Genomic DNA, 56,479 nt, shown 5'->3' on the forward strand with positions numbered 1-56,479 from the left:
GGCGATCCTGGGGTCCGGCGTGGCCGGCCTGTCGTGCGCCTGGAAGCTGGCGCGCGAAGGCTTCACCGATTTCGTCGTGGTCCAAGGCCCCGAGTACGGCGGCAACGCCGCCGCCGGCAACCGCGACGGGCTGGACTACCCGCTCGGCGCGCACTACCTGCCGCTGCCGTCGATGCAGTCCACCCATGTGCGCGAGATGCTGGCCGACTTCGGCATCGCCGAGCGCGACGCCTTTGGCGCGCGGCCCTACTACGACGAGTCCATCCTGGCGCACTCGCCGCAGGAACGCCTGCTGCGCGACGGCCGTTGGGAAGACGGCCTCTTGCCGATGCACGGGCTGCCCGAGGCCGATATCGAGCAGCACCGCAAGTTCCTGGCGCTGGTGGACCGCCTGCACGGCGAGATCGGCAACGACGGCCGCAAGGTCTTCTGCATCCCGATCGTGCTGTCCTCGCGCGACCCGGCGTGGCGCGCCCTGGATGCGCTGACCTTCCGGCAGTGGCTGGAGCGCGAAGGCTACACCTCGCCGGCGCTGCACTGGTATTTGAACTACTGCTGCCGCGACGACTACGGCGCGCCCTATGACCGGGTCTCGGCCTGGGCCGGGCTGCACTACTTCGCCAGCCGCGACGGCCACGCCACCAACGCCGCCGAGGGCGCGGTGCTGACCTGGCCCGGGGGCCTGGCGCCGCTGGTGCAACGGCTGCGCGACGCCATCAGCGCCCGCCTCGGCCACGGCGACTGGCTGCTGCCCGGCACCGCGGCGCGGCTGCATGAAAGCCCCGCCGGCCCCCGCATCGACTGCCTCGCGCCGGGCGCCGCCGCCAGCGTCTACACGCTGGCGGCGCAACGCGCGGTCTGCGCCATGCCGTTGTTCGTGGCCCAGCGCATCCTGCCCGACATCCGCGCCTATGGCTACGATCCGGCCACGCACGCCTCGCCGCACGCGCCCTGGCTGGTATCGAACTTCGTCATGGACGGCTATCCGCGCGAAGCGCCGGGCGAACCGCTGTCGTGGGACAACGTGGTCTACCAGGGCCAGGCCCTGGGCTACGTGGTCTCGACCCACCAGCTGCTGCGCGTGGCGCGCTCGCCGCGCACGGTGTTCACCGCCTACCACGCGCTCAGCGACCAAACGCCGCAGGCCGCGCGCCAGTGGCTCGCCGACGCCCGCCCCGAGGCGCTGCGCGACGAGGCCGCCGCCGACCTGGTGGCCGCCTATGGCGACGAGTTCTGGCGCCGCGCCCGCCAGCTGGAGATCACGGTGCGCGGCCATGCCATGGCCTCGCCCTATTGCGGCTACCTGTCCAACGCCGGCCTGGCGGCTTTGCGCGAAGTCGACGGCCCGGTGCTGTTCGCCCATGCCGACCTGTCGGGCTATTCCGTGTTCGAGGAAGCCGCCTGGTGGGGCGTGGCGGCCGCCGGGCGCATCCTGGGGCAGCGGCCCGCCGCCTGAGATCGACGGCTGATCGACGGCTGATCGACGATCACCTCGGAGCCATCGCGTCGGCCGCATGCCCCACCGGCGGCATCCGTCATGGATAGCCCCCGTCGCCGGCAATCCACCGCTGTCCTACAATCGCCCGCTATCCCTGGACTCGCACCGACAATCCCGATGGGCAAGCAAGTCATTGTGTTGGGCGCCGGCATCGTCGGCGTCTGCTGCGCGCTGGAGCTGCAGCGGCGCGGCCTGGACGTCACCCTGGTCGACCGCCAGGCCCCCGGGCTGGAAACCTCGGCCGGCAACGCCGGTGTCCTGGCCCGCAGCTCGCTCATGCCGTTCAACCACCCCGGCCTGTGGCGCCAGTTGCCACGGCTGCTGCGCAACGACACCGTCCAGTTCCGCTATCGCGCCTCGTACCTGGCCCGCAACCTCGGTTGGGCGACGGGCTTCCTGGCGCGCGCCCGGCCGTCGGTGTTCCACGAGACGACGGCGGCGCTCGACAGCCTGATCCGCCTGTCCGCGACCGAGCACCTGCGGCTGCTGGACGAGGCCGGCGTCCGCCGGCGTCTGCGCGACAGCGGCTGGATCTTCCTGTTCCGTAGTGAGCAGGCCTGGCAGGCCGGCGTCCTGGCGCGAGATGCCTACGCCCGCCACGACGTGCCGACCCAGGCGCTGGCCCCCGCCGAGCTGGCTCAACTGGAACCGGCGCTGGCGCCGATATTTCCGCGCGCGCTGTGGATCCAGGGTTCGTATTCGGTGGACGACCCGGCGGCCGTGACCGCGGCCTACGCCGAGCTGTTCCAATGTTCGGGCGGCACATTGCGGCGCCTGCGCGCGACCGCCATCCGCCGCGACGGCGGCCGGGGCTGGATCGTGCAGGGCGATACCGGCTCGGACACGCTGACGGCGCCCGACCTGGTGGTGGCGCTGGGCCCCTGGTCCAAGGAACTGCTCAAGACCACCGGCATCGACCTGCCGCTGGCCTTCGAGCGCGGCTACCACATGCACTACGGCGCCGTCGATGGCCCCGCGCTGAACCGTCCCATCTACGACACCGGCGGCGGCTACGTGCTGTCGCCCATGGCGCGCGGCCTGCGGCTGACCACGGGGGTCGAGCTGGACGAGCGCGACGCGCCGCCCCGGCCGCTGCAACTGGACCTGGCCGAAGCCCGGGCTCGCGAAGCCGTCGGCCTGGGACCGCGGCTCGATCTCCAGCCCTGGCTGGGCCGCCGCCCCACGCTGCCGGACAGCCGTCCCATGATCGGCCAGGCGCCGCGCCATCCGGGCCTGTGGCTGGCGCTGGGGCACCAGCACATCGGTTTCAGCACCGCGCCCGGGACCGCGCGGATACTGGGCGAGCTGATGTGCGGCGCCGGCGATCCCGCCCGTCACGCCGCGTTCCGGCCGGGCCGCTTCATCTAGCGGCGCCGCTCGCCCGCCCCGCGCCACGGCAGAAAGCAAAACGCCCGGCGCCGCCTCCGGAGAGGCCGCGCCGGGCGTTTTGCTTGCGCCGCTCAAGGCGCAAGCGCGGAATCAGCCCAGCAGCAACGCGTCGTCCGACAGCTTCTCGCCGCGCACGCGCTCGAACATGGCCAGCAGGTCGGGCACGTCCATACCGCGGCGTTCATCGCCGGACACGTCCAGCACCACCTGGCCCTGATGCAGCATCACCGTGCGGTCGCCCACGTCCAGCGCCTGGCGCATGCTGTGCGTGACCATCATGGTCGTCAGCTTGCTTTCGGCCACGATGCGCGCCGTCAGTTGCAGCACGAAATCGGCGGTGCGCGGGTCGAGCGCGGCGGTGTGCTCGTCCAGCAGCAGGATGCGCGACGGCTGCAGCGCCGCCATCAGCAGGCTCACGGCCTGGCGCTGGCCGCCCGAGAGCAGGCCGATGCGGTCGGTCAGGCGGTTTTCCAGGCCCAGCCCGAGCGTGGCCAGGCGTTCGCGGAAACCTTCCTTCATCGAAGCCTTGACCGCGCGGCCATAGCCGCGGCGCGCGCCGCGCAACTGCGCCAGCGCCATGTTCTCTTCGATGGTCAGGTCTTCGCAGGTGCCTGCCATGGGATCCTGGAACACGCGCGCCACGCGCGAGGCGCGTGCCCAGACCGGCTGGCGCGTGACGTCGGCGCCGTCGATCTCGATGCGGCCGGAATCGACCGGCAGGTCGCCCGAGACGGCGTTCAGGAAGGTCGACTTGCCGGCGCCGTTGGAGCCGATGACCGTGACGAACTGGCCCGAGGGAATGTCCAGCGACAGCCCGCGCAACGCGCGCATTTCGATCGGCGTGCCGGCGTTGAAAGTGATCTTGAGGTCTTTTGCGGACAACATATCAGCGCCCCTTCTTGCCGAACAGCCGGCGCTTGAGCATGGGAATGACCAGGGCGATCGTGACCAGCACCGCGGTGACGAGGTTCAGGTCCTGCGCCTTCAGGCCGATGAAGTCGCTGTTCAGCGCCAGCGCGATGAAGAAGCGATAGACGATGGCGCCGATGATGACGGCCAGCGTGGCCAGCACCAATTTGCGCGACGGCAGGATGCTTTCGCCGACGATCACCGCGGCCAGGCCGATGACGATGGTGCCGATGCCCATGGAGATGTCGGAACCGCCCTGGGTCTGCGCGAACAGCGCGCCGGCCATGGCGACCAGCGCGTTCGACAGCGCCATGCCGCCCAGGATCATGCGGCCGGTGTTGACGCCCTGCGCGCGGGCCATGCGGCCGTTCGAGCCGGTGGCGCGCACCGCCAGGCCGGTCTGGGTGGCGAAGAACCAGTCCAGCGCCAGCTTGGCCAGGATCACGATGACCACCAGGATCAGCGGCCGCGCCACGTAGTCCGATAGCCATTCGGGCTGCAGGATGGTGAAGACGGTGGGTTCTGTGATCAGCGGCACGTTGGGCTTGCCCATGATGCGCAGGTTGACCGAATACAGCGCGATCATCATCAGGATGCTGGCCAGCAGGTCCATGATCTTGAGCTTGACGTTGAGCCAGCCGGTGACCAGGCCCGCGGCCGCGCCGGCAAAGGTGGCGGCGATGGTGGCCACGAACGGGTCGGTGCCCGAGGCGATCAGCGTGGCACAGACGGCCCCGCCCAGCGGGAAACTGCCGTCAACGGTCAGGTCCGGAAAGCGCAGCAGGCGAAAGGAGATATACACGCCCAAGGCCACCAGGCTGAAGATCAGGCCGATCTCCAGTGCGCCTAACAACGAGAACAATGACATGGGTCAAATCCAATCAGGTAAGGAACGAGCATATTAGAGATTAGGAACGTCCAACTTCTTGCGTTTCGGGGTCAGTTTTACCCGAGCTTTCGCAATAAACGTTTCCTGCCGTGCGATTTTCTCTCGATTCCTGCCAAGGCGTCGCCAGGCTTGGCGGCCAGGGCCGCAAGCGGGCTGCTTGAGGGGCGCTCCAGGGGAGCAAAACGCGGCATGCGGTCCATGACCGCCGTGCCGTTCAAGGCCAACGCCATCGCGCCGGGCCGCGCGCACCTTGTGGATGCTGCCGCCCTGTGGACCCCGCGTACCGGCGCGGGGCAAACACAAGAAAACAAGATAAAACAAAACCCCGCTCATGCCGGGCAGGCACGGGCGGGGCCGAACGACTTGCGCTTTACTTTACCACCACCGCGGCCGACTTGATGATCGCGTCGGACAGCGTCACGCCTTGCTTGGCGGCGGCGCCCGGGTTCACGTAGAGCTCCAGCTTGGAGACGGTTTCGGACGGGATCGCGCCGGGCTTCTCGCCCTTGAGGATGCGCACCACCACCTTGCCGGTCTGCACGCCCAGGTCGCGGTAGTTGATGCCCAGGGCGGCGATGCCGCCGCGCTTGACGCTGTCGGTGTCCGAGGCGATCAGCGGGATCTTGGCGTCGTTGCCGACCTTCACCAGCGACTCGTAGGCCGAGACCACGTTGTTGTCGGTGTTGGTGTAGATGACGTCGACCTTGCCGATCAGGCTGCGGGCGGCGGATGCCACGTCGACCGAACGCGGGGCGGCGGCCTCGACCAGGCTCATGCCCGACTTGGGCAGCAGTTCCTGCAGCTTCTTGACCACTACGACCGAGTTGGCCTCGCCCGGGTTGTAGACCATGCCGACGCGCTTGGCGTTGGGGACGATCTTCTTGATCAGCTCGACCTGCTTGTCCAGCGCCAGCAGGTCCGACACGCCGGTGACGTTGGTGCCGGAGGCATCCATGCTCGATACCAACTGCGCGGCGACCGGGTCGGTCACGGCGGAATACACCACCGGCACGTCCTTGGTGGCGGCCACGACGGCCTGGGCCGACGGGGTGGCGATGGCGACGATGGCGTCGGGCTTGTCGCCGACGAACTTGCGCGCGATCTGGGCGGCGGTGCCGGTATTGCCCTGCGCGCTCTGGTACTGCCACTTCAGGTTCTTGCCGGACTCGTAGCCGGCCTGCTTGAGGGCGTCCTGCACCCCGTCACGCACGGCGTCCAGCGCCGGGTGCTCGACGATGGCCGTGATTGCCACCGACTTCTGCTGCGCCGCCACCGGCGCGGCGATCGCCATCGCCAGCGCCATTGCGCCAACCGTCAGAAAATGTTTTTTTCCGATCAGCATAGGTAAGCTCCTTGAACCCTTGGTATTTGTTCATTATTACGGCTGCTCCGCGGGCTTCCCCACGGTCCGGACAGCCGTAAAGCCGTATAGTCTAACGTGTCGCAACACAAATTCACTTGGGGGGAATCCCTGAAATGGTGCATGCGCGGCACGCGCGCCCCATGCCGGGGCGGGCGGCCCAATATACTGAAAACGCCGCGCCCGCGCGACACGACATCCGCGACATTCAAAGGGCCACATCATGATCAAACGCGCATTGGGCCGTTCCGGCCTGCAGATTCCTCCCCTCACCTTCGGCGGCAACGTCTTCGGCTGGACCGTCGACGAAGCCGGCACGTTCTCCCTGCTGGACGCGCTGGTCGACGCCGGCCTGAACTTCATCGACACCGCCGACGTCTACTCCCGCTGGGTGCCCGGCAACCAGGGCGGCGAATCCGAAGCCCTGATCGGCAAGTGGCTCAAGCGCTCGGGCAAGCGCGACCGCGTGCTGATCGCCACCAAGGTCGGCATGGAGATGGGCCCGGACGCCAAGGGCCTGGCGCCGGCCTACATCCGGCGCTCGCTGGACGCCTCGCTGGCGCGGCTGCAGACCGACCACGTCGACCTGTACCAGTCGCACAAGGACGATCCCGACACGCCGCTGACCGACACGCTGGGCGAATACGCCAAACTGATGGAAGCGGGCAAGGTGCGCGCCATCGGCGCCTCCAACTACACGGCGGTGCGCCTGTCCGAAGCGCTGATCGCCAGCGAACGCCACAACCTGCCGCGCTACGAGAGCATCCAGCCCGAATACAACCTCTACAGCCGCGAGCCGTTCGAGGGACACCTGCAGGCGCTGGTCAAGGCACAGGACCTGGGCACCATCAACTATTACGCGCTGGCCAGCGGCTTTCTCAGCGGCAAGTACCGCAGCCCGGCCGACGTCGGCAAGAGCGCGCGCGGCAAGAAGATCGTCGACACCTACCTGAACGAGCGCGGCTATCGCATCCTGAAGGCGCTGGACGAAGTGGCCGAGGATGCCGGCTGTACGCCGGCGCAGGCCGCGCTGGCCTGGCAGATCGCGCAGCCGGGCATCACCTCGCCGATCGTCAGCGCCACCTCGCTGGCGCAGCTGGACGAACTGGTCAAGGCCGCCAGCCTGGCGCTGACGCGCGACCAGCTGGCCAGGCTCAGCCTGGCCAGTGACTGGCGCTGAAGGGGCCGCGCGGCAGCCCCGCGGGCGTCAATCCAGCTTGACGCCCGAATCCGACACCACCTTGGCCCAGCGCGACACTTCGCTGTCGACGAACTTGCCGAAGGCCGGGCCGGTCAGGGTCGGCACGGCCGAGCCGTTGCCTTCCCAGGTTTCCTTGATCTTGGGCGTGTTCAAGGCCTTGGTGATTTCCGCCGTCATGCGGTCGACGGCCTCCTGCGGCGTGCCCGCCGGCGCCCAGATCGCGTACCAGGTCGACACCACGTAGTTCGGCACGCCGGCCTCGGCCGCGGTCGGCACGTCGGGCAGCGACGGCGAACGCTTGTCGGCGGCCACCGCCAGTGGCTTGATGGTGCCCGACCGGATGTGGCCGGCGGACGATCCCAGGCCGTCGAATGCCAGGTCCACCTGCCCGCCGATCAGCGCCGACAGCATCGGCCCCGCCCCCTGGTAGGGCACATCGACCAGCTTGATGCCGGTCTGCATCGCGAACAGCTCGCCGGCCAGGTGATGGGTGCTGCCCTTGCCGGCCGTGCCGAAGTTGATTTCGCCGGGATGCTTCTTGGCGTAGTCGACGAATTCCTGCACCGTCTTGACCGGCAGCTTGGCGGGATTGATGACGATCACCTGCGGCGGTTGCGCCACCAGCGCCACCGGCACGAAGTCCTTCTGGATGTTGTAGTTCAGGCTCTTGTACAGCGACGGCGCCAGCGCATGGTGCGCCCCGCCCATGAAGAAGGTGTAGCCGTCGGGCCGGGCCTTGGCGGCCACGCCGGCGCCCACGGTGCCGCCCGCGCCCCCCTTGTTGTCGATCACCACCGACTGCCCCAGCTGGGTGGTCAATTGCTGGGCCAGCGGACGGGCGAAGGTGTCGGTGCCGCCCCCGGCCGGGAAAGGCACGATGAGCGTGATGGGCCGTTCCGGCCAGGACGCGGCGCCGGCGCTGCCGGCGAAACCGGCGGCCAGCGTGGCCAGCAGGGTCGCGGCGAAAGTGCGGTATTTCATATTGTCTCCTCTTGCTGCAGCGTGGGACGGCGCGTTTCCCGCGTCTCGTCTCTTGTGTTCTTGGGTTGGGATGCTGCCTGGTTCGGGAATCGTTCTGGAAGGGATCGGGCTCCTTGGGAAAAAAATGGCCGGCCCCGCTGGGCCGGCCCGGCATGGCGGCGCTACAGCGCCTGATAGGTTTCGCGCAGCACGTTCTTCTGCACCTTGCCCATGGTGTTGCGAGGCAATTGGTCGACGATGTGCACGCGCTTGGGCACCTTGAAGTTGGCGATGCGCGCCTTCAGCTCGGCCTGCATCGCGGCGGCATCCAGCGACACGCCGTCCTTGGGCACCACCACCGCCACCACGGCTTCGCCGAAGTCGGCGTGCGGCACGCCGATCACGGCCGATTCGGCCACGCCCGGCATGTCGTCGATCAGCGTCTCGATCTCTTTCGGATAGACGTTGAAGCCGCCTGAGATGATCAGGTCCTTGCTGCGGCCGACAATCGACAGGTAGTCGGCCGGCACGTCGCGGCCGGCGGATTCACCGCCCCAGCGGCCCACGTCGCCGGTCTTGAACCAGCCATCCTGGGTGAATTCCTCGCGGGTCTTTTCCGGCATGCGCCAGTAGCCCGAGAACACGTTGGGCCCGCGCACCTGCACGTTGCCGATCTCGCCCAGCGCCAGCGCGATGCCGGCGTCGTCCACCACGCGCACCTGCACGCCCGGCAGGGCGCGGCCCACGGTGCCGGCCAGGCGCTCGCCGTCGGCCGCGTCATACGGATTGGAGGTCAGCATGACGGTCTCGCTCATGCCATAGCGTTCCAGGATGGCGTGGCCGCTGCGCTCGCGGAAATCGTTGAAGGTCTCGGACAGCAGCGGCGCCGACCCCGAGATGAACAGGCGCATGTTGGCGCACACCTCGCGGTTAAAGCGCTTGTCGGCGAGCAGCCGCACGTAGTAGGTCGGCACGCCCATCATCACGGTGCTTTGCGGCAGGTAGCGCAGCGCCTGGTCGGCGTCCAGCTTGGGCAGCCAGATCATCTTCGCGCCGGCCAGCAGCGCGCCGTGCGAGGCCACGAACAGGCCGTGCACGTGGAAGATCGGCAGCATGTGCAGCAGCACGTCGTCCGAGCGCCAGCCCCAGTACTTGTGCAGCACCTGCGCGTTGGACGCCAGGTTGCCGTGCGACAGCATCGCGCCCTTGCTGCGGCCGGTGGTGCCGGACGTGTAGAGAATCGCGGCCAGGTCGTCCGGCTTGCGCTTGACAGTCTTGAAGCGCTGCGACAAGCCGCCGGCGGCATCCAGCAAGGTGCCGGTGCGGTCTTCGTCGAGCGTGTAGACATGGGCGCAGCCGGCCTTGTCGGCGGCGCGCTGGACCCAGTCGCGGTTCTTGCTGGCGCAGACCACCACGGCCGGCTCGGCGTTGCCCAGGAAGTATTCGATCTCGGCTTCGCGATAGGCGGTGTTAAGCGGCAGGTACACCAGGCCGGCGCGCAGCGTGGCCAGGTACAGCAGCAGCGCCTCGGGCGATTTCTCGACCTGCACCGCGACCCGCGCGCCCTGGGGCAGCTCGAGCGAATCCAGCAGGTTGGCCAGGCAGGCCGTGGCGCGGTCGATGTCGTCCCAGGTGTAGGCCAGCTCGGGGGTCTCGAGCGCGACCTGTTTGCGATCGGCGGGAAAGCCGCCCTCCAGCACAGCGTATAGATTGGCGTTGCTCACCGTTTTCAGTCTCCGGAAAAGTGGGGGTCTACGCCGGCCAGGAAAGCGCGCACGCCCTCCTTGTGGTCCCGGCTGTCGGCGTAGGAGAAATAATCCTGGTATTCGGCTTCGGTCAAGGCGCCGCCCTGCGCCAGTCGGGCGGACAGGCGCTTGTTGATGCGCGCGGCCAGCGGCGCGCCCTGGCCGATGCGCTCGGCGCTGCGCAGGGCCTGCGTGGCCACGTCGGCGTCGGCCACGATGCGCGTCAACAGGCCCAGGTCGCGCGCCTCGGCGGCGCCGAACACGCGGCCTTCGAGCAGGATGGCCAGCGTGGCCGCGCGGCCCGCCAGCGCGAGCAAGCCGCGCATCTCATCGGGCGCCATGGGAAAACCGAGGCGGTTGATCGGCACGCCGAAACGCGCCGATTCGCCGGCGATGCGCAGATCGCACTGGCAGGCGATCTCCAGCCCCCCGCCGACGCATACGCCTTCGATCTGCGCCACCACTGGATGCGGGCACTGCGCCACGGCCTGCAAGGCCGGCGCCAGCACCTCGCGGTGGTAGCGCTGCACCCCGGCGGCGTCGGCGCGTTCGGCCGGGAATTCGCGGATGTCCGCGCCGGCCGCGAAATTGCCGCCCTCGCCGCGCACGATCACGCAGCGCAGGTCGTCGTCCGCGGCGATGCGCGTGAACACGTCGCGCAATTCGCGCCACATGCCCACGGTGATCGCATTCAGGCGCCCCGGATGCGATAGCGTTACGCGGGCCAGTCGCCCGTCGCGCTGCAACAGCACGCGGCCTGCCGTGTTGTCCGTCATGTCCCCTCGCTGATGATGTATTTTTTTATGGATCGCGGCGCGCCGCCGGTCAGGCCGCGCGTCCCACACTGCGACTGACCTGCGGCTTGCCTTCGTGCAGTCGCGCCAGGTTGCCGTCCAGTTCATCCAGGTCGTACAGGTAATTGACCATCAGGCCGCAGGACTGCTTGAGCCCCTTGGCCGAGGTGTCCGCCGCCCAGTTCAGGCGCTCGATGCGCGCGCCGTTGCCCAGGTGGAAGCGCGCCACGGGGTCCAGCGGCAGGCCGTTCTTCATGGCCTGCAGATAGTGCGCGGCCAGGCGCAAGCCGGCGCGCTTGACGACGTCGGGCGTCTTCCTGGCCAGCGCCGCGCGCGCCAGCCGCGCCACCCAACGCTGGCCGTCCGGCACGCCGGCGCGCTGGCGCGCCTTGGCGCGCGACTTATCCTCGCGCACGATGGCCTCGACCGCGTCGGCGTCCAGCTTGCCGAGCCAATCGGCGAACCCCGGGATCGGCGACAGCGTGGCGAACGACTTGAGCTTGGGCAGTTCTTCCAGCAATTGCTCGACCACGCGCTTGAGCAGAAAGTTGCCGAAGCTGATGCCCTTCAGGCCCGGCTGGGTATTGGAAATGGAATAGAAGATCGCCCAGCGCGCCTTGTCCAGGTCCTGCCGCGGCGCGGCGCTGTCCAGCAGCGCCTGCACGTTGTCGGCCATGCTGCCGGCAAAGGCCACCTCGACGAAGATCAGCGGCACGTCCGGCAATTGCGGATGGAAGTAGGCATAGCAGCGACGGTCCGGCGCCACGCGGTGGCGCAGGTCGTCCCACGACTGGATCTCGTGCACGGCCTCGTAGATGATCAGTTTTTCCAGCAGCGAGGCCGGCGAATCCCAGGTCAGCGGCCGCAATTCCAGCAGGCCGACGTCGAACCAGGCCGACAGCAGGCCTTCGAGGTCCTTGTCCAGCGCCTGGATGCCGGCCACCTGCTTGCGCCAGCGCAGCATGTCGGCGCGCAGCTCGACCAGGAAGCGCAGGCCCAGCGGCAGCGCGTTGAAACGCTTGAACAGGCGCGCGCCCTCGCCGGCATCGGCGGCGAAAGTGCCGCGCACCTGCGCCAACGCGGCCAACATCAGGCGCCGGTCCTTGCCGTCGGCGGCGCCGTAGAGTTCGCACCAGCGCCGCGCCAGCTTGTTGGCGGCCACGTCGGTCAGGCGCGCCTCGAACAGCCGCCGCACCTCGGATTCGCTGGGCAGGCGGCCGCGTTCCCACAGGCGCCCCAGGCGCGTGATCAGGCTGTCGCCGGCCTCCGTGGCGGCCGTGTCGGCCGGTTCGGCGTCAGGCGTGCGTGCGCCGCGCGCGGGCGCGAGATTGGCGGGTGCGTTCATGGGCGGGTTCCTCGGCTACGGGAAGATCGGAAAGCGGCGGCGCGTCGTCCTCGGCGGCCAACGCGCGCAGCACCTCGAGCTGGCGCATCAGGTGATGGCGCGCCAATGCCTCGGCGCGTTCGGGGTCGCGGGCCTTGAGGGCCTCGAAGATGGCCAGGTGCTCGGCGCAGGATTCCTGGATGCGGCCGGGCCAGGCCAGGCTGCGGTGGCGCGACAGGCTCAGCACCTTGCGCAGGTTGCCGACCATGTCGATCAGCCATTGGTTGCCGGCCAGCGCCTGCACCGCTTCGTGGATCAGGTAATTGGTCTGATAGTAGGCGTCGATGCGGCCGGCGGTGGCATGGCCCGCCAGCGCTTCGTGCAGCGGCGCCAGCGCGGCCAGTTGCGCGTCCGACGCCTTGCACGCGGCCTCGTGGGCGCAACGGCCTTCCAGCATCGCCATCAGGGGGAAGATGTCTTCCAGGTCCTGCGCCGACAGCTCATTGACGAAGCAACCGCGGCGCGGCTCCAGCCGCACCAGGCCCTCGGTGGCCAGCACCTTGAGCGCCTCGCGCAGCGGCGTGCGCGAGATACCCAGTTCGCCGGCCAGCCGCAGTTCATCGATCCATTCGCCGTTGCGCAGCGCGCGCGCATGGATCATGCCGCGCAGGCGATCCGCGACTTCCAGGTACAGGGCTTGCCGGACGATGGGTGAGGTCATGGGCAGACGGCCTGACAGCGCCGTAATTCATAATTATGAATAAGGCCATCATATCTCCGGTCTGTGGAAACGGACCAGTCCGATGTTGTAAGGACTTGCCCTAACCCGCCCCTAAAAATGCAGAATGCCGTCGACCGCGTGGCGGGTCAGTGAACGCGCCCAGCGGCGCGCCGGCAAGCCATACCGGGACTCGACCGCCTCGGCCCGCGCCAGCAGTTCGGCTGGCGTGACCGCCAGGCGCGGGCCGGAAAACGCCAGCACGATCTGGTTGCCCGCGTCGATCTCGGGCAGCAGCACCACGCGGTCATCGAAAGCCTTGGACAGGTTGTCGATGTTCTTGCCGAAACTCTCGTGGCGGCCGAACAGGTTCACCGCCAGCACCCCGACTTCACCCAGCACGCGGCGGCAATCACGGTAGAACTTGACGCTGTCGCGCACCGGCCCCTGGGCCGACGCATCGTACAGGTCGACCATCAGCACCGGGCAGCGGCCGGCGTTGAGCGGGTCGGCGGCCCATTCAGCGGCGTCGGCGTGCTCGACCTGCAGGCGGTTCTCGCCGGGCAGGCGAAAGAACATGTGGCAGGCGGCGGTGACGCGCGGATTCCATTCCACCGCCAGCAGCGGCGCGCGCGTGTGCCTGGCGCAAAAGCGCGCCAGCGAGCCCGCGCCCAGGCCGAACATGCCGATGGCTTCGTCCTTGGGCGGCTCCAGGAACAGCAGCCAGGCCATCATCTGGCTGGTGTATTCCAGCACCAGGTCCGCTGGATTCTTGATGTGCATCGCGCCCTGGACCCATTCGGTGTTGAAGTGCAGATAGCGCACGCCATCCACTTCGGACAGGGTCGGCTGGTCCAGTTCGGAGGGGAATTTGGATTTGTACATGGGCGCGATTGTAGGCCCGGCGCCCGTCGCTGTCCGCGCCATGGGCGCCATGCGACCGGAATGCGGACCGACAAGCGTGGCGAGTCCGGCGCGGGCGGACCGTTGCGGCCCGCCCCTGCGCACGGGAATGCGCCGTCAATGGCGCATCGATGAAGCGTCGCTCAGATGCGCTCGAAGATCGCGGCGATGCCCTGGCCGCCGCCGATGCACATGGTCACCAGCGCGTAGCGGCCCTGCACGCGCTGCAGTTCATGCAGCGCCTTGACGGTGATGATGGCGCCGGTGGCGCCGATCGGATGGCCCAGGCCGATGCCGCTGCCGTTGGGGTTGACCTTGGCCGGGTCCAGCTTCAGTTCGCGCGTCACGGCGCAGGCCTGGGCGGCGAAGGCCTCGTTGGCCTCGATCACGTCCAGTTGGTCCACGGTCAGGCCGGCGCGCTCGAGCGCGGCCTGCGTGGCCGGCACCGGGCCGATGCCCATGATGGTCGGATCGACCCCGGCGTGCGCGTAGGCCACCAGGCGCGCCAGCGGCTTGATGCCGCGCTTGGCCGCCACCGACGCGTTCATCAGCACCAGCGCGCCGGCGCCGTCGTTCAGGCCCGAAGCGTTGCCGGCCGTGACGGTGCCGTTTTCCTTCTGGAACACCGGCTTGAGCGCGGCCAGGCTCTCGGCCGTGACGTCGCGGCGCACGTGCTCGTCGGTGTCGAACACCACTTCGCCCTTGCGTGTCTTCTGCACGATCGGCACGATCTGGTCGCGGAAATGGCCGGCCTCGATGGCGTTGGCGGCGCGGCGGTGCGACTCGGCCGCCAGCGCGTCCTGGTCCTGGCGGCTGATGCCGAACTGGGCAGCGACGTTCTCGGCGGTCACGCCCATGTGCATGCGGCCGAACGGATCGGACAGGGCGCCGGTCATCATGTCCTGCATGATGCTGTCGCCCATGCGCGCGCCCCAGCGCTGCGCCGGCGCGATGTAGGGCGCGCGGCTCATGCTCTCGGCGCCCGCGCCGATGGCGATGTCGGCATCGCCCAGCAGAATGGTCTGCGCCGCCGACACGATGGCCTGCAGGCCGGAGCCGCACAGGCGGTTGACGTTGAAGGCCGGGGTTTCCTTGGCGATGCCGGCGTTCATGGCGGCCACGCGCGACAGGTACATGTCGCGCGGCTCGGTGTTGATGACGTGGCCGACGGCGACGTGGCCGACTTCGTCGCCCTTGACGCCGGCGCGTTCCAGCGCGGCCTTGATGACGGCCGTGCCCAGGTCGCAGGGCGGCACGTCCTTGAGCGCGCCGCCGAAATCGCCGATGGCGGTACGGACGGCGGATGCGACGATGACTTCCTTCATGATGGGTTTCCTCCTGGTGATCCCTTCATCATACTCGCGCCGCCGCGCGGTCCCGGTCCGATATCCGATCCTTATCGCCAGGCAAGAATTTACTATTGGACAGCCCGCGCGCGGCTCGCCGATAGTGGCCGGCAGCGCGCCGCCCCCGGCGCCCGCCAGACCGGACCCGCCCATGATCGAAACGCTGGAACTGACCGCCATTCCCCCGCAGGACGAGGCGCTGCGCGCCGAAGTGCGCGATTTTCTCGCCGAGGCCCTCGATGGGCTGGAGCCCGACGAACGCGCCCGCTCCTGGATGGGCTACGACGCGGGCTTCAGCCGCCAGCTGGCCGAACGCGGCTGGCTCGGGCTGACGCTGCCGCGCGAATACGGCGGCGCCGAACGCGGCCATTTCGCGCGCTTCGTGCTGTCAGAGGAATTGCTGGGCGCGGGCGCGCCGGTGTCGGCGCACTGGATCGCCGACCGCCAGAGCGCGCCGTTGATCCTCAAGCTTGGCACGCCGGCGCAGAAGGCCTTCTACCTGCCGCGCATCTGCCGCGCCGAGGCCTTCTTCTGCATCGGCATGAGCGAACCCGGCTCGGGTTCCGACCTGGCCAGCATCCGCACCCGCGCCGAACCCGTGGCGGGCGGCTGGCGCCTGAACGGCAGCAAGGTCTGGACCACCAACGCGCACCGCTCGCACTACATGATCGCGCTGGCCCGTACCTCGGGCACGCCGCAGGACCGCCACCAGGGCCTGTCGCAACTCATCGTCGACCTGTCGCTGCCGGGCGTGTCGATCCGGCCGATCAAGGATCTGGCGGGCGACGCGCATTTTTCCGAAGTGTTCTTCGACAACGTCGAACTGGCGCCGGACGCGCTCATCGGCCAGGAGGGCGCGGGCTGGGCCCAGGTCAACGCCGAACTGGCGTTCGAGCGTAGCGGGCCGGAACGCCTGTACTCCAGCATCGCGCTGCTGCAATGCTCGCTGGCGCATGGCCGCGACGACGCCGGGCTCGACGCCGCCGACCACGCCCTGTTGGGCGCCATCCTGTCGCAGATGGCCGTGTTGCGCGCCCTGTCATTGGCGGTGGCGGGCAAACTGGCCGCGGGCCAGAGCCCGGCCATCGAGGCCGCCCTGGTGAAGGACCTTGGCACTGAGCTGGAGCAGGACATCCCGCGCCTGATCGCCGATGCGCTGGGCCGCCGGCCCGAACGGCCGCCCCCCCTGCCGCTGCTGCGCACGCTGGCCTACCTGGAACAGGTGGCCCCCACTTTCTCGCTGCGCGGCGGCACCCGTGAAATTTTGCGCGGCATCATCGCGCGCGGCCTCGGCCTTCGATAGGAACCCAGCATGGACTCGATTTTTGGCGATGCCGCCGAGCGCCTGTTCGCGCAGACCTGCACACCGGCCATGATCCGCCAGGCCGAACAGGGCCAGGCGCCCGCGCAAGCCTGGCAGGCCTGCGAAGCCGCCGGTTTCGCCGATGCGCTGGTGCCGGAATCCCGCGGCGGGGCCGGCCTGGCATTGGCCGACACGCTGCCGCTGGCCACCGCCGCCGGCCGTCACCTGTGCCCCTACCCCTTCGTCGACACGCTGCTGGCGCGCGCGTGGCTGGCCCGGGCCGGGCATGCGCCCGCCACCGGCTCGATCGCGCTGGCGCCGCATGGCTGGCTGGCATCCGGGCGCCAGGCCACGGGCGCCAATGTGCCCTGGATCCGCAGCGCCGATGCCGTGCTGGCGCGCATCGGTGAACAGATCTGGCTGCTGCCGGCGCGGGCCGCCACGATCGAACCCAGCGGCGTGCACGGCAGCCTGGACGCGCCGGCGCGCTGGTCGCTCGACGATGGCGAGCGCATCGACGCGGCCCCCGCCCTGCCGGGCCTGGACGAATTGGCCGCCGCCGCCTGCGCCGGCCTGATCGCCGGCGCCATGGACCGGGTGCTGGCCATGACGCTGGACTACGCCAACCAGCGCCAGCAGTTCGGCAAGCCCATCGGCCGCTTCCAGGCGGTGCAGCAGCAGATCAGCGTCATGGCCGAGCAGGTCTGGGCCGCGCGCATGGCGGCGCAACTAGCGTTCCAGGGCCGCGACGGCCTGCCGCAACCCTTGCTGGCCGCGCTCGGCAAGGCGCGCGCCAGCCTGGCGGTCGCGCGCGTGGCCGACATCGCCCATGCGGTGCATGGCGCCATCGGCGTCACCGAGGAATACGATCTGCAGCTGTACACGCGCCGGCTGCGCGAATGGCGGCTGGCCGCCGGTTCGGAATCGCACTGGCACGCGCGGATCGGCGCGCACGCGCTGGCCGACGGCGGCGATGCGGTCTCTTACCTGCGCACCGCGCTGTTCGACCGCGAAGCCGCCTGACGCGGCCCCGCTCAGCCCATCTGCGCCAGCATGCTGTCGCGCAGGCGCAGCACCGAGGCGCAGGATGTGTCGCGGTGCGTCACCAGCGACAGCGACAAGGCGTCGCGCGCATCGGCATCGGCCAGCGGCACGAATGCCACCAGCGGCGTCGAATAGGCGCGCGTCACGCCTGGCACCAGCGCCAGCCCCATGCCGCTGGCCACCAGGCTGACCAGCGTCTGCACCTGGATCGCTTCCTGGCTGATGCGCGGCGAAAAACCCGCCTTGCGGCACAAGGCCTGCGCCACGCCGTGCAGGCCCGGCACCTTGGCCGGCGAATACATCACGAAACTCTCGCCGCGGGCGCGGGCCAGTTCGGCCGGTGCGGCACCGGCCAGCGGGTGCCCGGCGGGCACCGCCAGGATCAGGTCGTCGCGCTCGACCACCCAGGACTCCAGGGCCGGATCCTCCGCCAGCGGCCCGCGCACCAGGCCGGCGTCGATATCGTTGGCGCGCAGCATCGCCGCCAGCCCGACGGTGCTGTCCTCGCGCAGTTCCAGCTGCACATCGGGGTACTGCGCGCGGAAGGCCGGCAGGCAGCGCGGCAGCAGCGTGTACGTGGCCGAGCCGACGAAACCCAGCCGCAGCGTGCCCCATTCGCCCAACGCCACCCGACGCGCGGCCTGGCGCGCCTGCTCGGTGTGGAACAACGCGCGCCTCGCATCGGCCATCAGCGCCTCGCCGGCCGGCGTCAGCGTCACGCCCCGGGCGCCGCGCGCCAGCAGCGGCACGCCAACCGCGTGCTCCAGTTTCTGGATCGACACCGACAACGCGGGCTGCGCGATGTGCAGCGTGTCGGCGGCGCGACGGTAGCTGCCCAGCTCGGCGATGGTGACGAACTGGCGCAACTGCCGTAGATCGATAGCCATAACGGATTCCATATCAAGCAATACCGAAGCCATATTAGACGGGTATGGACCACGCCGATAGGATTCCCGCCATGACCTCCGCTTCCCTCCCCCAAACCGCCGCCCTGGGCGGCGTGCGCGTGCTGGACCTGACTTCCGTGGTGTTCGGCCCCTACGCCTCGCAGATCCTGGCCGACTACGGCGCCGACGTCGTCAAGATCGAGGCGCCCGCCGGCGACTCCACCCGCAACACCGGCCCGGCGCAGGAGCCCGGGCTGGCCGCCATCTTCCTGGGCCTGAACCGCAACAAGCGCAGCGTGGTGCTGGACCTGAAGCGGCCCGCGGCGCGCCAGGCGCTGCTGGCGCTGGTGGACGGCGCCGACGTGCTCATGCACAGCATGCGGCCGGCCAAGATGGCGGCGCTGGGCCTGGACCCCGCCACGCTGTGCGCGCGCAATCCGCGGCTGGTGTACGCCGGCCTGTATGGCTTTGGCGAGGGCGGCGCCTACGACGGCCGGCCGGCCTACGACGACATCATCCAGGGCCTGTCGGGCTTTGCCGACCTGGCCGATCGCCAGACCGGCACGCCGCGCTACCTGCCGACGGTGGCGGCCGACAAGACCTGCGGACTGGTGGCCGCGCACGCCATCCTGGCCGCGCTGTTCCAGCGCGAACGCACCGGCCAGGGCCAGCAACTGGAAGTGCCGATGTACGAGAGCATGGCCTCGTACGTGCTGGTCGAGCACTACTACGGCCGGCACCTTGCGGACACGCCCGGCGAAGCCGGCTACCCCCGGGTGCTGACGCCGTGGCGGCGCCCCTGCCGCACCGCCGACGGCCATGTCTGCCTGATGCCGTACACCGATGCCCATTGGCGCAGCTTCTTCGAGGCGGCCGGCCGTCCCGACCTGGCGGCCGATCCGCGCTTTGCCGACATCGCCGCGCGCACGCGCCACATCGAAACGCTCTACGAACTGCAGGCGGGCATCGTCGCCGCGCGCGACACCGCCTACTGGCTGGCGCTGTGCGAAAGGCTGGAAATCCCGGCCGCCCGCGTCAACCGCCTGCAGGACCTGGAGACCGATCCGCACCTGCGCAGCGTGGATTTCTTCCAGCCGCTGCAAAGCCCCGCCGGCCACCACTATCGCTTTGCGCGCAACCCGGTGCGGCTGCAGCGCTCGCAGGTGCCGCCCACGATGCCGCCGCGCCTGGGGGAACACACCCGCGAGGTGCTGGCGCAGGCCGGCCTGGCCCCCGCCGCCATCGACGCCTTGCTGCAAACCGACGCCGCCCGGCAGGCCGGCGCCCTTCCCGTCTCTTCCAAGGACTCCGCATGAACCAGGACCGCACCGCCCCCGCCCAGCTCGGCCAGGGCTATTACTGGCAGGACCTCGCCGTCGGCCAGCGCTTTCGCACCTTCCGCCGCACGGTCACCGAGACCGACATCGTCAACTTCATCAGCGCCACCGGCATGCTGGAGACGATCTTCATCGACGCCACCTACGCGCATGGCGCGATCCAGGGCCGTCCCGCCCCGGGCGCGCTGACCTATGGCCTGATCGAAGGCCTGATCATGCAGGGCATGGTACAGGGCACCGGGCTGGCGCTGCTGGAAGTGCACAAGAAGATGCTGGCGCCGGTGGTGGCCGGCGACACCATCTGGGCCGACATCGAAGTCACCGGGGTGCGCCCGACCTCGCAGCACAACCGCGCGGTGGTCACGTCCACCATCGACGTTTTCAACCAGCACGGCAAGCCCGTGATGGCCTACACCGCGACGCGCATGCTGGCCGGCCGGCCGGACTGACGCGGCGCGCGGCGGACAGGCGTCCCGCGCAGAGGACGCCGCCGCCATGGGGCCGCGGCCCCACCCACCAAAGCAAGGAGACAACCATGAAAAAAGCATTGCTCGCGGCCAGCCTGGCCGTGCTGGCGCTGGGCGGCGCCACCGGCGCCGGCCCTGCCCGGGCCGCCTGGCCCGAACGCCCCATCACGATGGTGGTGCCGTTCCCGCCCGGCGGTCCCACCGACCTGGTGGCGCGGGTGCTGGCCAAGCAACTGACGGACCAATTGGGCCAGACCGTGGTGGTGGAAAACAAGGGCGGCGCCAACGGCAACATCGGCATGCAGTACGCGGCCGCGGCCAAGCCTGACGGCTACACGGTGCTCTACAACACCTCGTCGATCGCGCTCAGTCCCAATCTCTACCGCTCGCTGGCATTCGATCCGGTCAAGGACTTCGCGCCGGTGTCTTCCACCGCGGTGATCCCGCTGGTGCTGCTGGTGCATCCCTCGGTGCCGGTTCAGGACGCGCGCGGCTTCGTCGAATACGCGCGCCAGCATCCCGGCAAGCTGTCGTACGGTTCGGCGGGCGCCGGCAACGTCACGCACCTGGGCGCCCTGCTGCTGCTGCGCTCGCTGCAGGTCGACGCGGTGCACGTGCCCTATCGCGGCAGCGCGCCTGCCATGACCGACCTGGTCGGCGGCCAGGTGCAACTGATGACCAACACCCTCAACGATTCGCTGGGCTTCATCCGCGAAGGCAAGCTGCGCGCGCTGGCGGTCACCAGCCGCGAACGCAGCGCGCAATTGCCCGGCGTGCCCACGGTCGCCGAAACCGTGGCGCCGGGCTTCGAGATGGGCGCCTGGCAAGGCGTGGTGGTGCCCGCGGGCACGCCGCAGCCGGTGGTGCAGAAGCTGAACGCCGAGATCCGCCGCGCGCTGCAATCGGACGAAATGCAAAAGCAGCTCAAGGTCCAGGGCGCCCAGGCCCTCGGTTCCACTCCGCAGGAATACGGCGCGTACATCCAGAGCGAGATCCAGCGCTGGGGCGCCGTGATCAAGGAAGCCGGCGTCAAGCTCGACTGACAGCCGGCGCGGCGGCGGGCCAATCCCGCCGCCCCCACACCCGGGCGGCCCCACGCGGCCGCGCCGGACCGCCCCTCTCCTGACTCCCAAAAACCGCTGCGCGCCCCTGTTTCACCCCGGGCAATCCCTAACCCTCATCACAATTGACAGCGCTGTCATTTTTGCAGACACTAGCTTCGCCGGCCCCCTGCCGGACCACCAAAAACAAGCCGCAACGGCCTCGCGCACGGGCGGCGACAGGAGACAGAGTCATGGCAACACCTCCCTGCTTCCCGGCAGCGGCAGGCACCGGCGCGCACCTCCGGGCTCGCCGCTACCGGCCTCACCGATTCCCGCTACACCGCTTTCTGCCCACGCTGCTCCTGGCAGGCCTGCTGAGCGCCGGCACCAGCGCCCGGGCCTACGATCTGCAGACCACGCCCTACCTGTTCGGCGACTGGGGCGGCCTGCGCACCAGCCTGGCCGAACGCGGCGTCACCCTGAACCTGGGCTACACCGGCGAGGCCGCGCACAATTTCAGCGGCGGCCAGGACAAGCTGACCCGCTACACCGACCAATGGGTGTTCGGCGCCACCATGGACCTGGACAAGCTGCTCGGCTGGCACGGCGGCACCTTCCAGATGACCATCACCGACCGCAACGGCCGCAACCTGGGCGCCGACGCCGGCATCGGCAACAACATGTTGATCCAGGAGGTCTATGGCCGCGGCCAGACCTGGCACATGACGCAGTTCTGGCTCAACCAATCGTTCCTGGACAATCGGGTGCAATGGAAGATCGGTCGCCTCACCGTGGGCGAGGATTTCGCCAGCTTCTCGTGCGACTTCCAGAATCTGACCTTCTGCGGCGCACAGCCCGGCAACCTGGTCGGCAGCTACTGGGTCAACTGGCCCACCAGCCAATGGGCCACCCGCCTGAAAGTCAGCACGTCCGAGCAGACCTACGTGCAGGCCGGCGTCTACCAGGTCAACCCCAACTATGTCGACGACGGCTACGCGCGCCGCCACGGCCTGTCGCTGGACAACCCCAATGGCACCACCGGCGCCCTGATTCCACTGGAATTCGGCTGGCTGCCGGCCTGGAACGGCCTGCCGGGCTCGTACAAGTTCGGCGCCTGGTACAACACCTCCAACGGCGCCGACCTGTACCAGGACGTCAACCACGCCCCGCGCGGCGAAACCGGCCTGGCGCCGCGCGAGCGCAACGGCCAGTACGGCATCTACATCAACTTCGAGCAACAGGTCAGCGGCACCGCCGGCGGCCGTGGCGCCTCGGTGTTCCTGAACTTCTCCCAGGCCGACCGCGACACGGCGGCGCAGGACCACCAGATCGCGCTGGGGCTGCAATACAAGGGGCCGTTCGGCCAGGCCCGCGACGTCATCGGCGTGGCGGTCGGCGCCACCCACAACAACGGCCGCTACGCCGACTACGTGCGCCAGCAGGACCAGCGGCTGGGCACCAGCACCAAGGTCGGCGACGGCTATGAATACGTGGCCGAGGCCTATTACAGCTGGTCACCGATCCCCTCCATTTACCTGCGACCCAATCTGCAGTACATCAGGCATCCTGGGGGCACCAGCGCCAACCACGACGCCTTCATCGTAGGCCTGAAGACCGGCATCACATTCTGAGCGCATCGCGCCACAAGGAGACTGACATGACCCCAATCCTGCGCCGCCTGCTGGCCTGCGCGCTGGCGTTGCCCGCCACGCTGTTCGCCGCCCACGCCGCCCATGCCAGCAAGGAGGCTCCGGTGATCGGCTTTTCCATCGACGATCTGCGGGTCGAGCGCTGGACCCGCGACCGCAACTATTTCGTCGAGGCCGCCACCGCGCTGGGCGCCAAGGTCAACGTGCAATCGGCCAACGCCAGCGAATCGCGCCAGATCGCCCAGGTCGAGAACCTGATCGCCGAAGGCGTGGACGCGCTGGTGATCGTGCCGTTCAATTCCAAGGTGCTGGGCAGCGCCATCGCCAAGGCGCACCGCAACGGCATCAAGGTCATCGCCTACGACCGCCTGATCCTGGGCGCGCCGCTGGACGGCTACGTGTCTTTCGACAACGTCAAGGTTGGCGAAATGCAGGCCAAGGGCATGGTCGATGCGGTGCCCAAGGGCCGCTACTACCTGCTTGGCGGCGCCGCCACCGACAACAACTCGCGCATGTTCCGCGAAGGCCAGATGAACGTGCTCAAGCCGCTCGTCGCCAAGGGCGACATCACCATCGTGGGCGAGCAATGGACGCCCGAATGGGACCCGTCCAAGGCGCAGAGCATCATCGAGAACGCGCTGAACGCGAACGACAACGACATCCAGGCCATCGTCGCCTCCAACGACGGCACCGCCGGCGGCGCGATCCAGGCGCTGGCAAGCCAGAAGCTGGCGGGCAAGGTGGCGGTCTCGGGCCAGGACGCCGACCTGGCCGGCGTGCGCCGCGTCGCCGCCGGCACGCAGACCATGACGGTGTACAAGCCGATCAAGGCCATCGCCGAGGCGGCCGCGCGCATGGCGGTCGATCTGGTGCAGGGCAAGACGCCCGCCTTCAACGCCAAGCTCGACAACGGCAAGGGCGAGGTCAATTCCCTGCTGATCACGCCCACGCTGGTGACGCGCGACAATCTGGACATCCTGGTCAAGGACGGCTTCTATACGGCCGACCAGATCGCGGGCAAGTAGCCGGGAGGCGCACCATGGACCAGCAGCAACCGCTGTTTGAAATGCGCGACATCGTCAAGGAATTCTCGGGCGTGCGCGCGCTCTCGGGCGTCAGCCTGGGGGTGCGGCCCGGCGAATGCCTGGGCCTGTGCGGCGAGAACGGCGCCGGCAAGTCGACCCTGATGAAAGTGCTGTCCGGGGTCTATCCCCACGGCAGCTACGGCGGGCGGATCCTGTGGCAAGGCAGCGAACTGCGTTCGCGCTCGATCCGCGACAGCGAACGCGCGGGCATCGTCATCCTGCACCAGGAGCTGATGCTGGTGCAGCAGCTGAGCGTCACCGAGAACATCTTCCTGGGCAACGAACTGCGGCTGCCCGGCGGCCGCATGGACTACCCCGCCATGCACCGGCGCGCCGCCGAACTGCTGGCGCGCCTGAAGCTCACCGACGTCAACGTCGCCGCCCCCGTCATGAACTACGGCAACGGCCACCAGCAGTTGTTCGAGATCGCCAAGGCGCTGGCCAAAGAGGCCCGGCTGCTGATTTTCGACGAGCCGACATCCTCGCTCAGCGCCAAGGAAATCGAGGTGCTGCTGGCCATCATCGACGACCTCAAGCGCGCCGGCGTGGCCTGCATCTACATCTCGCACAAGCTCGACGAGGTCAAGCGCGTCTGCGACACCATCACGGTGATCCGCGATGGCCAGCACATCGCCACCCGCGCGGCCGACACGCTGGACGAGGACGGCATCATCGGCCTGATGGTCGGCCGCGCGCTCGAATCGCGCTTTCCGCGCACCGAGCGCCAGCCGGGCGCGGTCATGCTGGAAGCGCGCGACGTGACCTGCTGGGACGTCACCAACCCGCGGCGCAAGCGCGTCGACGGCGCCGCCCTGCAGGTGCGCGCCGGCGAGATCCTCGGCATCGCCGGACTGGTGGGCGCGGGCCGCACCGAATTCGTGTCGGCGATCTACGGCGCCTATGCCGGCCGCAGCACCGCCCAGGTACAGGTGGCGGGCCAGCCGGTGCGCATCGCCTGCCCCGCCGACGCGATCGCGCACGGCCTGTGCCTGGTGCCCGAGGATCGCAAGCGCCACGGCATCGTGCCGCTGATGAGCGTGGCCGAGAACATCACGCTGGCCAGCCTGGCCGACCACGCCCGGGCCGCGCGGGTCGACGGCGACGCCGAGCTGGCGACCGTCGAGCGCGAAATCGCCCGCCTGCGCATCAAGACCGCCAGCCCGGGCCTGCCTGTGGCCAGCCTTTCCGGCGGCAACCAGCAGAAAGTGGTGCTGGCCAAGATGGCGTTGAAGAACCCCAAGGTGCTGATCCTGGACGAACCGACGCGCGGCGTGGACATCGGCGCCAAGTACGACATCTACAAGATGATCTTCGACCTGGCCGATCGCGGCGTGGCCATCATCATGGTGTCGTCGGAACTGCCCGAGATCCTCGGCATGAGCGATCGCGTGCTGGTCATGAACGCCGGCCGCGTCACGGGCGATTTCCCCATCCAGGGCCTGACGCAGGAACGCGTGCTGGCCGCCGCCCTCCAATCCGAACCGCTGCGGCAAGCCGCCTGAACGCCATGACCCAGATGCTCGCTTCCTCATCCTCCGAACCCCGGCCGCGCGGCGGCCATCCGCCGCTGCGGCAGCTGTTCGCGCGCCACAAGCTGCTGGCCATGCTGCTGGCCCTGGGCCTGATCTGGCTGTTCTTCTGGCACCAGACCCACGGCAGCTTCCTGCGCCCCAACAGCATTTCCAACCTGCTGCTGCAGATGTCGGTGACCGGCATGCTGGCCTGCGGCATGGTGCTGGTCATCATCGCCGGCGAGATCGACCTGTCGGTGGGCTCGCTGCTCGGCCTGCTGGGCGGCCTGGTCTCCATCCTGACCGTCAACCTCGGCTGGAACACCTGGCTGTCGGTGGCCGTGGTGCTGGCCGCCGGCGCCGGGCTCGGGCTGGTCAACGGCTGCCTCACCACGCGGCTGCGGGTGCCGTCCTTCATCGTCGGCCTGGGCGGCATGCTGGCCTATCGCGGCCTGCTGCAATTGAGCACCGACAGTGTCACCATCGCGCCGGTGCCCGACGACCTCGGCGCCATCGCCCAGGCCTTCGTGCCGCCCACGCTGTCCTGGGTCATCGCCGCGCTGATCGTCGCCCTGGCCTGCGTCCTGACGCTGGCGCGGCGCCGGCGCCATCGCCGGCTGGGACTGGAGGTGGCGCCGCGCTGGATCGACGGCCTGAAGATCGGCGCCATCGCCGCCGCGGCCGCCGGCTTCGTGCTGGTGCTGAACCAGGCCCATGGCGTGCCGCTGCCGGTGCTGATCCTGCTGGCGCTGCTGGGCGTGTTCTCGTGGATCGCCACGCAGACCGTGTTCGGCCGCCACGTCTACGCGGTCGGCGGCAACGTCGAGGCCAGCCGCCTGTCCGGCGTCAACGTCCAGCGCGTCAAGCTGATGGTATTCATGCTGATGGGGTTGATGTGCGCCTTCGCCGGCATCGTCACCACCGCGCGCTCGGCCGCGGGCTCGCCGTCGGCCGGCGTGGGCGGCGAGCTCGATGCCATCGCGGCCTGCTTCATCGGCGGCACCTCCATGCGCGGCGGCTCCGGCACCGTGTACGGCGCGCTGATCGGCGCGCTGGTCATGGCCAGCCTGGACAACGGCATGCAGCAGATGAACGTGGATACCTCCTGGCAGATGATCGTCAAGGGCGCCGTGCTGGTGCTGGCGGTGTGGATCGACGTGGCAACGAGGTCCGAACGTGCATGACCCGACCCTTTCCAGCGCGCCCGGCAGCTGCATGCTCGCCGTCGGCACCTACACCGAGATCCTGCCGCACGTGCAGGGACGCGGCCGCGGCATCCACCTGCTGGCCTTCGACGGCGCGACGGCCTCGTTCCATGAACGGCAGGTGCTGACCGGCCCGGTCAACCCTTCCTACCTGTGCGCGGCGGCCGGACGGCTCTACGGCGTCAGCGAACGGGAACGGAACGCCGCCCTGGAGGTCTACGCCATCGAGGCCGCCGCCGCGCTGCGCCCCCTCGGCCGCATCGCGCTGCCCGGCGCCGCCCCCTGCCATGTCAGCGTCAACCTGCCGGCGCGACAGCTGTACGTGTCGAACTACGGCTCGGGCGAGCTGCTGTGCTTTGCGCTGGATGCTGGCGGCATGCCGCAAGGGACGCCGCAGGTGATCGCGCGCCGCGGCGCCGGCCCGCGCGCGGACCGCCAGCAGGGCCCCCACCTGCACTACGCGGCCGCCACCGACGACGGCGCGCGCGTCTACCTGTGCGACCTGGGCACCGACACCATCGCCTGCCATCGGGTGCGGCCCGATGGCCTGGCCCCCATGCCGGAGCAGGAACTGCGCGCCCGCCCCGGCGCCGGGCCGCGCCACCTGGCCCTCACGGCCGATGGCGCGCTGGCGGCGGTGGTGGAAGAGCTTTCGAATACCGTGGCCGTGTACGCGCTGGACGAACCGGCGGGCGAGCGCGCCCGCGCCAGCACGCTGCCGCGCAACTGGCGGGGCGCCAGCGCCGCCTCCGCCATCCGCCTGCATCCCGATGGCGAACTGCTCTACGCCGCCAATCGCGGCCACGACAGCGTCGCCGTCTACCGCCTGCGGCGCGCGGCGCCCTGGCTCGAACCGGTGGGCCTCATCGACGTCGGCGGCCGCGCGCCGCGCGACATCGCGCTCACGCCCGACGGCGCGTTCCTGCTGGTCGCGTCCCAGGACGACCACTTCATCCGCGCGTGGCGCATCGACCCGGCCACGGGCCTGGCCCACGCGCAGGGCCAGCCCTATCCCCTGGCCTCACCCGCCTGCCTTTGTCCCTTGCCTTGAACCGGAAGCCTCCACCGTGACATCTCCCCTGCCCCCCGCCCGCATCGTCGTCACCGGCGCCACCGGCCAGCTCGGCCGCAAGGCGCTCGCCATCCTGGCGCGCCAGCCCTGGTGCGAGCACCTGATCGGCATCGACCTGCAGGCGGACGACACCGTCTTCAGCCCTGAAGTGCGCGAGCGCCTGACGCTGGTGGCCGCCGACCTGGAGCGCCCCGCCCCCGCCTGGACCGACCATTTCGCCGGCGTGGACGCCGTGCTGCACCTGGCGGCGCGGCACTCGACGCCCGACGCCAGCTGGGAAGAAGCCCTGGGGTCGTACAACATGACGTTGAACGTGCTGACCGCCGCCGCCACGCATGGCGCGCGCCGGCTGGTGTTCGCCTCGTCCAACCACGCCATGGGCGGCTACAAGGACCTGCCGCTGGCCGCGACCATCGGGCCGGGCAAGCTCACGTCCAGGACGGAGCCGGCCCCCGGCACGCGCTGGTTCGACGGCGAGCGCGAGGTGCATTCGCTGGCCTATGGCACGTCGAAGGTCATGGGCGAACGCCTGTGCCGCGCCTACGCCGCGGTCACGCAGGGTCGGCTATCCACCGTGATCGCGCGCATCGGCTGGATCCTGCCGGGCGACAACGACCCGCGCGACATGAGCTATTCCGGCGTGGCGCATCCGCGGGCGCCCGAACCGGACGCGCGCGACGAACCGGCGCGCCGCGCGCTGGCGTGGTTCCACGACATGTGGCTGTCCAATGGGGATTTCGAGCGCCTGCTGATCGCCGCCCTGACGGCGGACGCGGCCGGCTGGCCCGACGCCAGCGTCACGGTCAACGGCGTGTCGGCCAACCAGGGCAGCGCCTGGGATGTGGCGGAAGGCCGCGCCAGCATCGGCTACGACCCGCGCGACGACGTGCGCCGCCATCTGGGATAGCGGCCGGGGGGCTTCAGGCCGGCGCGCGGGTCGAGTCGCGCACCACGATCTCGTATCCCAGCGTCCGCACCCGCGCCTGCGGCTCGCGCGATGCCAATTGTTCCACCGCCGCGTAGGCCATGTCGCGGATCGGCTGGCGCAACGTGGTCAGCTTGGGCCAGGTCTGGCGCGACAAAGGGGTATCGTCGTAGCCCGCCACCGACAGCTCCCCGGGCACCTTGATGCCGCGCGCGTGCGCCGCGTACAGCACGCCGGCCGCCATGTCGTCGTTGGCCGCGAAGATCGCGCTGGGACGGTCGGCGCGATCGAGCAGGCGTTCGCCGCAGCGCACGCCGGAATCGAAGGAATGCAGCCCCTGCTCCACCAGGGCCGCGTCGTACGCCACACCCTGTTCGGCCAGCGCGTCGCGATACCCCTGCAGGCGGCCGCCGACGGCGCCGTGGTCGGGGTGCCCGGCCACGAAGCCGATGCGGCGGTGGCCCAGGTCCAGCAGATACCGCGTCATGTCGCGCGCCGCCGAGCGGTCATCGGTGCTGACCTCCAGCCCCCTGGCGCTGGGCGAACTGGGCGCCAGCCGCACGAACGGCACGTCGCCCTGGTCGAGCGCGTCGATCAAGGCGCGCACGTCAGACAGCGGCGGCGTCAGCACCAGGCCGGCGCAGGCGTGCTGGCGCGCGGACTGTTCGATCTGCGCGGCCAGGTCGGGCGCGCGGTAGTCGCAGGGATGCAGCAGCAGGCTGTAGAAATAACGCTTGCAGGCATCGAGCGCGCCTTGCTGGACGTTGATCAGGTAGTTGTCGCTGGGATTGTCGTAGACCAGCATGATCAGGTCCGAGCGCTTGCTGGCCAGGCGCCGGGCCGAGGGATTGGGCTGGTACTTCAGCAGCGCGATCGCCGCCATGACCTTGGCGCGGGTCTTCTCGCTGGTGTTGGGTTCGTTGTTCAACACGCGCGAGACGGTCTTGATGGACACGCCCGCCTCGGCCGCCACGTCGTCGACGGTGACGGAACCCTTTTCCTTGCCGGTCGCCATGCTCCGGTCTCAGCGGCCGGCGGCCTTGGCGCTCAGGCCGTTGGCCACGCCCATGTCGGTCTTGGGCACGTCGCGGATCAGCACCCGCACGTCCTCGCCCGAGATGCCGATGCTGGCGCACACGGCCTGGTTCAGCGCGGCGATCAGCGCCGCCTTCCTGGCCTCGTCGCGGCCCTCGATCAGGGCCGCGTCGACGCGCGCCATGGCCTTGCCGATCTCGCCGGCCACGATCACGTGTTCGGCGGGGATTTCCTGCAGCACGATGCGCACGCTGGACAGCGGCGCGGCGATGCTTTCCACCACCGCCTGCGAAGCCGCCTTCAGCAACGCGGTCTTCTGGGCGGCCGAATGGCCCTGCATGATCTGGACATTCAAGATTGGCATGACGGATTCCGATATTCCGAATAGTGGCGAACCGGCGATCGTTGCCGGCCAGCCATCATATCCGGACTGGCCCCGGGCGCAAGCCTGCCACCCCGGGGACCGGAACGCCGCGGCGGGATCGCCCGGCGCCTGCCGTCAGGCGGCCTCGCCCCGTTGCGTCGGCTGGGGCTGGCCTTGCAGCTCGGCCTGGGCCGGGTCGCCGCCGGTGGCGGGCGGCGGTTCGGCGGATTCGCTGGATTCAGCCGCGGGCGCGCTCTCGGCCAACACCGGCGTCACCAGCTCGACCACCTTCTTGCGCGACAGCATGCCGATGAACTCGTCGTTCTCGCCCGTCACGGCCACCGGCTGGTCGCTGTGCACCAGCTGCGCCAGCACTTCGCCCAGGCCGGCCGTGGCCGGCACCGAAGCCAGGTCCTCGACGAAGCGCGACACGTCGCGTCCGCCCTCGCGCACGGCCTGCTCGGCCGCTTCCAGCGTCAGCACGCCGGCCAGCCGCTTGCCGTCCAGCACCGGCGCGTACTCGTAGTTCAGCGCGCGCATCCGATCGACCGAATGGGCCGGGCGCGATCGCATGGTCAGCGTCAGGCGCGCCGGGTTCACCGCGTGGGTCGCGTTCAACACCTTGGTGCGGTTCACGTCCTGCAGGAACGACTGCACGTAATCGTTGGCCGGATTCAGCAGGATGTCTTCGGGCGTGCCTTCCTGCACCAGCTCGCCGTCCTTCAGGATGGCGATGCGGTTGCCCAGGCGCAGCGCCTCGTCCAGGTCATGGGTGATGAAGACGATGGTCTTGTTGAGCTTGGATTGCAGTTGCAGCAGCTGGTCCTGCATCTCGCGGCGGATCAGCGGGTCGAGCGCCGAGAAGGCCTCGTCCATCAGCAGGATCTCGGCGTCGGTGGCCAGCGCGCGCGCCAGGCCCACGCGCTGCTGCATGCCGCCCGACAGCTGGTGCGGATACTGCTGCTCGAAGCCCGACAGGCCGACCTGCTCCAGCCATTCGCGGGCGCGCTGCTCGCGCTCGGCGCGGCCCACGCCCTGCACGGCCAGGCCGTAGGCGGCGTTGTCCAGCACGGTGCGGTGCGGGAACAGGCCGAAGCGCTGGAACACCATGCTCATCTTCTTCTGGCGGAAGGTCTCCAGGTCGCGCTTGTTCAGGCTGACGACGTCGACGCCGTCGACCAGAATGTGGCCGGCGCTGGGCTCGATCAGGCGGTTGAAGTGGCGGATCAGCGTCGACTTGCCGGACCCCGACAGGCCCATGATGACGTAGATGCTGCCCTCTTCGATCGACAGGCTGATGTCGCGCAGGCCCAGCGTGTGCCCGCTTTCGGCCAGCAGCGCTTCCTTGCTCATGCCGCCCTGCGCGGCTTCCAGCCATTTCTTCGGATGCGGCCCGAAAATCTTGTAGATGTTCTTGACTTCGATCTTGCTCATCGCTGGCCTCCCATGCGCATGCGCTGTCCATACGATTGCGTGATCCGGTCGAACAGCACGGCCAGCACCACGATGCCCAGGCCCGCCAGCAGGCCGCGGCCCACTTCCAGGCGGTTGATCCCGAGCAGCACTTCATACCCCAGGCCGCGCGCGCCGATCATGGAGGCGATCACCACCATCGACAGCGCCATCATCGTGGTCTGGTTGATGCCAGCCATGATGTTGGGCAGGGCCAGCGGCAGCTGCACGCCGAACAGTTGCTGGCGCGGATTGGCGCCGAAGGCGCGCGATGCTTCCAGCACCTCGCGGTCGACCAGGCGGATGCCCAGGTCGGTCAGCCGGATCAGCGGCGGCACGGCGTAGATCACGGTGGCGATGATGGCCGGGATCTTGCCCAGGCCGAACAGCATCACGACCGGGATCAGGTACACGAAGCTGGGCATGGTCTGCATCACGTCCAGCACCGGCAGCATGATCGAGCGCAGCCAGTTGACGCGCGCCATCAGCACGCCCAGCGGAATGCCGATGATCACCGACAGTCCGGCCGCCATGATCATCAGCGCCAGCGTCTGCATGCCGGCGTCCCACAGGCCGAGCACGCCAATGACGCACAGCAGCGCGCCCATGGCCAGGCTCAGGCCGATGCGGCGGCTGACCAGCCAGGCGATGGCGATGGTCACGCCGACCACCGCCCACCACGGCGAGCTGCGCAGCACCTGCTCCAGCCACACCAGGGCGTGCAGCACGGGCTGCGACAGCGTCTCCAGGGTATCGGCGTAGTTGGTGACCAGATGATCGACGAATCCGTCGATGGCCCCCCGCACCTGACGGGCGGGAATGATTTCAGGAAACATGTGTTGACTCCATTTCAGCGGGTTCGCCACGCGCCACGCCGCGCCGGCATGGCATCCGGCGCGGTGGCCGGGCCGGCGCCCCCAAGGGACGCCGTCATCGACAATGGCGAAATACGCTTACAGTCCGGCGCGGAAACAAGACGTCCCGCGCATTGCCCGCATGGCGGGCAGTCCGCCTGCCGGAGGGCTTTTTCCCCTTGGGGTCATCCCAAGGGGAAAAAGTCCAACCCGATGGTCCGTCCCGGCCAACCGGAACGGACCACCGCCGGAAAGGCGGCGGGGGTTACAGCGCGCTTTGCACGCGCCCGGCGACGTCGGCGGGGACCCACTTGGTCCAGACGTCGGGCTTGTTCTTCAGGAACCACTTGGCCACGGCGCCGGACTCGTCGCCGGTCTCTTCCATGTGGGCCAGGGTTTCGTTCATCACCGGCAGCGGCACCGAGACCTTGGACAGGAATTCGGTCAGCACCGGCGCTTCCTGCGAGAACTTGGTGTTCACCGCGGTGAAGACGGGATTGTCGGGATAGGCGCTGGGCTCGGGCTTGGCGCACTTGGGCGACGTCAGGCACTTGTGCTTTTCGGCGTCGTAGGGCGGCATTTCCAGCTTGACCAGGTCCATGGCGCCGACCAGCGGCGTGGGCGACCAGTAGTAGAAGACCACGTTCTGCTTGCGCTTGTAGGCCGACATCAGGGCCGCCTTCTGCGCCGCGCCGGTGCCCGGCGAATACAGCGTGTAGGTGTCGTCCAGCTTGAGGGCGTGGAACAGGTTGGTGCTGGTGACTTCGCAGCCCCAACCCGCCGGGCAGCCGTAGAAACGGCCCTTGCCCGGTTCTTCGGGATCCTTGAACTTGTCCTTGAACTTCGGCAGGTCGGCCGCGGACTTCAGTTCGGGCAGGCGCTCGGCGGTGTAGCGCGGGATGTACCAGGCCTCGCCGCCCATGTACAGGTCGCCGATCCGCTTGACGCGGCCGGTCTTTTCGGCGCGTTCCCAGGGGTCGGCGACGCTGTTCAGCCAGATCTCGGTGTTGATGTCCAGGTCACCGCGCTCGAGCGCGGCCAGGGCGGGCAGGGTCTCGGTGGGCAGGGTTTCGGTCTTGCAACCGTAGCCCTTTTCCATGATGAAACGTTCGACATCGACCAGGACCAGGTTGGATTCCCAGTTCATGGCGCCGAAGTTGATCGGACGCTTGAGTTCGCATTGCGGCGCGTCGGCGGCTTGGGCCGAACCGGCAAAGGCGAACAAGACGGCCGCGGCGGCCAGGGTCTTGACAGGGGTGAAACGCATTGGCTTTTGCCTCCATAGGTTCAGGGACACGGCGGCGCTGGTCCGGCCGTGCCATGGAGCTAAGGGGGTTGTGCGGAAGACGGGCAGAACCGCCAATACAAACCGACACTAGCAACAAGAGGATCCGCAGGGTGCGGAGTCTTGCAAGACAGGAGTCTCAAAAACGGAGTTTTAGAGAACCCACAGATAGTGAACAAACTGAAAGAAGAAGGCAGCATCTTAAACGAAATTGCCGCACAACCCAACCCCGAGCCTGAACGAAACGGATACATTCATACCCGAAAACGTCCGGACAAACCCTGATTTCCAAGAGGCGATTCCCCGACTTTCCCTGGGGAACCGGCTCATGGAAATAACGATACATTTAGTTAATATTTTGTTCGTATAAATACATTTGAAGGGCAAAAACCGCCCTTTCAGCGCGCGCCGCCGACGTCGTCGCGGTACATGTAATCGCGGCGCCAGGGATAGGCCAGGTCGGGCGGGTTGTCCAATTCGTCGGGCCTGCCGGTCGCGGGATGCTGTCCCAGCACCTGGTGCAGCGCGATCCAGCCATGTTCGAAGCCCATGGCGCACCCGGCCAGGTACAGCCGGTAAGCGCGCAGCGAACGCGCGCCTTGCTCGCCTCCCAGGATCTGCGCGGCCTCGGGCAGGCGCGCCTCCAGCGCATCGCTCCAGGCCCACAGCGTGCGGGCGTAGTGCGGCCGCAGGTTCTCGACGTCGACTTCTTCCAGGCCGCCATTGGTCATGGCCTCCATGACGACGCTGATGTGCGTCAGCTCGCCGCCCGGGAAGATGTACTTCTCGATGAATTCGCCCATGCCGCTGCCCAGCTCGGCGTTGTAGACGCCGGCCGCGGTGATGCCGTGGTTCATGATCAGTCCGCCCGGCTTGAGCAGCCGCCGCAACTTGGCGAAATAGCCTTCCAGCTGGGCCCGGCCGACGTGCTCGAACATGCCAACCGACGCAATCTTGTCGAACGGCGTGGACTCGTCGAGCTTGCGGTAATCCAGCAGCTCCATGCGCACGCGGTCGCCCAGCCCCTTTTCCTGGATCAGTTTGGTGACATGCGCATGCTGGTTGCGCGACAGCGTGATACCCGTGGCGTCCACGCCGTAATGTTCGGCGGCCCACAGCAACAGGCCGCCCCAGCCGGCGCCCACGTCCAGGAAGCGTTCGCCAGGGCGCAGCCGCAGCTTGCGGCAGATGTGGTCCAGCTTGGCCTCCTGGGCCTGCGCCAGCGTCATGCCGGGTTCGCGGTAGTAGGCGCAGGAATAGACCCGGCGCGGGTCCAGCCACAGCGCGTAGAAGTCGTCGGAAAGGTCGTAATGGAATTCGATCTGGCGGGCATCGCGCTCCACCGAGTGGCGCCACACCGACATCACCTTGCGCACCAGCTCGGTCAGCCAGCCGCCGCGCGCCGCATCCACCGGCGAGCCGGGCAGCAGCGCCGAGGCCGCCGCCATCACGTCGCGCATCGAGCCTTCGATGTCGATGCGGCCCTCGACGTAGTCCTGGCCCAGCACTCCGACAGCGCCTTCGGCCAGATGGGCCAGGGCGGTCTTGTCGTGCGTCACGAAGCGCACCCTGGGATCCGGCGGCCCCATTACCGTGCCATCGGGCAGCACCAGCTGGACAGTCACGGGCAGTGCCTGGAGCTTGCGTTCCACAACAGACAACAAAGGATTCACGACATCTCCTCTGGAATACGTACGAACACGACAGACTGTATCGGAAATCAGTTGAAATTTGCGTGTAAGGCGGCGCGTGATACAGTCATTGGCTTGGTGCAAAACGCGCAATGAAGTGCGTCGCACCCTGTCCCTCGCGCGATTTCCCTCGCGATCCACATGCCCCCTACACTCTCCTCACGCGGCGCCATGCCGGGCTGGCTCATTCTCATGGGCGCCCTGACGGCAATCGGTCCTTTCGCCATCGATATGTACCTGCCGGCGTTCCCGACGATCGCCGCCAACCTCGGCGTCCCGCGCGGCGATGTCGAGCGCACTTTGGCCGCCTACCTGATCGGCCTGGCGCTGGCGCAGGTGTTCTATGGTCCGATGGCGGACCGCTACGGCCGCAAGCCGCCGCTGATGGTGGGCCTGGCACTCTTCATGGTGGCCTCGCTCGGCTGCGCCCTGGCCGGCTCGGTCCAGGCGCTGACAGGTTGGCGCGTGCTGCAGGCCATGGGCGGCGCGGCCGGCATCGTGATTCCGCGCGCCGTCATCCGCGACCATTACGAAACCCACGAAGCGGCGCGCGCCATGTCGCTGCTGATGCTGATCATGGGCCTGGCGCCGATCCTCGCGCCGCTGGCGGGCGGGCAGTTGCTGGGCATTGCCAGCTGGCGCAGCCTGTTCTGGGTGATGCTGGCCGGCGGCGCCATGCTGATGACCGCCGTGGTGCTGATCATGAAGGAATCGCTGGCGCCCGAACGCGTCGTGCCGCTGCGCCTGGGGACCATCGTGCAGAACTACCGGGCCCTGTTCGCGCACCGCGGCTTCATGGCGCACAGCCTGGCCGGCGGCTTCGGCCAGGCCGGCATGTTCGCCTACATCATCGGTTCGCCGCGGGTGTTCATCGAGCTGTACGGCGTCGATCCCAAATACTACGGCCTGCTGTTCGGCACCAACGCGCTGTCGCTCATCATCTGCTCGCAGATCAGCGCCCGCCTGCTGCGCACCCACACCCCGCGCCAATTGCAACGCCGCGCCCTGACCTCGCTGGCCTGCGCCAGCCTGGCGGCGGTGGCGCTGGCCCTGGCGGGCTGGATGACGCTGCCGCTGCTGATGGCCTGCCTGATCTGCTACATGGGCAGCCAGGGCTTCGTGAATCCCAACTCGGCGGCGCTGGCGCTGTCCGACCAGGGCAAGCGGCTGGGCGCGGCCTCGGCGCTATTGGGGACGCTTCAACTGTCCTGCGGCGCCCTGGCGGGTTTCGCGGTCAGCGCCTGGCAGACCGACAGCGCCCTGCCGCTGACGACCACGCTGGCGACCTGCGCCTGCCTGTCCTGGCTGTCGGGCCGGGTGGCGCAATCGCACCCCGCCTGAATGCAGGCAAGCAAAGCGGCCGGCACGCAGACAGAAGCCCGCCCTTCGCCCGGCAGCGGAAAATCCCTGCCGGGATCGAGCCGACGCGCGCCATCCATCCGCGCCTGCCGCGGCTTGAGCGCCACGCTTTTACACGCGCTACCGCCCCGGCACTTGATTTACCTGGATTTTTCGTATTAGAATCTACGTCTTCACATGAAGTTTCCCGTGCTGGACTACTATGCTTTGTAGTTCGACACTCTGACCCCCAAGCGCATTTTTGCGGATGGCAGGCAGCGGGTATAAGCACTGGGTGGAGTCTCCCCGATTCCCCCTCATCCACTAAGACTGGGTGGCCGGCAAGATGGCAAGGCCTCGTGGCAAGACCGCGACGATCCACGCCTCTGATACAGCCCGGCGGCTGAAACCCTGTCTCCCCCCCGGCGATGCGCAAGAATAAATGAGGTGCATCCATGGCACGCGTATGCCAAGTGACCGGCAAAGGCCCGATGGTGGGCAACAACGTTTCGCACGCGAACAACAAGACCAAGCGTCGCTTCCTGCCCAACCTGCAATCGCGCCGGTTCTGGGTTGAAAGCGAAAACCGCTGGGTGCGCCTGCGCGTCTCGGCCAAGGCCATCCGCACGATCGACAAGAACGGCATCGACGCCGTGCTGGCCGAAATGCGTGCCCGCGGCGAACTGGCCTAATCGCCCCCCCGCCAATCTGACATACTAGGAGCACGACATGGCCAAAGGTATCCGCGAAAAGATCAAGCTCGAGTCGACTGCCGGCACGGGTCATTTCTACACGACCACCAAGAACAAGCGCAACATGCCCGAGAAGATGCTGATCAAGAAGTTTGATCCGGTCGCTCGCAAGCACGTCGACTACAAGGAAACCAAGCTGAAGTAATTCAGCCGGTATCCGGATAGCCCAAAAAGGCCCTGCATCGCAGGGCCTTTTTGTTTGGCCGAACGCTGCCGGGGATCTGGTCGCCACGCCGTTTTCCCTGGCGCAGGGGCGCCGCGCATGCTTCAATTGGGCCGAAACTGCAATCGTGCCCTACATGAGCCCGGCTTCGGTCGAGCCCTCTTGCCAGCGATACCCGCCATGCTCCGTCCCTGCCTGACCCTGCTGCGCCGCGCGCTCGCCCCCGCGCTCCTGGCCCTGGCGCTGACCCCGGTCGCGTCCGCCAAAGACACCAAAGAGCCGATCCGCATCGGTGAAATCAACAGCTACAAGGCGATTCCGGCCTTCCTGGGCCCGTACAAGAAAGGCTGGCAGCTGGCGCTGGAAGAAGTCAACGCCTCGGGCGGGGTACTGGACCGCAAGCTCGAAGTGTTTTCGCGCGACGACAACGGCAACCCGGGCGACTCGGTGCGCGCCGCCCAGGAACTGCTGGCGCGGGAAAAGGTGGACCTGCTGTTCGGCGGCTTCCTGTCCAACACCGGCCTGGCCCTGACCGATTTCGCCAAGCAGCAGCAGGTGTTCTTCCTGGCCGCCGAACCCCTGACCGACAAGATCACCTGGCAGGAAGGCAACCGCTACACCTGGCGCCTGCGGCCGTCCACCTGGATGCACGTGGCCGCCCTGGCCCCCAAGGCGCTGGCGCTGCGCAAGAAGCGCTGGGCCATCGTCTATCCCAACTACGAATACGGGCAATCGGCCGTGGCCACCTTCAAGGCCATGATGAAGTCGTTCCAGTCCGACGTCGAATTCGTCGCCGAACAGGCCGTGCCGCTAGGCAAGGTCGACGCCGGCGCGGTGGTGCAGGCCCTGGCGGACGCCAAGCCCGACGCCATCTTCAACGTGCTGTTCGCCGCCGACCTGACGCGCTTCGTGCGCGAGGGCAACACCCGCGGCCTGTTCGAGAACCTTCCCGTGGTCTCGGTGCTGTCCGGCGAACCGGAATACCTGGAGCCGCTGGGCGCCGACACGCCGTCGGGCTGGATCGTCACGGGCTACCCCTGGTACGCCATCGACACGCCCGCCAACAAGACTTTCGTCGAGGCCTACCGCAAGCGCTACAACGAGACGCCCAAGGTCGGCTCGGTAGTGGGCTACGCCTCGCTGATGTCGATCGCCCAGGGCCTGAAGGCTGCCGGCGAGGTCGACACCGAGAAGCTGGTCGATGCCTTCGCCGGGCTGAAGGTGGACACGCCCTACGGCCCGATCCAGTACCGCAAGATCGACCACCAATCCACCATGGGCGTCTACATCGGCGTCACGGCGGTCGAGGACGGCAAGGGCATCATGAAGGACTTCGCCTACATCGACGGGGCGCGCCTGCAGCCGCCCGACGAACAAGTGCGCAAGATGCGGCCGCGCTGATGAGCCTGTCCGGGCTGCTGTCGCAGCTGCTCAACGGCCTGGCCGACGCCAGCGCGCTGTTCCTGGTAGCCGCGGGCCTGTCGCTGATCTTCGGCGTCACGCGGGTGGTGAACTTCGCCCACGGCTCCTTCTACATGCTGGGCATCTACCTGGCCTGGACCTTCACCCGCCATTTCGGCGACGGCGCCGGCTACTGGGCCGGCCTGCTGCTGGCGGCGCTGGCCACGGGCCTGATCGGGGCGGCGGCGGAACTGCTGGTGCTCAAGCGCCTGTATCGCGCGCCGGAACTGTTCCAGTTGCTGGCGACCTTCGCCCTGGTGCTGATCATCGGCGACGCCACGCTGGCCGCCTGGGGGCCGGAGGACCTGTTCTCGCCGCGAGCGCCCGGCCTGTCGGGCGCGGTCGACATTCTGGGGCGGCGCTTCCCCCAATATGATCTGCTGCTGATCGCCGCGGGCCCGGTGGTGCTGGGCCTGCTATGGCTGCTGCTGATGCGCACGCGCTGGGGCCGGCTGCTGCGCGCCGCCGCCGAGAACCGCGACATGCTGGCCGCGCTCGGCGTCAACCAGGCCTGGCTGTTCACCTCGGCCTTCACCCTGGGCGCATTCCTGGCCGGACTGGGCGGCGCACTGGCCGCGCCGCGCGTGCCCGCCACGCTCGGCCTGGACCTGGAAATCATCGCCAGCGCCTTCGTGGTCGTGGTGGTGGGCGGCCTGGGTTCGATTCCGGGCGCATTCCTGGCCGCGATACTCATCTGCTGCGTCAAGGCGGTGTTCGTGTTCCTGGGCCAGGTGCAGATCGGCCCCTGGCTGTTCAACCTGTCCAAGCTCACCCTGCTGGCCGAATTCGCCGTCATGGCGGTGGTACTGGTGGCGCGTCCGTGGGGCCTGCTGGGCCAGCCGCCAGCGCCCTCCTCGCACACGCTGGCGGCCGAAGCCCCCATCGTTCCCGCCGGCCGGCGCCTGCGGCTGGCCTATGGCCTGCTGCTGGCGCTGCTCATCCTGGCGCCGTTGGCCACGTCGCAGTGGCCCTACGCCGGCATCCTGCTGACCGAAATCCTGATCGCCGCCCTGTTCGCCGCCAGCCTGCATTTCCTGACCGGACTGGCCGGCATGACCAGCTTCGGCCATGCCGCCTGGTTCGGCCTGGGCGCCTATGGCGCCGCGCTGCTGCTGAAATTGATGGCGTTGCCGATGGAAGCCGCCCTGCTGCTGGGGCCGTTCGCGGCCGCGCTCGGCGCGCTGCTGTTCGGCTGGTTCTGCGTGCGCCTGTCCGGCGTCTACCTGGCGATGCTGACGCTGGCGGTGGCACAGATCCTGTGGGCGCTGGCCTACCAGTGGGACGAAGTGACTGGTGGCAGCAACGGCCTGATCGGACTATGGCCGTCGAGCTGGCTGGCGCGCGGCCCGTGGTTCTACTACCTGACGCTGGCGCTTTGCGCGCTCGGCATTGCCTGGCTGCGGCGGCTGGCGTTCTCGCCGCTGGGCTATGCGCTGCGCGGCGTGCGCGATTCGGGCCTGCGGGCCGAGGCGCTGGGCATGGACACGCGCCGCATCCAGTGGATCGGCTTCGTGGCTGCGTCGCTGGCGGCCGGCCTGGCCGGATCGCTGTACGCCTTCTCGAAAGGCAGCATCGCCCCCGACGTGCTCGCGGTCAGCCGCTCGGTCGACGGCCTGGTGATGGTGCTGCTGGGCGGCCTGCAAACCCTGGCCGGCCCGCTGGTCGGGGCGGCGGCCTATACCTGGCTGCAGGACGCCGCCGCGCGCAGCACTGAATACTGGCACGCCGTGCTGGGCCTGGCCATCCTGGCGCTGGTCATGCTGTTCCCTGCCGGCCTGGCGGGCGCGGCGGCGCGCCTGGGACGCAGACGCGCATGACGACCGCCCCCGCCTTGCTGCGCGTCCAGGGACTGCGCAAATCCTTCGGCGGCATCGACGCGCTGGCCGACGTCTCGTTCGAGCTGAAGGCCGGCCGCATGCTGGCGTTGATCGGCCCGAACGGCGCGGGCAAGTCCACCTGCTTCAATGTGGTCGGCGGGCAGTTGCGGCCGGACGCCGGTTCGGTGCGGCTGGACGGTCGCGAACTGATCGGCCTGTCGGCCGGCAGGATCTGCCGCCTGGGCGTGGGGCGGACCTTCCAGACCGCCGCCACGTTCCGTTCGATGACCGTGCTGGAAAACGTGCAGACCGCGCTGCTGTCGCGCGACCGCCTGCTGCTGCGGCCCTGGCGCCGCGCCGCGTCACACCGCGTCGACGAGGCCCTGGCGCTGCTGGAGCAGGTGGGCATGGCCGACCGGGCCGGCGCCCATTGCGGCGCCCTGGCGTACGGCCAGGTCAAGCGGGTGGAACTGGCGATGGCGTTGGCGCACCGGCCGCGGCTGTTGCTGATGGACGAACCCACCGCCGGCATGGCCACCAACGAACGCCACGCGCTCATGCGCCTGACGCGTGAACTGGCCGATACGCAGCGCATGGCCGTGCTGTTCACCGAGCACAGCCTGGACGTCGTTTTCAAGCACGCCGACCGCATCGCCGTGCTGGTGCGCGGCAGCCTGCTGGCCGAAGGCCCGCCAGGCCACATCGCCGCCGACGCGCGCGTCAAGGCAGCCTATCTGGGCACCGACGCGCCGCGGGCCTGAACCACGCTCAACCGCCGGCCTGGGGGCTGTCCGGCTGGCATTCCCAGAACACCTTGGCGCTGCAGCGCGCGCAGATGCCGCGATCGAGCCGCGCATAGATGGCGTGCAGCGCCGTGGCCTTGTCGGGAAACACGTGGTCCGCGCCCAACCGCTCCAGGAATCCCGTGCGGCGCCACATATCCAGCACTTCCGGCCGCGGCCGGTGGAAATACAGGTCGCCGCCCATCGCGCGGCGCGCCGCCAGCTCGTCTTCCCAGACCTGGGCGCCGGCCAGGTCGATGAAATTCATGCTCTTGGCCATCACCAGCAAATGGCGCGGCGCATCGGGTCCGCTGCGCAGGTCCTGCAGCCGTTGCGCCACATGCGCGGCCGCGCCGAAATAAACCGAGCCCTCCATGCGCAGCAGCTTGAGCTGGGGGCATTCCGGCAGCGCTTCGGGCTGCTGCGCCAGCACCACGAAGCGGCGCTCCAGCCCGCGCGAATCGAAGCCCATGGTGCGCATCGCCGGCCGCGAGGTGCGATGCAGATACGCCATCAATGACAACACGGTGCCCAGCAGGATCGCGACTTCCATGCGGATCGTCACCGTGGCCGCCAGCGTGGCGGCGGCTATGGCGCTTTCGCCCCGCTGGGTACGGATCAACTGCCGCCAGCGCGGCACATCCAGCAAGGTCCAGGCGACCAGCAACAGCAGGCCGGCGATGGCCGCGTGCGGAATCCGCGCCAGCAAGGGCCCGCTCAGCGCCACCAGCGCCATCAGCAGCAGGGCCGAGAACACCGCCGCCAGCGGCGTCTTCGCGCCCGCCTCGTAGTTGGGAATGGAACGGTTCAGCGAACCGCAGGACAGGTAACAGGAAAAGAAGCCACCGACCACGTTCGACAGCCCCTGCCCGATGAATTCGCGATTGGCGTCGATGCGCTGGCCCGAACGCGCGGCCACGGCCTTTGCAATCGAAATGGACTGCGCCAGCGCCACGATGGTCAGGGCGAAGGCCAGGCTGAGCAGATCGGGCAAGGCGCGCCAATCCACACGGGGAACATGGAACGGCGGCCAGGGTTGGGCCAGGTCTCCCAATACCGGCACGGCGGCGGCGCCCCAGCGCGGCGCCAGGGCATTGAACGCGGCCGCGGCCAGCGCGCCCGCCGCCAGGCCGGCCAGCATGTAGGGCTTGCGTTTGTCCAGCCGCTTGAGCAGCAGGGCCGCCGCGATCGTCACCGCCGTGACCAGCACGGCCCCCGCTTGCGCCTGGTCCGCGCTGGCGGCCAGGCCGATCAGCAAGGCGCCAGCCCCGTGCGACGCGGGCGCCGGCAATCCGAGCGCATCCTTCAAGGCGTGGCCCGCAATCAGCAGGGCCGCGCCGCTGGTGAAGCCGAACAGCGCCGACGGCGAGATGAAATGCGCCAGAGACCCCAGGCGCAGGGCGCCCACCAGCCACTGCATCAAGCCGACCAGCACCGTCACCGCCAGGGCCAGCTCGATATAGCCCGGGCTGCCCGCCACTGCCAGCGGCGTCAGCACGGCGAACAAGGCCAGCGAGTTGGCATTGGTGGGACCGGACATGACGTGGCGGCTGGAGCCGAACAGCGCCGCGACGATACAGGGCACGATGGCCGAATACAGGCCGTACTGCGGCGGCAGGCCGGCCAGCGTCGCAAACGCCACGCCCTGCGGCAACACCAGGAGCGCCCCCAGCAGTCCCGCCGCCAGGTCGGCGCGCAGCGTCGCGGGGCCGACTTGCGGCACCCAATCGCCAAACACCCGCACCAGCCACGCCCCGCGTCCCGCCGCCATCATTCCCCGTCCTTGTTCTTCTCGATGCCGGGCGCGCTCAGCGCAGGAACCTGCGCTCCAGTTCGCGCATGTCCGCATCGCCCTGCAGGTCGATGATATCGCGCACCGTGGGCAGGCCGGCATCGACGCCATGGATGCCGCCGTCATTGCGGATGCGGGCGAACACCTCGCGCATGGCGCCCACGGCGGCGCGGATCGCGTGATTGCCGTAGATCACCAACCCCACCTTGCCCAGGGCCTGGATATCGGCCTCGCGCAATTGCGGATAGGCGGTCGGCACCAGCACCAGCACCAGCGGCACGCGGCCGGACCAGGCCGCGATGAAGGCCAGCACCTCGTCGGGCGTGGTCTGCTTGGAATGGATCAGGATGGCATCGGCGCCGGCGGCCTCGTAGGCCGCCGCGCGCGCCAGCGCCTCGGCCTGGCCGAGCCCGGCGATCAGCGCCTCGGTGCGGGCAATGACGCAGAAATCCGCATCGCGACGCGCCGCGCAGGCGGCCTCGATCTTGCCCTGGAATTCCGCGACGCGCACCAGTTCCTGGCGGCCATCGGCGCGCAGGCTGGTGTCCTTGGGAAAGGTCTTGTCTTCCATGACCACGGCCGATACGCCCGCCGCTTCGTATTGCGGCACGACATAGGCGACATTGATGGCGTTGCCGAACCCCGTATCGATATCGGCGATGACTGGCACATCGACCACCGCCGCGATGGCCCGCATCATCTCCAGGTGCAGCCCGGCCGACAGGATGTTGGCGTCCGGCACCGCATGGCTGGCCGACAGTTCGAAGCCGCTGCCCCAGATCGCGTCGAAGCCCGCCTCGGCCGCCAACTTGGCCGACAGCGGGTTGTGCGCCGACATGGCGTGCATCAGGACGGGAGCCTGCAATTTCTGGCGAAAGCGTGCGTGGCGGTGCATGGCGTGATGGTCCGGAGATCCGGCGCCCAGAGCACCGGTTGGGGACCATTTAACACGAAAAGCGGCTGCGGGTGCGGCGGCGTTCAGCCCGCTCCGCCGCCGCGGCGCGCCTTCATCGCCCGGCTGATCGCGGCCAGCGCGTCATCGGAAACCAGGCGCGCGGCCATCGGCAACAGTTCGTCCTCCTCGCGCCGGATGTGCTCGGCGTAGGCCGCCGCGAAAGCCTCCACTTGCGCCGCCGGCAGCTCGGCGGGACGGCCGTCGGCGACCGCTTCCAGGGTTTGCCGCAGCGGCGCCCACAACGCCGCCAGGCGCGCATGGTCGGCCACCAGCCCATCCACCAGCGCGTGCAGGCACACGGCGTCCGAGCCGGCCATGGACTCGATCAAGGCGGGAAACAGATCCTCTTCCTCGTCCTCGTGGTGGTGCAGCGCGGCGGTCTGGAAATAGCGCACGACAGCCGCCGCCGCCACCTGGGCCGCGGCATCGCTGCCATGCGCCGGCAAGTGCGCCGCCAGCCGGCGCAAGGTTTCGCATTGGCGCGCTATGCGCCCATGACAGGCCGACAGCAGGCCCAGCGGATCATCGGGGGTCGGCGCCGCCACCGGCCCGCCGGGAAAATTCACTGCCATGGCGCCCCTCCTTGATCAAGAATGCCCGCGCCACCACAGCCGGATGGAATCCCAGGCGCGTCCGGCCAGGCCCGCCTCGGCCACCGGTTCCAGCGCCACCACCGGAAACTGCATCGCGGGCTTGCCGTCGACCATGACGCGCACCGAACCCACCGTGGCCTGGGCCGGAATCGGCGCCACCAGCGGATCCTGCGGCGTCCACACCGGTTCGACCTTGGCGCCCGCGGGCACCGTGACGTAGGCGTCGCGCGCGAAGCCGGCCTTGAGCGTATCGGCCTGGCCCTTCCAGACCTCGGGCGTGGCCACGGCCTGGCCCTTTGCATATAACTTGATGGTATTGAACCCCTGGAAGCCCCATTCCAGCAACTCGCGGCTTTCCTGGGTGCGCAGCTTGTCCGACGCCGTGCCGACCACCACGGTGATCAGGCGGCGCTGCTCCTTGCCGTTGGGCCGGTGCGCGGTGGCCACGATGCAATATCCGGCCGCGTCGGTGTGGCCTGTCTTGAGGCCGTCGACGCTGGGATCGAGCCACAGCAGCCGGTTGCGGTTGGGCTGGGTGATGTTGTTGTAGGTATAGGTCTTGGCCGAATCGTAGGTCTTGTACAGCTGGGGGTAGTCGCGGATGAAGCGCGTGGCCAGGATCGACAGGTCGCTGACGGTCGAATACGTGCCCGGATCCGGCAGGCCGTGCGGGCTGGCGAAATGCGTGCCATGCAGGCCCAGTTGCACGGCGGTGTCGTTCATGCGGGCCACGAACGCCTCGACGCTGCCCGACACCGCCTCGGCCAGGGCGATGGCGGCGTCATTGCCGGACTGGATCATCAGGCCGCGCAACAGCTGGTCGACCGAGACCCTGGAGCCCGGCTCCAGGAACATCTTCGAACTGCCCGGCGGCACTTTCCACGCCCGCGTCGAGATCACCACTTTCTGGTCCGGCGACAGCTCCTTGTTGTGGATCGCGCCGAACACCACGTATGCCGTCATGATCTTGGTCAGGGACGCCGGCTCGATCCGGGCAGTGGCCGCGTGCGACGCGATCACCTGGCCACTGGTCTCATCGAGCAGCAGCCAGGCCTTGGCGGACAGGTCCGGCTGCGGCATCGATTGCGCCAGGGCGCCGGACATACACGCGGTCGCAACGAGCAGGCTCGCCGCCAACTTCTTCATCAACATAAGGGGCTTCACTTCCATGCAGGGTAAGGATGGCGCGCGGGCAACGCTCGCAGGCGGCCTTCCGGCCGCCCTCGCGCAGCGCCGACGCGCGGCGCGAAGCATTGGAACATGGGAACCGGGGATGGTTCAAAACCCCATTGCACAGGCACTTTCCGTGAAGCAGGCAGCACTGAAAAAATCGCAGCGATTGTCACCGCATTTTGCAGAACCCCTTGTAGAAGGGGTTTTTCTGCCTGGAAAACAACAAAGATTGATCGAAAGGCCTTGCGAAAGCCGCTATAACCGCCACTCTTCCGCTATCATCGGGCGCGTGGCGTTAAACGTCGATACCCGGCGCGCGCGCTGCTCCATGTCCTCAACATACGGATTTTGACCATGGCCACGAAAGCTAAAGCTCCTGCCAAGAAAGTCACCAAGCCCGCCGCCAAGGCGCCCGCAAAGAAGGCTACCGCCGCCAAACCCGCTGTGAAGCCCGCAGCCAAGAAGGTCGTCGCCGCCAAGAAGGTCGCTGCCGCCCCCAAGGCTATCAAGGCTGCTCTGAACAAGACCCAGCTGATCGCCTACATCGTCGAGCAGTCCGGCGTTGAAGCCAAGTCGGTCAAGGCCGTCCTGGCCAGCCTGGAAACCTCGGTGCTGAGCTCCGTGGACAAGAAGGGCGCCGGCGAATTCACGCTGCCCGGCCTGTTCAAGGTTGCCGTGCAGAAGGTTCCCGCCAAGGCCAAGCGCTTCGGCAAGGATCCGTTCACCGGCGAAGAGCGCTGGTTCCCCGCCAAGCCGGCTTCGGTCAAGGTGAAGGTTCGCCCGCTCAAGAAGCTGAAGGACGCCGCGCAGTAATTCCGCACGGTTATCCGGTCAAGCCGGAAAGGGCCTGCCCCGCATGGGGCGGGCCCTTTCTTTTTTTGCGCGCGCTTTTCCCGCGGCGAACGCGCGCCTTGCGCCATGTGGGGCCGGGCTGCTAGAATTTATCTTTACGTGAAGATACTTTATATAAAAACATCATGAACGATCTGGTCGACCTGGTGCTGTCGCAGTGGGAACGGGAATGCCCCAACCTGGACATCTCGCCCATGAGCGTTGCCAGTCGCCTGTTCCGCCTCCACGCCTTCGCCGCGCGCGACGTGGGCCGCGCGTTCAAGCGCTACAACCTGCACCAGGGCGAATTCGACGTGCTGGCAACCCTGTACCGGACCGGCGCGCCGCACGCCATGAATCCGCAGAAACTGGTCGCGGCCCTGCTGCTGACCTCGGGGGCCATGACCAACCGGCTGGACCGGCTGGAACAGGCCGGCCTGCTCGCGCGCACCCCCAACCCGGAGGACCGCCGCGGCGTCATCGTCGCCTTGACCGCCGAAGGCGTGCGCGTCATCAAGCTGGTTCTGAAGGACTATCTGCGTGAACTGGAAACGCTGCTCGCCCCCCTGAACGCCACCGAGCGCCGCCAGATGGCCGGCCTGCTGAAGAAACTGCTGATCCCGCACGACCGGGAAACGCCTGGCGGCATCGCCGCCTAGGGCCTGTTCACACCAAGCCCTTGCCCCGCAACACCCAGACTCCCTGCCCCACATGAACGCCGCACCCGCCCAACCCGCTCCGCTCACCGCGCCCGTCATCCTGCTGATGTCCGTCGCCACCGGCCTGGCGGTCGCCAGCAACTATTACGCGCAGCCGCTGCTGCACACCATCAGCCAGCAATTCTCGCTGTCCAACGCCACCGCGGGCAGCATCGTCATGATCGCGCAGCTCAGCTACGCGCTCGGCCTGATCCTGTTGGTGCCGCTGGGCGACCTGTTCGAACGCCGCGGCCTGATCGTGCTGATGACCCTGCTGTCTTCCGGCGGCCTGCTGCTGTCGGCCTTCGCCCCCAATATCCAGATGCTGATGCTGGGAACTGCAGTGACCGGCATGCTGTCGGTGGTGGCGCAGGTGCTGGTGCCGTTCGCGGCCACCCTGGCGGCGCCGCACGAGCGCGGCAAGGCGGTCGGCACCGTCATGAGCGGCCTGTTGCTGGGCATCCTGCTGGCCCGCACCGCGGCCGGCGTGCTGGCCGACCTGGGCAGCTGGCGCACCGTCTACTGGGTCGCCGCGATCCTGATGCTGGCCATGTCCGCCGCGCTCTGGAAGGTGCTGCCGCGCCACAAGAGCCACGCCACCATGAGCTATCCGCGCCTGCTCGGCTCGATCTTCCGCCTGTTCGCCGAGGAGCCGCTGTTGCGCGGCCGTTCGCTGCTGGGCGGCCTGCTGTTCGCCGCCTTCAGCATGCTGTGGACGCCGCTGACCTTCCTGCTGTCGGGCCCGGACTACGGCTTCAACAACACCACCATCGGGCTGTTCGGGCTGGCGGGCGCCGCCGGCGCCTATGCCGCCAACCGCTTCGGCCGGCTGGCCGACCGGGGCCTGGGCAACCAGGCCACCCGCATCGGCCTGCTGCTGTTGCTGGCTTCCTGGGGCCTGATGGCTTTCGGCCAGGCCTCGGTCATCGCGCTGCTGGTCGGCATCCTGATCCAGGACCTGGCGATCCAGGGCGTCCATGTCACCAATACCAGCTCGCTGTACCGCACCCGGCCCGAGGCCCGCAGCCGCCTGACGGCCGGTTACATGACCAGCTACTTCATCGGCGGGGCGACCGGATCGCTGGTATCGTCCTGGCTGTACTCCCATTACGGCTGGCCCGGCGTGGTCACCGCGGGCGCGGTTCTGGCGGCCATGACCCTGGCCTACGGCATGCTGGGCGCCAGTGCCCGCATCCCGGAAATCGCCTCGTCCCCTATCCGCGCCTAGCACCTCCTATAATCAGGGGTTTTGGCCGCCCCCGCGCCTGGCGCGCGGGGGCGGTTCACCCATTTTTCGCCATCGCGCACGAGCCCATGCAGGAACGTTACCTCCCCACTACCGTCGAAGCGGCCGCCCACCAAGACTGGCAGGCCCGCGACGCCTATCTGGTCCATGAACACGCGAAGAACCCGGACGGCTCCGAGAAGCCGAAGTTCTACGCCTGCTCGATGCTGCCCTATCCCAGCGGCAAGCTGCACATGGGCCACGTGCGCAACTACACCATCAACGACATGATGGCGCGCCAGTTGCGCATGCGGGGCTACAACGTGCTGATGCCGATGGGCTGGGACGCCTTCGGCATGCCCGCCGAGAACGCCGCCATCAAGTCCAAGGTGCCGCCCGCCAAGTGGACCTACGACAACATCGCCTATATGAAGAAGCAGATGAAGGCGATGGGGCTGGCGATCGACTGGTCGCGCGAGATGTGCGCCTGCGATCCCGAGTACTACAAATGGAACCAGTGGCTGTTCCTGAAGATGCTCGAAAAGGGCGTCGCCTACCGCAAGACCCAGGTCGTGAACTGGGACCCGGTCGACCAGACCGTGCTGGCCAACGAACAGGTCATCGACGGCCGCGGCTGGCGCTCGGGCGCCCCGGTCGAAAAGCGCGAGATCCCGGGCTACTACCTGCGCATCACCGATTACGCCGACGAACTGCTGGGCGCGGTGCAGAACGACCTGCCCGGCTGGCCCGAGCGCGTGCGCCTGATGCAGGAAAACTGGATCGGCAAGTCCGAGGGCCTGCGCTTCGCCTTCCCGCACCAGATCACCGGCCAGGACGGCCAGCTGATCCAGGACGGCAAGCTGTACGTCTTCACCACCCGCGCCGACACCATCATGGGCGTGACCTTCTGCGCCGTGGCGCCGGAACACCCCCTGGCCACCCTCGCCGCGCAGTCGAACCCGGCGCTGGCCGCCTTCATCGAACAGTGCAAGCTGGGCGGCACCACCGAGGCCGAGCTGGCCACGCGTGAAAAGGAAGGCCTGCCCACCGGCCTGTTCGTGACCCACCCGATCACCGGCGACCAGGTCGAGGTCTGGGTCGGCAACTACGTGCTCATGACCTACGGCGATGGCGCCGTGATGGGCGTGCCGGCCCACGACGAACGCGACTTCGCCTTCGCCAAGAAATATGACCTGCCGATCCGCCAGGTCGTGGACGTGGCCGGCAAGGCCTATTCCACCGACGCCTGGCAGGAATGGTACGGCGACAAGCAGAGCGGCCGCACCATCAACTCCGGCAAGTACGACGGCCTGTCGCACAAGGAAGCCGTGGACGCCATCGCCGCCGACCTGGGCGCGCAAGGCCTGGGCGAAAAGCAGACCACCTGGCGCCTGCGCGACTGGGGCATCTCGCGCCAGCGTTACTGGGGCACCCCGATCCCCATCATCCACTGCCCCGATTGCGGCCCGGTGCCGGTCCCCGAAAAGGACCTGCCGGTGGTGCTGCCGGACGACCTGATCCCGGACGGCAGCGGCAATCCGCTGGCCAGGAACGAAGCCTTCCTGTCGTGCGCCTGCCCCAGCTGCGGCAAGCCGGCGCGCCGCGAGACGGACACGATGGACACCTTCGTGGACTCGTCCTGGTACTTCATGCGCTACACCTCGCCGGGCAACGACAAGGCCATGGTCGATGCGCGCAATGACTACTGGATGCCGATGGACCAGTACATCGGTGGCATCGAACACGCGGTCCTGCACCTGCTGTACGCGCGCTTCTGGACCAAGGTCATGCGCGACATGGGCCTGCTCAACTTCGACGAGCCCTTCACCAAGCTGCTGTGCCAGGGCATGGTGCTGAACCACATCTACTCGCGCAAGAACGCCCAGGGCGGCATCGAGTATTTCTGGCCCGAGGAAGTCGAGAACGTCTACGACGCGCGCGGCGCCATCACCGGCGCCAAGCTCAAGTCCGACGGCTCCGAGGTGACCTACGGCGGCGTGGGCACCATGTCCAAGTCCAAGAACAACGGCGTCGATCCGCAATCGCTGATCGACACGCTGGGCGCCGACACCGCGCGCCTGTTCGTCATGTTCGCCAGCCCGCCCGAGCAGACCCTCGAATGGTCCGACTCCGGCGTCGAAGGCTCGAACCGCTTCCTGCGCCGCCTGTGGTCCATCAGCTACGCGCAGCGCGACGCGATCGCCCGCGGCCTGGCCGCCGGCGCCGACTGGACCGACGCGCCCGCCGCCGTCAAGGACCTGCGCCGCGAGGTCTACAACCTGCTCAAGCAGGCCGACTACGACTACCAGCGCATCCAGTACAACACCGTCGTGTCCGCGTGCATGAAGATGCTCAACGCCATCGACGACGCCAAGCTGCCGCAAGGCGCGCACGCCGACGCCGCCTACGCCGAAACGCTCGGCGTGCTGCTGCGCGTGCTGTATCCGGTGGTGCCGCACATCACCTGGCAACTGTGGCGCGACCTGGGCTACGCGCACGAGCTGGGCGACCTGCTCGACGCGCCGTGGCCGCACGTCGACGAAGCCGCGCTGGTGGCGGACGAAATCGAACTGATGCTGCAGGTCAACGGCAAGCTGCGCGGCTCGATCCGCGTCGCGGCCAAGGCCGCCAAGGAAGACATCGAAAAGCTCGCCGCCGCCCAGGACGAAGTCGCCCGCTACCTGGAAGGCCGCCCGCCCAAGCGGGTCATCGTGGTTCCGGGCAAACTGGTCAACGTCGTAGGCTGATGAGGTCAAGCATGCACTTCGCCGGGCAACAAACGCACTCCCCCCGCCAATCCTGGCTGCTGCGCGGCGCCTGCCTGGCGCTGTTCATGCTGCTCTCCGCCTGCGGTTTCGCGCTGCGCGGTGTCACGCCGATGCCGTTCAGCACGCTCTACCTCGGCATTCCTGGCAACACCCAGTTCGGGGCCGATGTGCGCCGCGCCCTTCGCGCGGCTTCTCCCAACACTCAATTGGTAAACTCGCCGAAGGAAGCCCAGGCAATCCTGCAGGAAGTATCCAACACGCGTTCTTTGCGCGAGGTGTCGCTGAACGCCCAGGGCCGTGTCGAGGAATACGAACTCGGCATCAACTACACCTTCCGCCTCATCGACGCCCAGGGCCGCGCCCTGATCCCGGACACGACGCTGTCGATCTACCGCGAAATGCCCTATGACGACCAGATCGTGCAGGCCAAGCAAGGGCAGATCGAATCCCTCTACATCGCCATGCAGCGCGACCTGGTCTCGCGCCTGCTGCGCCGCATGACGGCGCCGGAGGTGCGCAAGGCGTTCGAGAATCGCGAACAGCGCGGCGAAGACGGCGAAATACCGTTGTACGACCCCGCCGCGCCCATGCCGCGCAGCACGCCGGCGCCGTGGCAGACGCCGTCCACCACCGATCCGGCCTATACGCGCTGACCGATGGCACAACCCCTGGACGCGGATCGCCTGGCCGACCACCTGCAGCGGGCGGGCAACCGCCTCGCCCCGCTGTACACGGTGTCCGGCGACGAACCTCTCCTGGTGACCGAGGCGGTGGATGCGCTGCGCGCCGCCGGACGCGGCGCCGGCTACACCGAACGGCTGTCGATGGTGATGGACGCGCGCAGCGACTGGAGCGCCGTCATCGCCGCGACCCAGAGCGTGTCGCTGTTCGGCGACCGCCGCATTCTCGAACTCAAGATCCCCACCGGCAAGCCGGGCAAGTCGGGGGCCGACACACTGGCACGCCTGGCCGAGCAGGCTGAAAAGCAGGCCGACAACCCCGATACGCTGATCCTGGTGGCGCTGCCGCGCCTGGACAAGGCCACCCGCGAAAGCCGCTGGATGCAGGCCCTGGCCCGCGGCGGCATGACGGTCGACATCGCCAACGTCGAACGCGGCCGCCTGCCGGCATGGGTCGGCCAGCGCCTGGCGCGCCAGAACCAGCGCACCGACAACGCCACCCTGCAAAGGATGGCCGACAAGGTCGAAGGCAACCTGCTGGCCGCGCACCAGGAAATCCAGAAGCTGGGCCTGCTTTATCCCGAAGGCCAGCTGGCGCCCGAGGACGTCGAGCGCGCCGTGCTCAACGTCGCCCGCTACGACGTGTTCGGGCTGCGCGACGCCATGCTCGCTGGCGACATCGCCCGCACCATCCGCATGATCGACGGCCTGCGCGCCGAAGGCGAGGCCCTGCCGCTGGTGCTGTGGGCGGTGGGCGAGGAGATCCGCCTGCTGGCGCGCGTGGCCGAGGCGCGCAGCCTGGGGCAGGACGCCAATGGCTTGATGCGCCGGCTGCGCATTTTCGGAGCGCATGAACGGCTGGCGCTGCAGGCGCTGGGCCGGGTCCGTCCCGACGTCTGGCCGGCCGCGGTGCAGCATGCCCACGAGGTCGACCGTCTCATCAAGGGCCTGTCGGTACCCGGGCGCCTGTCCGATCCCTGGGAAGAAATGACCCGCCTGGCCTTGCGCGTGGCCGCGGCCGGCACCCGACCGTGAAGGCGGCTGCGGCCGCCGCCTCGTCCTCCCGGCCCCCGGCCGGATAAACTAATCCCATCAGCGGCGCCCTCGCCGCCCCCTCTTCACTATGAATGACGCCGTCATGTCCTCGTCCTCCATCGAACAAGCCATGCTGACCCTGGGCGAGAATGCGCGCCGGGCCTCGCGCGCCATGATGCGCGCCAACAGCGCCGCCAAGAACCAGGCCTTGCTGGCCATGGCCGAGGCCCTGGCCGCCAACCAGGCCGAACTGCTGGCCGCCAACGCCAAGGACGTCGCCGCGGCGCGCGCCAATGGCCTGGAGCCGGCCCTGCTCGACCGCCTGACGCTGTCCGAGAAAACACTGGCCCATATGGCCGAAGGGCTGCGCCAGATCGCCGCCCTGCCCGACCCGATCGGCAGCGTCACCGCCACCACCGTGCGCCCCAACGGCATGCGCGTGGCGCAGATGCGCGTGCCGCTGGGCGTGATCGGCATCATTTACGAATCCCGTCCCAACGTCACCATCGACGCGGCGGCGCTGTGCCTGAAGTCTGGCAACGCCGCCATCCTGCGCGGCGGCAGCGAAGCCCTGCACTCCAACGTGGCGCTGGGCCGCATCGTCCAGATGGGCCTGGCCGCCGCCGGCCTGCCGCAGGACGCGGTGCAGGTGGTGGCCACGGCCGACCGCGCCGCGGTCGGCAAGCTCATCACCATGACCGAGCACATCGACGTCATCGTGCCGCGCGGCGGCAAGGGCCTGATCGCCCGACTGTCGCAGGAGGCGCGCGTGCCGCTGATCAAGCACCTGGACGGCAACTGCCACATCTACATCGACGCGGCCGCCGACCCGGACAAGGCCCACGCCATCGCCTTCAATGCCAAAACCTATCGCTACGGCATCTGCGGCGCCATGGAAACCCTGCTGGTGGACGCCGTGGCGGCCGTCTCGATCCTGCCGAGCCTGGCCGCGGCGCTGACCGAACACGGTGTCGAACTGCGCGGCTGCCCCCGCACGCTGGCGCTGCTGCCGCACGCCAAGCCGGCCACCGACGAAGACTGGGCCACCGAATACCTGGGCCCGATCCTGGCGATCCGCATCGTCGACTCGCTCGACGACGCCATCGAACACATTGCGCGCTGGGGCTCCGGCCACACCGACGCGATCGTCACCGAAGACCTGTCGGCGGCGCAGCGCTTCCAGCGCGAGGTCGACTCCAGCTCGGTCTATGTCAACCTGCCGACCTGCTTCGCGGACGGCTTCGAATACGGCCTGGGCGCCGAGATCGGCATTTCCACCAACCGCCTGCATGCGCGCGGCCCGGTCGGCCTGGAAGGCCTGACCACGCTCAAATGGGTGCTGACCGGCGAAGGCCAGACCCGCGGCTGATCTTCCACTTTCTTCAAGCTCGCGGCCTGCCGCGCACTACCGGGATTTCCATGCATTCACCCGCCATGGCCATGGCCTTCAGTCTGTTCGTGCTGTGCTTCATCACCTGCTCGCTCTGCGGCCTGGTGCTATTCTTCGTCAAGAGCAAGCAGATCAACGCCGCATTCAAGCACCCCTATCTGCAGCATCGCCCGTTCGAGCGCTACCCGCTGGCGATCAAGGCAGCGATCATGCTGGATTATTTCTTCCGCCTGATGTTCCCGGGCACCCGATTCTGGCTGATTGGCAACGCCAATGACCTGCTGGCGCACCTCGATCCCAAGAAAGCGCCGTTGGCCTTGAAGTGGCCGATCGTCGGTTTCTGGGGTTCGTGCTGGCTGGGCCTGATCGCAATGATCGTGCTGTGGACGATGCTGTTCCTGGGAGCCTGAGGCCCATGCGGATCGAGATCGAAGACTACCCGGGTTGCACGGAAGCCGCGCGCATCCTGATCGCTGCCCGCGAGGCCGGCATCGCCGGCCCGCGCCTGCCCGCCGCCTGCCGCCCCCAGACCCAGGGCCAGGCGTTCGCCGTGCAGCAACGCACCGCGCAGTTGCTGCGCGAGACCCGCCGCGATGGCATCGGCGCCTGGAAAAGCGCCCTGCCGTCGCCCGAGAAAACCGTGGTCGCCCCCATCTACGCCTCGACCGTGGCGCTGGCCGGCAGGCTGTCCGCCTCCACGCAGGTGGTGCGCATTGAACCGGAAATCGCGTTCGAACTGGCGCGCGACCTGCCCGCCCGCGCCGAACCATACAGCCCAGCCGAGATCGACGCCGCCATTGGCGGCGCGCGGCTGGCGCTGGAAGTGCTGGGTTGCCGCTATGCCGCGCCCGAGCACGCCAGCCTGCCCGAACTGCTGGCGGACCACATGTTCAATGCCGGGCTGGTGCTGGGTCCGCGTATCGCCTCGCCGGACGCCGCGCCGGCCAGTATGACCATCACCCTGTCCGTCGATGGCGCCGAAGTCGAGCAGCATCCCGGCATCCATCCCAACGGCCACGCCAAGGCCGGACTGTACTGGCTTGCCAATTTCCTGCGCGAACAAGGCCTGGCGCTGGCCGCGGGCCAGCACGTCATCACCGGCTCGTACGCGGGCTATCTGGACGTGCCCGCCAACCGCGACCTGGAACTGGCCTATGGCGACCTTGGCGTCCTGAAACTGCACTTTGTCGTCGATTGAATCGACACCCGCCATCGCCCGAGGCCATGCCATGCTGACCCTGCGTCCCTTTGCTCCCGCGGACTACGCCCTGCTTTCGAGCTGGTTCAATTGCCTGTCCGACGTGGTGCAATGGGGAGGGTCGCATCTCTCGTACCCGCTGGCACAGGCCGATCTGGATGCCATGCTGCGCGAAGGACAGGTCCAACCGCCCACCCGGCGTTGCTGGATGGCATGCCGCGGCGACACGCCAGTGGGTCACGCGCAACTGGCGTATGACTGGCGCGACGGCAATGCCCGCCTGGGCCGTGTCGCCATCGCCCCGGCCGAACGCGGCCAGGGACTGGCCGGCCCGATGGTGACGCTGCTGATCGACGAGGCCTTTCGCACGCCAGGCATCGAACGCCTGGAGCTGAATGTCTACATGTTCAATCAGCCCGCCATCCGCACCTACCAGAAGCTCGGCTTCACGCTCGAAGGCGTGCGGCGCTCATCCACGCGCGCCGGCGAGGCGCGCTGGGATACCGGCATGATGGGATTGCTGCGTACTGAATGGCGGCCGGCTGACGCCGCCATTCAGCGCGCAAGCTGAACTGCTACCGCC

General features: G+C 68.5%; 52 protein-coding genes (1 of these 52 cut by a window edge). 31 read left to right on the plus strand and 21 right to left on the minus strand.

The genetic code is table 11. The features are described from left to right. Together ACUTAG_RS06740 and ACUTAG_RS06745 are read left to right on the plus strand one after the other, a co-directional pair. Positions 1–1,456, plus strand: partial view of an NAD(P)-binding protein gene (locus ACUTAG_RS06740; RefSeq protein ID WP_058665053.1) — the 3' portion only. The gene continues 182 nt to the left of window position 1, outside the view; 1,456 of the gene's 1,638 nt are visible here — the last part of the coding sequence; its start codon lies off the left edge, out of view; its stop codon occupies positions 1,454–1,456. 159 nt (positions 1,457–1,615) lie between these two features. Beyond that, positions 1,616–2,866, plus strand: coding sequence for an NAD(P)/FAD-dependent oxidoreductase (locus ACUTAG_RS06745; RefSeq protein WP_446650077.1), 1,251 nt, complete (start codon positions 1,616–1,618; stop codon positions 2,864–2,866). Positions 2,867–2,977: 111 nt separating this feature from the next. On the opposite strand, the gene ACUTAG_RS06750 is transcribed toward ACUTAG_RS06745, so the two are convergent. The 3 genes from ACUTAG_RS06750 to ACUTAG_RS06760 all read right to left on the minus strand — a co-directional run bounded on the left by ACUTAG_RS06750 (position 2,978) and on the right by ACUTAG_RS06760 (position 6,027). Next, positions 2,978–3,772: an ABC transporter ATP-binding protein gene (locus ACUTAG_RS06750; protein WP_446650078.1), complete on the minus strand. Its 795-nt coding sequence runs from the start codon at positions 3,770–3,772 to the stop codon at positions 2,978–2,980. A gap of 1 nt (position 3,773) precedes the next feature. Beyond that, on the minus strand, positions 3,774–4,664 hold the full coding sequence (locus ACUTAG_RS06755; RefSeq protein WP_024069984.1) for an ABC transporter permease: 891 nt from the start codon (positions 4,662–4,664) through the stop codon (positions 3,774–3,776). Positions 4,665–5,055: 391 nt separating this feature from the next. Next, the gene (locus ACUTAG_RS06760) at positions 5,056–6,027 is read right to left on the minus strand and encodes an ABC transporter substrate-binding protein (RefSeq protein ID WP_006384488.1); all 972 of its coding nucleotides are present in this window, start codon (positions 6,025–6,027) and stop codon (positions 5,056–5,058) included. A 241-nt stretch (positions 6,028–6,268) separates the two neighbouring features. On the opposite strand from ACUTAG_RS06760, the gene ACUTAG_RS06765 reads away from it, so the two are divergent. Then, on the plus strand, positions 6,269–7,225 hold the full coding sequence (locus ACUTAG_RS06765; protein ID WP_026384196.1) for an aldo/keto reductase: 957 nt from the start codon (positions 6,269–6,271) through the stop codon (positions 7,223–7,225). A gap of 27 nt (positions 7,226–7,252) precedes the next feature. Here the strand turns inward: ACUTAG_RS06765 and ACUTAG_RS06770 are convergent, their stop codons facing one another. From ACUTAG_RS06770 to bktB, 7 genes are all read right to left on the minus strand, one after another. Beyond that, positions 7,253–8,227 carry a Bug family tripartite tricarboxylate transporter substrate binding protein gene (locus tag ACUTAG_RS06770; RefSeq protein ID WP_006384486.1) on the minus strand — a complete coding sequence of 325 codons (975 nt, stop codon included), beginning with the start codon at positions 8,225–8,227 and terminating at the stop codon, positions 7,253–7,255. Between the two features lie 161 nt (positions 8,228–8,388). After that, positions 8,389–9,930, minus strand: a complete 1,542-nt coding sequence (locus ACUTAG_RS06775) for a malonate--CoA ligase (RefSeq protein WP_148318345.1) — start codon at positions 9,928–9,930, stop codon at positions 8,389–8,391. Positions 9,931–9,935: 5 nt separating this feature from the next. Further along, positions 9,936–10,727 carry an enoyl-CoA hydratase/isomerase family protein gene (locus ACUTAG_RS06780; protein WP_148318343.1) on the minus strand — a complete coding sequence of 264 codons (792 nt, stop codon included), beginning with the start codon at positions 10,725–10,727 and terminating at the stop codon, positions 9,936–9,938. Positions 10,728–10,776: 49 nt separating this feature from the next. Beyond that, a complete protein-coding gene (locus tag ACUTAG_RS06785) occupies positions 10,777–12,090 on the minus strand; it encodes a malonyl-CoA decarboxylase domain-containing protein (RefSeq protein ID WP_020929046.1) in 1,314 nt (437 codons plus the stop codon). After that, entirely contained in the window at positions 12,041–12,790 is a 750-nt protein-coding gene (locus ACUTAG_RS06790) for a GntR family transcriptional regulator (RefSeq protein WP_148318341.1), read from the minus strand. Before ACUTAG_RS06790 ends, ACUTAG_RS06785 begins: the two co-directional genes overlap by 50 nt. Positions 12,791–12,901: 111 nt before the next feature. After that, complete coding sequence (locus tag ACUTAG_RS06795; RefSeq protein WP_054516035.1) at positions 12,902–13,672, minus strand: spermidine synthase; 771 nt, start codon at positions 13,670–13,672, stop codon at positions 12,902–12,904. Positions 13,673–13,833: 161 nt separating this feature from the next. Then, entirely contained in the window at positions 13,834–15,015 is a 1,182-nt protein-coding gene (bktB, locus tag ACUTAG_RS06800; RefSeq protein WP_053499641.1) for a beta-ketothiolase BktB, read from the minus strand. Positions 15,016–15,187: 172 nt separating this feature from the next. Between bktB and ACUTAG_RS06805 the strand changes: the two genes are divergently transcribed. Together ACUTAG_RS06805 and ACUTAG_RS06810 are read left to right on the plus strand one after the other, a co-directional pair. Further along, entirely contained in the window at positions 15,188–16,339 is a 1,152-nt protein-coding gene (locus tag ACUTAG_RS06805; RefSeq protein ID WP_446650079.1) for an acyl-CoA dehydrogenase family protein, read from the plus strand. 9 nt (positions 16,340–16,348) lie between these two features. Beyond that, on the plus strand, positions 16,349–17,362 hold the full coding sequence (locus ACUTAG_RS06810; RefSeq protein WP_047991573.1) for an acyl-CoA dehydrogenase family protein: 1,014 nt from the start codon (positions 16,349–16,351) through the stop codon (positions 17,360–17,362). Positions 17,363–17,373: 11 nt separating this feature from the next. Here the strand turns inward: ACUTAG_RS06810 and ACUTAG_RS06815 are convergent, their stop codons facing one another. Continuing rightward, positions 17,374–18,270: a LysR family transcriptional regulator gene (locus tag ACUTAG_RS06815; protein ID WP_227739988.1), complete on the minus strand. Its 897-nt coding sequence runs from the start codon at positions 18,268–18,270 to the stop codon at positions 17,374–17,376. A 71-nt stretch (positions 18,271–18,341) separates the two neighbouring features. Here ACUTAG_RS06815 and ACUTAG_RS06820 point away from each other — a divergent pair, with 71 nt between their 5' ends. The 9 genes from ACUTAG_RS06820 (at position 18,342) to ACUTAG_RS06860 (ending at position 28,546) form a co-directional block, all read left to right on the plus strand. Beyond that, positions 18,342–19,586: a CaiB/BaiF CoA transferase family protein gene (locus ACUTAG_RS06820; RefSeq protein ID WP_054486147.1), complete on the plus strand. Its 1,245-nt coding sequence runs from the start codon at positions 18,342–18,344 to the stop codon at positions 19,584–19,586. Then, a complete protein-coding gene (locus ACUTAG_RS06825; RefSeq protein WP_024069995.1) occupies positions 19,583–20,056 on the plus strand; it encodes a MaoC family dehydratase in 474 nt (157 codons plus the stop codon). Before ACUTAG_RS06820 ends, ACUTAG_RS06825 begins: the two co-directional genes overlap by 4 nt. An 86-nt stretch (positions 20,057–20,142) precedes the next feature. Then, positions 20,143–21,117, plus strand: coding sequence for a Bug family tripartite tricarboxylate transporter substrate binding protein (locus tag ACUTAG_RS06830; RefSeq protein ID WP_049055406.1), 975 nt, complete (start codon positions 20,143–20,145; stop codon positions 21,115–21,117). A 251-nt stretch (positions 21,118–21,368) separates the two neighbouring features. Then, positions 21,369–22,748 carry a carbohydrate porin gene (locus tag ACUTAG_RS06835; RefSeq protein WP_104413312.1) on the plus strand — a complete coding sequence of 460 codons (1,380 nt, stop codon included), beginning with the start codon at positions 21,369–21,371 and terminating at the stop codon, positions 22,746–22,748. Between the two features lie 26 nt (positions 22,749–22,774). Next, positions 22,775–23,791, plus strand: coding sequence for a D-xylose ABC transporter substrate-binding protein (xylF, locus tag ACUTAG_RS06840; protein ID WP_006385627.1), 1,017 nt, complete (start codon positions 22,775–22,777; stop codon positions 23,789–23,791). Positions 23,792–23,805: 14 nt separating this feature from the next. Beyond that, on the plus strand, positions 23,806–25,353 hold the full coding sequence (locus ACUTAG_RS06845) for a xylose ABC transporter ATP-binding protein (protein WP_155866504.1): 1,548 nt from the start codon (positions 23,806–23,808) through the stop codon (positions 25,351–25,353). Positions 25,354–25,358: 5 nt separating this feature from the next. Beyond that, on the plus strand, positions 25,359–26,546 hold the full coding sequence (locus ACUTAG_RS06850; protein WP_446650080.1) for a sugar ABC transporter permease: 1,188 nt from the start codon (positions 25,359–25,361) through the stop codon (positions 26,544–26,546). Further along, positions 26,539–27,618 (plus strand): lactonase family protein, encoded by a 1,080-nt coding sequence (locus ACUTAG_RS06855; RefSeq protein WP_446650081.1) that lies wholly within the window; start codon positions 26,539–26,541, stop codon positions 27,616–27,618. The genes ACUTAG_RS06850 and ACUTAG_RS06855 overlap by 8 nt, the downstream gene beginning before the upstream one ends. A gap of 16 nt (positions 27,619–27,634) precedes the next feature. Further along, on the plus strand, positions 27,635–28,546 hold the full coding sequence (locus ACUTAG_RS06860) for an NAD-dependent epimerase/dehydratase family protein (protein WP_006385631.1): 912 nt from the start codon (positions 27,635–27,637) through the stop codon (positions 28,544–28,546). A gap of 13 nt (positions 28,547–28,559) precedes the next feature. Here ACUTAG_RS06860 and ACUTAG_RS06865 read toward each other — a convergent pair whose 3' ends face one another. From ACUTAG_RS06865 to ACUTAG_RS06890, 6 genes are all read right to left on the minus strand, one after another. Continuing rightward, positions 28,560–29,579, minus strand: coding sequence for a LacI family DNA-binding transcriptional regulator (locus ACUTAG_RS06865; protein WP_006385632.1), 1,020 nt, complete (start codon positions 29,577–29,579; stop codon positions 28,560–28,562). Between the two features lie 9 nt (positions 29,580–29,588). After that, positions 29,589–29,963 (minus strand): tautomerase family protein, encoded by a 375-nt coding sequence (locus ACUTAG_RS06870; protein ID WP_006385633.1) that lies wholly within the window; start codon positions 29,961–29,963, stop codon positions 29,589–29,591. Between the two features lie 135 nt (positions 29,964–30,098). Continuing rightward, entirely contained in the window at positions 30,099–31,397 is a 1,299-nt protein-coding gene (locus tag ACUTAG_RS06875; RefSeq protein ID WP_020929063.1) for a quaternary amine ABC transporter ATP-binding protein, read from the minus strand. Continuing rightward, positions 31,394–32,251: an ABC transporter permease gene (locus ACUTAG_RS06880; RefSeq protein WP_006385635.1), complete on the minus strand. Its 858-nt coding sequence runs from the start codon at positions 32,249–32,251 to the stop codon at positions 31,394–31,396. The genes ACUTAG_RS06875 and ACUTAG_RS06880 overlap by 4 nt, the downstream gene beginning before the upstream one ends. A gap of 283 nt (positions 32,252–32,534) precedes the next feature. Then, on the minus strand, positions 32,535–33,536 hold the full coding sequence (locus tag ACUTAG_RS06885) for an ABC transporter substrate-binding protein (RefSeq protein WP_006385636.1): 1,002 nt from the start codon (positions 33,534–33,536) through the stop codon (positions 32,535–32,537). 416 nt (positions 33,537–33,952) lie between these two features. Further along, entirely contained in the window at positions 33,953–35,227 is a 1,275-nt protein-coding gene (locus ACUTAG_RS06890; protein ID WP_026384210.1) for a class I SAM-dependent methyltransferase, read from the minus strand. Between the two features lie 189 nt (positions 35,228–35,416). On the opposite strand from ACUTAG_RS06890, the gene ACUTAG_RS06895 reads away from it, so the two are divergent. The 6 genes from ACUTAG_RS06895 (at position 35,417) to ACUTAG_RS06920 (ending at position 41,537) form a co-directional block, all read left to right on the plus strand. Continuing rightward, positions 35,417–36,586, plus strand: coding sequence for a Bcr/CflA family multidrug efflux MFS transporter (locus ACUTAG_RS06895; RefSeq protein WP_076468554.1), 1,170 nt, complete (start codon positions 35,417–35,419; stop codon positions 36,584–36,586). Positions 36,587–37,038: 452 nt separating this feature from the next. Beyond that, a complete protein-coding gene (rpmB, locus tag ACUTAG_RS06900) occupies positions 37,039–37,275 on the plus strand; it encodes a 50S ribosomal protein L28 (RefSeq protein WP_006385639.1) in 237 nt (78 codons plus the stop codon). A gap of 37 nt (positions 37,276–37,312) precedes the next feature. After that, on the plus strand, positions 37,313–37,480 hold the full coding sequence (gene rpmG / locus ACUTAG_RS06905; protein WP_003810296.1) for a 50S ribosomal protein L33: 168 nt from the start codon (positions 37,313–37,315) through the stop codon (positions 37,478–37,480). 198 nt (positions 37,481–37,678) lie between these two features. Then, positions 37,679–38,899, plus strand: coding sequence for an ABC transporter substrate-binding protein (locus tag ACUTAG_RS06910; protein WP_346507275.1), 1,221 nt, complete (start codon positions 37,679–37,681; stop codon positions 38,897–38,899). Next, on the plus strand, positions 38,899–40,776 hold the full coding sequence (locus ACUTAG_RS06915; protein WP_047991581.1) for an ABC transporter permease: 1,878 nt from the start codon (positions 38,899–38,901) through the stop codon (positions 40,774–40,776). Before ACUTAG_RS06910 ends, ACUTAG_RS06915 begins: the two co-directional genes overlap by 1 nt. After that, positions 40,773–41,537, plus strand: coding sequence for an ABC transporter ATP-binding protein (locus ACUTAG_RS06920; protein WP_446650082.1), 765 nt, complete (start codon positions 40,773–40,775; stop codon positions 41,535–41,537). Before ACUTAG_RS06915 ends, ACUTAG_RS06920 begins: the two co-directional genes overlap by 4 nt. A gap of 7 nt (positions 41,538–41,544) precedes the next feature. Here the strand turns inward: ACUTAG_RS06920 and ACUTAG_RS06925 are convergent, their stop codons facing one another. The 4 genes from ACUTAG_RS06925 to ACUTAG_RS06940 form a co-directional block, all read right to left on the minus strand. Next, on the minus strand, positions 41,545–43,332 hold the full coding sequence (locus ACUTAG_RS06925) for a SulP family inorganic anion transporter (RefSeq protein WP_082401519.1): 1,788 nt from the start codon (positions 43,330–43,332) through the stop codon (positions 41,545–41,547). A gap of 34 nt (positions 43,333–43,366) precedes the next feature. After that, positions 43,367–44,245: a phosphonopyruvate hydrolase gene (locus ACUTAG_RS06930; protein WP_446650083.1), complete on the minus strand. Its 879-nt coding sequence runs from the start codon at positions 44,243–44,245 to the stop codon at positions 43,367–43,369. A gap of 83 nt (positions 44,246–44,328) precedes the next feature. Beyond that, positions 44,329–44,877 carry a hemerythrin domain-containing protein gene (locus tag ACUTAG_RS06935; protein WP_054447037.1) on the minus strand — a complete coding sequence of 183 codons (549 nt, stop codon included), beginning with the start codon at positions 44,875–44,877 and terminating at the stop codon, positions 44,329–44,331. A gap of 15 nt (positions 44,878–44,892) precedes the next feature. Beyond that, positions 44,893–46,050, minus strand: a complete 1,158-nt coding sequence (locus tag ACUTAG_RS06940) for a D-alanyl-D-alanine carboxypeptidase family protein (protein WP_006385646.1) — start codon at positions 46,048–46,050, stop codon at positions 44,893–44,895. 121 nt (positions 46,051–46,171) lie between these two features. Here ACUTAG_RS06940 and ACUTAG_RS06945 point away from each other — a divergent pair, with 121 nt between their 5' ends. From ACUTAG_RS06945 to ACUTAG_RS06995, 11 genes are all read left to right on the plus strand, one after another. Beyond that, positions 46,172–46,423: a hypothetical protein gene (locus ACUTAG_RS06945; RefSeq protein WP_131728099.1), complete on the plus strand. Its 252-nt coding sequence runs from the start codon at positions 46,172–46,174 to the stop codon at positions 46,421–46,423. 2 nt (positions 46,424–46,425) lie between these two features. Beyond that, on the plus strand, positions 46,426–46,884 hold the full coding sequence (locus ACUTAG_RS06950; protein ID WP_006385647.1) for an HU family DNA-binding protein: 459 nt from the start codon (positions 46,426–46,428) through the stop codon (positions 46,882–46,884). A 164-nt stretch (positions 46,885–47,048) separates the two neighbouring features. After that, complete coding sequence (locus tag ACUTAG_RS06955; RefSeq protein WP_006385648.1) at positions 47,049–47,561, plus strand: MarR family winged helix-turn-helix transcriptional regulator; 513 nt, start codon at positions 47,049–47,051, stop codon at positions 47,559–47,561. A gap of 52 nt (positions 47,562–47,613) precedes the next feature. Further along, positions 47,614–48,828 (plus strand): MFS transporter, encoded by a 1,215-nt coding sequence (locus tag ACUTAG_RS06960; protein ID WP_058665066.1) that lies wholly within the window; start codon positions 47,614–47,616, stop codon positions 48,826–48,828. An 86-nt stretch (positions 48,829–48,914) separates the two neighbouring features. Beyond that, positions 48,915–51,572 (plus strand): leucine--tRNA ligase, encoded by a 2,658-nt coding sequence (gene leuS / locus ACUTAG_RS06965; protein WP_054473380.1) that lies wholly within the window; start codon positions 48,915–48,917, stop codon positions 51,570–51,572. Between the two features lie 11 nt (positions 51,573–51,583). After that, positions 51,584–52,246 carry an LPS-assembly lipoprotein LptE gene (locus ACUTAG_RS06970; RefSeq protein WP_054447034.1) on the plus strand — a complete coding sequence of 221 codons (663 nt, stop codon included), beginning with the start codon at positions 51,584–51,586 and terminating at the stop codon, positions 52,244–52,246. Between the two features lie 3 nt (positions 52,247–52,249). Further along, positions 52,250–53,308, plus strand: coding sequence for a DNA polymerase III subunit delta (holA, locus tag ACUTAG_RS06975; protein WP_446650084.1), 1,059 nt, complete (start codon positions 52,250–52,252; stop codon positions 53,306–53,308). Between the two features lie 88 nt (positions 53,309–53,396). Beyond that, a complete protein-coding gene (locus tag ACUTAG_RS06980; RefSeq protein WP_024070010.1) occupies positions 53,397–54,677 on the plus strand; it encodes a glutamate-5-semialdehyde dehydrogenase in 1,281 nt (426 codons plus the stop codon). Positions 54,678–54,727: 50 nt separating this feature from the next. Beyond that, positions 54,728–55,108, plus strand: coding sequence for a hypothetical protein (locus ACUTAG_RS06985; RefSeq protein ID WP_020929079.1), 381 nt, complete (start codon positions 54,728–54,730; stop codon positions 55,106–55,108). A gap of 5 nt (positions 55,109–55,113) precedes the next feature. Next, entirely contained in the window at positions 55,114–55,896 is a 783-nt protein-coding gene (locus tag ACUTAG_RS06990; RefSeq protein ID WP_148318326.1) for a 2-keto-4-pentenoate hydratase, read from the plus strand. A 31-nt stretch (positions 55,897–55,927) separates the two neighbouring features. After that, positions 55,928–56,467 (plus strand): GNAT family N-acetyltransferase, encoded by a 540-nt coding sequence (locus tag ACUTAG_RS06995; protein ID WP_020929081.1) that lies wholly within the window; start codon positions 55,928–55,930, stop codon positions 56,465–56,467. Positions 56,468–56,479 lie beyond the last annotated feature (12 nt).

The sequence above is a fragment of the Achromobacter sp. CSND-B12 genome (genome assembly GCF_052906545.1).

Coding starts and splice junctions, on each gene's coding strand:
- ACUTAG_RS06745 (WP_446650077.1), top strand. CDS start 1,616: ATGGGCAAGCAAGTCATTGTGTTGGGCGCCGGCATCGTCGGCGTCTGC.
- ACUTAG_RS06750 (WP_446650078.1), bottom strand. CDS start 3,772: ATGTTGTCCGCAAAAGACCTCAAGATCACTTTCAACGCCGGCACGCCG.
- ACUTAG_RS06755 (WP_024069984.1), bottom strand. CDS start 4,664: ATGTCATTGTTCTCGTTGTTAGGCGCACTGGAGATCGGCCTGATCTTC.
- ACUTAG_RS06760 (WP_006384488.1), bottom strand. CDS start 6,027: ATGCTGATCGGAAAAAAACATTTTCTGACGGTTGGCGCAATGGCGCTG.
- ACUTAG_RS06765 (WP_026384196.1), top strand. CDS start 6,269: ATGATCAAACGCGCATTGGGCCGTTCCGGCCTGCAGATTCCTCCCCTC.
- ACUTAG_RS06770 (WP_006384486.1), bottom strand. CDS start 8,227: ATGAAATACCGCACTTTCGCCGCGACCCTGCTGGCCACGCTGGCCGCC.
- ACUTAG_RS06780 (WP_148318343.1), bottom strand. CDS start 10,727: ATGACGGACAACACGGCAGGCCGCGTGCTGTTGCAGCGCGACGGGCGA.
- ACUTAG_RS06785 (WP_020929046.1), bottom strand. CDS start 12,090: ATGAACGCACCCGCCAATCTCGCGCCCGCGCGCGGCGCACGCACGCCT.
- ACUTAG_RS06790 (WP_148318341.1), bottom strand. CDS start 12,790: ATGACCTCACCCATCGTCCGGCAAGCCCTGTACCTGGAAGTCGCGGAT.
- ACUTAG_RS06795 (WP_054516035.1), bottom strand. CDS start 13,672: ATGTACAAATCCAAATTCCCCTCCGAACTGGACCAGCCGACCCTGTCC.
- bktB (WP_053499641.1), bottom strand. CDS start 15,015: ATGAAGGAAGTCATCGTCGCATCCGCCGTCCGTACCGCCATCGGCGAT.
- ACUTAG_RS06805 (WP_446650079.1), top strand. CDS start 15,188: ATGATCGAAACGCTGGAACTGACCGCCATTCCCCCGCAGGACGAGGCG.
- ACUTAG_RS06810 (WP_047991573.1), top strand. CDS start 16,349: ATGGACTCGATTTTTGGCGATGCCGCCGAGCGCCTGTTCGCGCAGACC.
- ACUTAG_RS06815 (WP_227739988.1), bottom strand. CDS start 18,270: ATGGCTATCGATCTACGGCAGTTGCGCCAGTTCGTCACCATCGCCGAG.
- ACUTAG_RS06820 (WP_054486147.1), top strand. CDS start 18,342: ATGACCTCCGCTTCCCTCCCCCAAACCGCCGCCCTGGGCGGCGTGCGC.
- ACUTAG_RS06825 (WP_024069995.1), top strand. CDS start 19,583: ATGAACCAGGACCGCACCGCCCCCGCCCAGCTCGGCCAGGGCTATTAC.
- ACUTAG_RS06830 (WP_049055406.1), top strand. CDS start 20,143: ATGAAAAAAGCATTGCTCGCGGCCAGCCTGGCCGTGCTGGCGCTGGGC.
- ACUTAG_RS06835 (WP_104413312.1), top strand. CDS start 21,369: ATGGCAACACCTCCCTGCTTCCCGGCAGCGGCAGGCACCGGCGCGCAC.
- xylF (WP_006385627.1), top strand. CDS start 22,775: ATGACCCCAATCCTGCGCCGCCTGCTGGCCTGCGCGCTGGCGTTGCCC.
- ACUTAG_RS06845 (WP_155866504.1), top strand. CDS start 23,806: ATGGACCAGCAGCAACCGCTGTTTGAAATGCGCGACATCGTCAAGGAA.
- ACUTAG_RS06850 (WP_446650080.1), top strand. CDS start 25,359: ATGACCCAGATGCTCGCTTCCTCATCCTCCGAACCCCGGCCGCGCGGC.
- ACUTAG_RS06865 (WP_006385632.1), bottom strand. CDS start 29,579: ATGGCGACCGGCAAGGAAAAGGGTTCCGTCACCGTCGACGACGTGGCG.
- ACUTAG_RS06870 (WP_006385633.1), bottom strand. CDS start 29,963: ATGCCAATCTTGAATGTCCAGATCATGCAGGGCCATTCGGCCGCCCAG.
- ACUTAG_RS06875 (WP_020929063.1), bottom strand. CDS start 31,397: ATGAGCAAGATCGAAGTCAAGAACATCTACAAGATTTTCGGGCCGCAT.
- ACUTAG_RS06880 (WP_006385635.1), bottom strand. CDS start 32,251: ATGTTTCCTGAAATCATTCCCGCCCGTCAGGTGCGGGGGGCCATCGAC.
- ACUTAG_RS06885 (WP_006385636.1), bottom strand. CDS start 33,536: ATGCGTTTCACCCCTGTCAAGACCCTGGCCGCCGCGGCCGTCTTGTTC.
- ACUTAG_RS06895 (WP_076468554.1), top strand. CDS start 35,417: ATGCCGGGCTGGCTCATTCTCATGGGCGCCCTGACGGCAATCGGTCCT.
- rpmB (WP_006385639.1), top strand. CDS start 37,039: ATGGCACGCGTATGCCAAGTGACCGGCAAAGGCCCGATGGTGGGCAAC.
- rpmG (WP_003810296.1), top strand. CDS start 37,313: ATGGCCAAAGGTATCCGCGAAAAGATCAAGCTCGAGTCGACTGCCGGC.
- ACUTAG_RS06910 (WP_346507275.1), top strand. CDS start 37,679: ATGCTCCGTCCCTGCCTGACCCTGCTGCGCCGCGCGCTCGCCCCCGCG.
- ACUTAG_RS06915 (WP_047991581.1), top strand. CDS start 38,899: ATGAGCCTGTCCGGGCTGCTGTCGCAGCTGCTCAACGGCCTGGCCGAC.
- ACUTAG_RS06920 (WP_446650082.1), top strand. CDS start 40,773: ATGACGACCGCCCCCGCCTTGCTGCGCGTCCAGGGACTGCGCAAATCC.
- ACUTAG_RS06925 (WP_082401519.1), bottom strand. CDS start 43,332: ATGATGGCGGCGGGACGCGGGGCGTGGCTGGTGCGGGTGTTTGGCGAT.
- ACUTAG_RS06930 (WP_446650083.1), bottom strand. CDS start 44,245: ATGCACCGCCACGCACGCTTTCGCCAGAAATTGCAGGCTCCCGTCCTG.
- ACUTAG_RS06935 (WP_054447037.1), bottom strand. CDS start 44,877: ATGGCAGTGAATTTTCCCGGCGGGCCGGTGGCGGCGCCGACCCCCGAT.
- ACUTAG_RS06940 (WP_006385646.1), bottom strand. CDS start 46,050: ATGTTGATGAAGAAGTTGGCGGCGAGCCTGCTCGTTGCGACCGCGTGT.
- ACUTAG_RS06945 (WP_131728099.1), top strand. CDS start 46,172: ATGGTTCAAAACCCCATTGCACAGGCACTTTCCGTGAAGCAGGCAGCA.
- ACUTAG_RS06950 (WP_006385647.1), top strand. CDS start 46,426: ATGGCCACGAAAGCTAAAGCTCCTGCCAAGAAAGTCACCAAGCCCGCC.
- ACUTAG_RS06955 (WP_006385648.1), top strand. CDS start 47,049: ATGAACGATCTGGTCGACCTGGTGCTGTCGCAGTGGGAACGGGAATGC.
- ACUTAG_RS06960 (WP_058665066.1), top strand. CDS start 47,614: ATGAACGCCGCACCCGCCCAACCCGCTCCGCTCACCGCGCCCGTCATC.
- leuS (WP_054473380.1), top strand. CDS start 48,915: ATGCAGGAACGTTACCTCCCCACTACCGTCGAAGCGGCCGCCCACCAA.
- ACUTAG_RS06970 (WP_054447034.1), top strand. CDS start 51,584: ATGCACTTCGCCGGGCAACAAACGCACTCCCCCCGCCAATCCTGGCTG.
- holA (WP_446650084.1), top strand. CDS start 52,250: ATGGCACAACCCCTGGACGCGGATCGCCTGGCCGACCACCTGCAGCGG.
- ACUTAG_RS06980 (WP_024070010.1), top strand. CDS start 53,397: ATGAATGACGCCGTCATGTCCTCGTCCTCCATCGAACAAGCCATGCTG.
- ACUTAG_RS06985 (WP_020929079.1), top strand. CDS start 54,728: ATGCATTCACCCGCCATGGCCATGGCCTTCAGTCTGTTCGTGCTGTGC.
- ACUTAG_RS06990 (WP_148318326.1), top strand. CDS start 55,114: ATGCGGATCGAGATCGAAGACTACCCGGGTTGCACGGAAGCCGCGCGC.
- ACUTAG_RS06995 (WP_020929081.1), top strand. CDS start 55,928: ATGCTGACCCTGCGTCCCTTTGCTCCCGCGGACTACGCCCTGCTTTCG.